We start from the raw sequence: 57671 nt of genomic DNA, 5'->3' as shown, positions 1-57671 counted from the left end.
CGCGTCGACGCGATCAAGAAGGGGACGGCCGCGGGACTACTGCGCGGTATCGACGAGGACTCGGGCGTATAACCCCGGTCTAACCGCGGGCACGTAGGGTATTCGGTGGCAAGGAGTCCTTCCCGACCACAAAGGTACGCATGAACTCCGCGGACCCTTCGACTTACTACCGAGTCGTCGTCAACGACGAGGGCTGCTACTGCATCTGGCCAAGCCATCTGCCGTTACCTGGAGGCTGGCGCCCCACGGGCTTCTCCAGCACCGCCGAGGTCGCACTGAACCAGGTCGCCGAGCTGTGGCACGCCACGGCAGCGCCGTCCCGTCGGTGGACGACCGGCCCGGCACGGAAGCGGGGCCGCGACGACCGTTAGAGGTTCGCCATGAGACTCTCCACCACCGACCGACGCCAGTACGAAGCACTCCTCGGCGAGTCGTCCTCGCCGACCGGCAGGCCGGTGGTGGTGGTCGGCGAAGATCTCGACGCGATCGTCATGCCCGTCCGGTTCGGCGAGCTGGTGCACACGCAGCTGCGACTGTCCATGTTGGACGGTCCGATCGTGGTGGGCCCGGACCGCGACCATCTCACCTTCCTCACCCAGCCCGCCGCGACACGGTATCCGCTGCTGCCTGCCGACCTGCGCCCGTTCCGGGTGTGGCTGGTGCCCTCGGGCGGCGTGGTCGTGCTGCCCAGCGGTGACGGCGCACAGACCTGGCGCGTGCCGCCGGCACTCCGCACGCCGCCGCTCATCTGGTCCGCGGTCGTCGGCACCGCACGCCGGGTCGCCGCGTCGTGCGCCACCGAGTGGACGGTCCCCGACCCGCGCTCCGCGTGAGAGGGACAGAGCAGAACGTCGCGCGAAGCCGAACGCTTCGCGCGACGCCTGTCAGGGAATGGCTCAGTCACGCACCGCCGCGAGTGCGGTGAGGAGGGTGTCCCGGTGGTCCGGGTGGCACACCAGCAGATCGGGCAGGTACGCGGACGGGTTGTCGTACACCAGCGGTGAACCGTCCACTCTGGACGTGTGAGCGCCTGCCGCGTTGGCGACCGCGACCGGTGCCGCGCTGTCCCACTCGTACTGACCACCGGCGTGGACGTATGCGTCCACCCCTCCCGCGAGCACCGCGGCGGTCTTCGCGCCCGCCGAACCCATCGGGACCAGCTCGACGTCGAGCACCGAGCACAGCCGCGCCACGAGCGCGGGCGGCCTGCTGCGGCTCACCGCCACCCGGAGGCGCGTGCCCTCTGACGACCGGGTCACCAGCCGGGGCGGGTCGTCGGTGGCCAGCACCACGCCGTCGGCGGGCAGCGCCACCGCGCCCACGACCGGCTCGCCCCGCACCGCGAGGGCGACGTGCACGGCCCAGTCCGCACGGTCCGGCTCGCCGTACTCGCGAGTGCCGTCCAGGGGGTCCACGATCCACACGCGGTCGGGGCGCCGGTCCGCGACGCCGTCCTCGTCCTCCTCGGACAGCACGGCGTCGGTGGGCCGGTGGGTTCGCAGCTCCTCGGTGAGGAGCAGGTGCGCGAGCCGGTCGCCCGCCCGGCCCAGCGCCGCACCGGACAGCGAGCCCGACGTACGCAGGCGCCGCAGCCGCTCGGCCGCGGCGGTGGCCAGCTTCCTGGCCAGCACGTGGTCGTCGGTGGGGACAGGGGTGTCGGACACGGGTTCCTCCGGTAGGTCAGGCCGCCATCCGGTCGGCGAAGGAGACGGCGACGCCGTCGGCGGTCGCGGCGAAGCGAGCGGTCGACAGGTCGGGCACCAGCGCGAGCACGCCGGCGTCCGCGGTCACCCTCGGACCGACGCCGAGCACCGGGCAGCCCGCCGCGACCCCCGCGGTGACACCGACGTCGGTGTCCTCGACGACCAGGCACCGCCTCGGGTCGACCCCCAGGCGTGCCGCCGCCAGCAGGTAGGCCGCCGGGTGGGGCTTGCCGTCCGCGACGTCCTCCGCGGTGACGACGACCTCGGGCAGGGGCAGCCGCGCGGCGGCCATCCTCGCCGTGGTCACGTCCCGCGAGCTGGAGGTGACGATCGCGTGGTGCTCGGCCGTGGCGTCGAGCGCGGCGGGCGTGCCGGGCAGTACCGCCACGCCGTCCAGGTCGTGGGTCGCGATGTGGGTGTAGCGGGCCAGGGACTGCTCGACCCGCTCCGGCGGGACGAGGTCGGTGACGATCCGCCGGGCGGGGCGCCCGGAGGTGCCCGCCAGCCGGGCCACCTCGATGCCCTCCTCGTCGGCCCAGCGGCGCCACGCGCGGCGGACCGCGGTGGTCGAGTCGATCAGGGTGCCGTCCATGTCGAACAGGACGGCCTGGAACTCGGCGGTCATGTCGGTGTCCTCTCTGAGGGGGCCGGTTCACGTACTCCCGCGAGGACCGGCGTCGGCTCCGGTGTGGACGGACGGCCGGCACGCACGAACGCGACGACCGTGCCGAGCGCGACGACGCCCGTCGCGGCACCGAGCACCACGACCCAGGGGATGCCGCCCGCGGCGAGCGCCATGCCGCCGAAGCCGGCGCCCGCGACGATGCCGACGTTGAACCCGGACACGGCGAACGACACCGCGAGGTCACCGCCGGGGCCGGCGGCGCGGTACAGCACCGCCTGCACGGCGGGCACGAACGACCACGCGGCCAGCTGCCACACCCCGACGAGGGCGATGGCACCGGCGGGACCGGTGGCGACCGGCAGCACGAGCAGCAACGCCGCGGCGGTCACCGCCGCGGTGACCACGAGGGTCGCCGCGGGCGCGCGGTCCGCGCCGCGACCGCCGAGGTGGTTGCCCCCGACGGCGCACAGGCCCGCCAGGAACAGCACGACCGTGACCAGCCCGCCGTGCACGCCCGCGCGGGTCTCCAGCAGGGGTACGAGATAGGTGTAGACGGTGAAGGAGGCGCCCCAGAACAGCACGATCGCGGTCAGTCCGATGACGACGGGACGGTTGCGCAGCGCACGCAGCCGTGCCGTCATCGGTGGCCCGTCGTCCACACCCGTGGCGGGGACGACGACCGCGACCAGCACCAGCGCGACCAGTGCCAGCCCGGCGATGCCGAGCATCGGCAGCCGCCAGCCCGCGTGCTGGCCGAGCAGGGTGCTCACCGGCACGCCGAGCGCGGTCGCGGTGCTGACCCCGGCGACCACGATCGCCATGGCGCTGGCGCGTCGCTCGGGTGGCGCGAGGCGTGCCGCCACCGCGATCGCGGTGGCGAGGTAGAGGCCCATCATGCCGCCGGACAGCAGCCGGGACGCGAGCAGAACGGCGTAGTTGGGCGCCAGTCCCGCCGTAACGTGCCCGGCCACGAAGACCGCGAGCGTGCCGAGCAGCAGCAGCCGCCGGTCGACCCGCACGCACAGCGCCGACAGCACGGGCGCGCCCACCGCGAACGCCACCGCGTTGAGGGTGACCAGCTGACCCGTGACGGCCTCCGACACGTCCAGGTCGGCCGCGATCTGCGGGAGCAGCCCGACGACGACGAACTCCGTGCACGACACCGCGAACGCGCCGGCGAACAGCACGAACGCCCAGGTCCTTCGCACGTCGCCACCCCTTCCGTCCACCTGTGGAGCGCCAAGGCTCCCCCGGCGCGGTTCACCCTCGGTTAACCCGCACGGGCCCGGACAAAACGGGCGGGGGCGGCGATAACCCCGGCTTAACGGCGCGACCCGATGCTGGGCCGGTCCGATCGAGACCACGACCCTCTGCCCCGCCCCGCGATGGCCGCTCGCGCGAACTCCTTGGGAGCGACATGGAGATCAGAGTCCAGAAGTACGGTGGCAGCTCGCTCGCCACCGACCGCCAGGTCGTGCGCGTCGCCGGCCGTGTCGCCCAGTCCTACCGGCAGGGCGCGCAGGTGATCGTCGTCGTGTCCGCCCGTGGCGACACGACAGACGAGCTCGTGCGTGCCGCGGAGGCGGTCAGCTCGGGCCCCGACCCCCACGAGACCGACAAGCTGCTCGCCACCGGCGAGAACGGCTCGGCGGCGCTGCTCGCGATCGCACTGCGCGACCTCGGCGTGCCCGCGGTGTCGCTCACCGGTCCCGAGGCGGGGATGCGTGCCACGGGGCGCCCCGGCGTCGGCACGGTGTCGCACGTCGACGCCGCGCCGGTGCGCCGGTGGCTTTCGCGGCGGCACGTGGTCGTCGTCGCGGGGTTCCAGGCACGCGACGAGCTGGGTGCCGTCATCACCCTCGGCCGGGGCGGCTCGGACACCTCGGCCGTGGCACTGGCCATCGCGCACGACGTGTCGCTCTGCGAGATCTACACCGACGTCGACGGCGTGCGCAGCGCCGATCCGCGCATCGTCACCGACCCCGCGCTGCTCGACGAACTGGACGCGGAGGTCATGGCCGAGATGGCGTTCTCCGGCGCGCGGGTCCTGCACAGCAGGGCCGTCGAGCTGGCGGCGGCACACGGCGTGGACATCCTCGTCGCCGACTCCGCGGGACGCGGACACGGCAGCACGATCATCGGAAGGAGAACGGGAATGCTCGACACCTCGGCGGAGACGGTACCCCGCCCCGCGCCCGGCGGCTACGAGAACCGGGCAGGCGTCGCGGCCGTCACCCACGACCGCTCGGTCGCCCAGCTGGTCGTCCGCGCCGGCGGCGAGCCCGCCGCCCGCGTCGCGGGTGTCCTCGACGTGCTGGCGCTGCGGCAGATCGCCGTCGGCTCGGTCGTGTGGCGGCCGGTCGGCGAGGACGAGCTGCAGCTGACGTGCTCGGTGCCCGAGGTCGCCGCGGCAGAGGCCCTGTCCGCCGTGAACGGCGTGGTGGTGCCCGACGGCGGGTCCGCGTGGGTACGACGTTCGGTCGGCGCGGTCTCCGTCGTGGGGATCGGGTTGCTGAGCAGGCCGGGCCTGACGGCACTGGCCATGCGCACGCTCGTGGACGCGGGCGTGGACGCCGAGTGCGTGTCCTGCACGCAGGCCCGCACCACGTTCCTCGTCGAGGCCGAGCAGGTCCCCGCCGCGGTCGCCGCGCTGCACGAGCAGTTCGAGCTGAACCAGGAGCCGGACGAGGAAGACACCAGGGCGACGGCGTGAGCACCGACGACACCAGGAGGAGTGAGACATGACGACACGAAGTTCCGTGCTCCCGTCCGGAGGCAACCCACACCTCCCGTTCGGCGCGCGGTTACGGCTCGACCGGCTGGACGGGCGCGGTGACGGACGGCTCGCGATCGTGCCGCTCGACCACTCGGTGAGCGACGGCCCGATCACCCCCGACGGCTCGCTCGACCGGCTGGTCGGCCGGCTCGCCGACGCACGGGTGGACGCGGTCGTCGTCCACAAGGGCACCGCCCGCACCCTCGACCCGAGGCACTTCCAGCAGACGTCGCTGATCGTCCACCTGAGCGCGAGCACCACACACGCGCAGGACCCGGACGCCAAGTACCTGGTGGCGAGCGTCGAGTCGGCGCTGCGCCTCGGCGCGGACGCGGTGAGCGTGCACGTCAACATGGGCTCCCGGCAGGAGGCCACGCAGGTCGCGGACCTCGCGCGGACCGCGGAGCTGTGCGACCGCTGGAACCTGCCGCTGCTCGCGATGATGTACGCCAGGGGCCCCGCGATCGCCGACCCGTCCGACCCGGAGCTGGTCGCCCACGCGGCCACCCTCGCGGCCGACCTCGGCGCCGACCTGGTCAAGGTCAGCTACCCCGGCACGGAGGAGAACCTGGCCGCGGTGGTACGCGCCTGCCCGGTGCCGGTCGTGCTCGCCGGCGGGCCACCCGTCGCCGACCGGGCCGCGCTGCTCGCCAGGGTCGGCGCGATGGTGCGTGCCGGCGCGGCGGGCGTGGCCATGGGGCGCAACATCTTCCGCTCGCCCGACCCCGGCGCGTTCGCCCGCGACCTGGTGCGCACCGTGCACGAGGTCCCCGTGGCCGTCGCGGCGTAACCCACCGAACCCGAGAGAGGTCCCCATGGTGACCCCGCAGACCCCCACCACGATCCCGCAGGCACGGCAGTTACTCGCCGACCCCGCGATGACCGAGAGCACGCCGGGCCAGGAGTTCGTGCAGGCCGCGGCGCTCGGCGACGACTCCGGCGACATCGTCGTCCCCTACCGCGCCTACCTGCCCGCGTCCTTCCCGCTGTTCGCGCACCGGCCGCGGTTCACCGTGCGCCAGCTGCTCAAGATGGCGACGGTGCACGACCAGGACGTGCCCTACATCCACGAGCCGCAGCCAGATGGCGAGGACCGCACCGTCTCGGGCATCACGCTCGAGTCCGCGCTGGAGTCGGCGTTCCGGCCGACCCTCGACCACGCCGAGCTGACCGACATCGGCGTGTCGGTGCCGGTTCCCCGTGGCCTGCTGCGCTTTCCCCGGCTGCTGGCCGCCTTCATCGACTACCGGGTGCTGGTCCGGTTCGGTACCAAGGAGAACCAGGTCCTGTTGCACGGCGACGAGGACGGGCGCGTGCCAGGACTGATGGGCCTGCCCGGGTCGCGGACCATCCGCACCGGACAGGATCCCGTCGACGTCCTCACCTCCGCCGCGGGCATCGTCGAGGAGACCGGCGGGTCGTGCGACGGCATCGTCGCCCACACCGCCGTGTACTGGCAGGCCGTCGAGGCGGGGCTGCTCGGCAGGCTGAACGAGGCGGGCATCCGCATCGCGCGCACCAGGATGATCCCGCGCGACCGCGTGCTGCTCGGCGACTTCCGCGCCGCGGCGACGTTCCTGGACCCGGGCGTGTCGAGCCTGGCGCTGCGCCGCGGCGCGGCGGCCGACGGCGGCGACGTCATCGAGGCACGCAGCCGGATGGGCCTCGCCGTGCACCTGCCGCAGCACTTCGTGCTCGTCTCGCCGAAGAAGGAGGGGTAGCCATGGCGGGGAAACAGACCGTCCTCTACGTCACCGGGATGACGCGCTGCGGCAGCACCATGATCGGCAACGTGCTCAACGAGGTGCCGGGCTTCGTCCACATCGGCGAGCTGCACTACCTGTGGCGCAACGGGATCCTGGGCTCCGGCACCAACTCGACGTGCGGCTGCGGCACCCCGCTCGCGTGCTGTCCACTGTGGTCCGACGTGCTCGGTGACGCGTTCACCGACGTCGCGACCGCGCGGCGGATGGTCGCCGTGCAGGACCGCTGGCTGCGCACCAGGCACACCGCGGCCCGGCTCGCCGAGGCACGCGGGCCGCTGCATCCGCCTGCCGACGTCGAGTGGGCGACGGGCCTCACCCGTGACATCTACCGCGCGGTCGGCGAGAGGGCGGGCACGCGGGTGGTCGTGGACAGCTCCAAGTACCCGGCGGAAGCGGCCGCGCTCAGTGGCCGCGACGACCTCGACGTGCGTGTGCTGCACGTCGTGCGCGACCCGAGGGCCACGGCGTTCTCCTACCGGCGCGACAAGAGCTACGTGCGGCAGATGAGCGCGGCACGCAGCACCGCCACCTGGGGATGCGTGAACCTGGCCTCCGACCTGCTCGCCGTGCGCGCGGAAGGCGCGTACCTGCGGGTGCGGCACGAGGACTTCGGCCGGGCGCCGAAGCAGGTCCTCGCGGAGATCATGCGGTTCGCGGGCATCGAGCCGGGCGCGGCGGGGCCGGTCGGCGCCGACGGCGCGGTCGAGCTGGGCGACAACCACACGGTCACGGGCAACCCGGACCGGCTCAACCGGGGCAGGGTCGCGATCCGCTGCGACGAGCGGTGGCGTGACGGCCTCGCGGTGCGGCCACGCGTGGTGGCCACGGCCGGCGCGCTGCCGCAGCTGCTCCGCTACGGCTACCCGGTGACCACCATCCCGGAGAGGACGCTCTGATGGACCTGGGACTGCGGGGAAAGGTCGCCATGGTCGCCGCCTCCAGCAGTGGGCTGGGGCTCGGTGTGGCGCGTGCGCTCGCGGCGGAAGGCGCCAGCGTGTCGCTGTGCGGCAGGGACGCCGACCGGCTGGCCGGTGCGCACGCCGCGGTCGACGCGGTCGGCGAGGGCAAGGTGCGCAGCGAGGTCGTCGACATGGGCGACCCGGACGCCGTCGCCGCGTGGGTCGAGCACACCCACGACGAGTTCGGCGCCATCGACGTCGTCGTCAGCCACACCGGCGGCGTGCGGCAGGGACCGGTGGACGACTTCGCGGTCCAGGACTACCGGGACGCCGTCGACACCGCGCTCGTCCCGCACGTCGCGATGGTGACGGCGGCCAAGCCGTTCCTGGAGCACGACGGCTGGGGCCGGGTGCTGATGATCACGTCGGAGTCGGTGCGCCAGCCCATGCCGCACAACGTGCTCTCCGGCGTGGCACGGCTCGGCGTGCTCGGCTTCGCCCGCAGCCTGGTGCACGGCTTCGCGGACTCCGGCGTCACGGTCAACGTCCTGGCGCCCGGCTACCACGACACGCCCGCCCTGCGCGGGCCGTCCGGCGCCGACCCGACAGCGGCGGCGGCCGAGGTCCCGCTCGGCAGGGTCGGCGACCCGGAGGACTTCGGCGCGCTCGCCGCGTTCCTCGCGAGCAGGCAGGCCGCGTTCGTCACCGGCGCGCTGCTGCTCGTGGACGGCGGCAACACCCGCGCGCTGCCCTGACCACACGGAGGAGTGAGAACCGATGCTCATGTCCGAGGCACTCACCGAGGACTACTACGCCGAGGGGCTGTGGCGGCGTGACGCCACGCTGCTCGACGACCTGCGCGCCGCGGCGCGGGAACATCCCGACCGCAGGGCGGTCGTCGTGTACCACGTGGACGGTCGCGAGCCGGACTCGGTGACCTACGCCGAGCTGGCGGCCGCGGTCGAGCGGATGGCGGCGGGTCTCGTCGGCCTGGGCGTGTCCCGGGGCGACGTGGTCACCCTGCAGCTGCCGAACTGCTGGCAGCTGATGGCGCTGACCCTGGCCTGCGCACGGATCGGCGCGATCGCCGGCCCCGCACCGACCATCTACCGCAGGCGCGAGTTGAGCTTCATCACCGGCCTGACCGAGAGTCCTGTCTACATCGGAGCGGTCGGCGACGCGAAGTTCTCCTACGCGGAGCTGTCCGCCGAGGTAGCCGAGATCGTGCCGACGCTGCGCCACCGCGTGCTGCTCGGCGCCGCGGACCAGCCCGCCGACACGCCGGGCCTGGCCGGTGCGCTGGACCTCGAGACCACGTTGCTGGGCGAGAAGTCCGCGCCAGGCAGCGTGTTCGGCGAGCTGACCGACGACGAGGCGAACCCCGAGGACGTCGCGTACGTCATGTTCACCTCCGGCACGACCGGTGAGCCCAAGGGCGTGATGCACAGCTTCAACACGCTCTACGCCACCAACCGGGCGCAGGCGAACGTGCTGGGGCTGACCGGGGACGACGTCACCGCGATGGGTGCGCCCGTCACCTACAACGCGGGCTTCACCTGGAACTTCGTGATGCCGCTCGTGCTGGGTGCGACGGCCGTCCACCTGGACGCGTGGGACCCCGAGCTGATGCTGCGGGTCCTGGAGCGGGAGCGGGTGACGTTCTTCATGGGCGCGCCGCCGTTCCTGGTCGACCTGATCGTGGCGCAACGCGAGCACGACCGCGACCTGTCCGCGCTGCGGAGCTTCGCGACCGGCAGCGCGCCGATCCCGCCGGTGCTCGTGGAGGACGCCCGCGACGAGCTGGGCTGCCGCCTCTACGCCCTGTGGGGCATGACCGAGAACGGCGCTCCGACGATCACCCGGCCGGAGGACCCGCCCATGCGGGCCGCCGAGAGCGACGGCAGGCCGATGCCGGGCATGCTGGTGCGCATCGTCGACCGCGACGACGTCGAGGTCGCGCCCGGTGAGGTCGGCAGGCTCCAGGTGCGTGGCGCCTTCCAGTGCCTCGGGTACTTCCGGCGTCCCGACACCTACGCCGCGTCGGTCACCGGGGACGGCTGGTTCGACACCGGCGACCTCGCCAGGTCCGACGGCAACGGCGGCATCCGGATCGCCGGGCGGCAGAAGGACATGATCTCGCGTGGCGGCGTCAAGATCCCGGTGGTCGAGGTGGAGGCCGCGCTGCTGCGGCACCCCGGCGTCAAGGACGTGGCGATCGTCGGATACCCGGACGAGCGGCTGGGCGAGCGGGCGTGTGCCTTCGCCGTCGCGGACGGCACGGCCCCGGACCTGCCCGCGCTGACGACCCACCTCGACGCGCTCGGCATGGCCAAGCAGTACTGGCCCGAGCGTCTCGAGCTGGTCGACGCGCTGCCGAGGACGCCGAGCGGCAAGGTCCAGAAGTTCAAGCTCCGCGAGCACTTCGGGGAGGGCTGACCCGTGGACTTCTCGTTCTCCCCCGAACAGGACGCGCTCGCGGAGAAGGTCCGCGCGTTCGTCGCCGACCGGGTCGCGCCGACCGTGCGGGACAGTGACCGCACCGGCGAGTTCCCGCCGGGGCTCGTCGCGGAGCTGGGTGGTGCCGGGCTCTTCGGTCTCGGCGTCCCGGTCGAGCACGGCGGTGCCGGCCTCGGCGCCGTCGAGGTCGGGATCGCGTTGGAGGAGCTGGGCAGGGCCGATCCGGCCGCGGGCATGCTCGTCCTCAACGCGGCCCTGATCGCGGGCATCATCGAGCGCAACGGCACGCCGAGCCAGCGCGCGGAGTGGCTGCCGGAAATCGCGTCGGGCGAGGCCGTGGTCGCGCTGTGCCTGACCGAGCCGGCACACGGCACGGACGCCGCGGCGATCGAGCTGCGGGCCGAAGGCGACGAGCACCGGTTCCTGACCGGCACCAAGACGTCGATCATGCTCGGGGCCGTCGCCACACACGGGCTGGTCTTCGCCCGCACCGGCGGATCCGGAGCCGACGGCATCACCGCGTTCTACACCCGGCTGGACCGGCCCGAGGTGACCCGCGAGCGGCTCGACGACCTCGGCCACCGCGCCGGTGGTCGCGCCACGCTGCGGTTCGACCGGTGCCCGGTCGGTCCGCAGGCACGGGTCGGCGAGTACGGCAGCGGCTTCCGCGGTGTGATGCGGGGCTTCGACTACTCCCGTGCGCTGATCGCGATCATGGCCGTGGCCAACGCGACCGCGGCCGTGGACGACGCGCTCGGCCACGCCCGCGACCGCACGTCCTTCGGCGCGCCGATCGGAAGCCACCAGGGCGTCGCGTTCCCGCTCGTCGAGCAGGCAACGCACCTGCGGGCCGCGCGCCTGCTCGCGTTCGAGGCGCTGTGGCGCCGCGACGCCGGTCTCGACCACCGCGTCGAGGCGAACATGGCCAAGTGGTGGGCACCCAAGGTCGGGATCGCCGCCACCAACCAGTCACTCATGACGCTCGGCCACCGCGGCTGGAGCAGGGACCACACGGTCGAGCGCAGGCTGCGCGACGCGGTCGGCCTGCAGATCGCCGACGGCACCGAGAACGCCGCGAAGTTGGCGGTCGCCCGCAGGCTGCTCGGGCGCGAGTACGCGCCGTGAGGGCCAGAACAGACCAGGGAGGAACAAGGCCATGACCACTGTGTGGTTGACGGGGCTACCCAGTTCCGGCAAGTCGACCCTCGGCAGGGCGCTGGCGGAACAGCACCGCGCGCACCGGGCGGTCGAGCAGCTCGACGGGGACGTGATCCGCCGCGACCTGTTCCCGGAGCTGGGTTTCGACAAGGCCGACCGGACGGAGAACATCCGCAGGATCGGGGCGCTGGCAGCGATGCTGGCCGCGCACGACGTGCTCGTGGTCGTGTCGGTGATCGCGCCGTACGAGGCCGCACGGGCCGCGGTGCGTGCCGAACACGAGGCACGCGGCCTCGAGTTCGTCGAGGTGCACGTCCACGCACCGGTCGAGGTGTGCGCCGACCGCGACGTCAAAGGGCTCTACGCCAGGGCGAAACGCGGCGAGGTCAGCGGGCTCACGGGCATCGGCGACGTCTACGAGGAGCCGGTCGCGCCCGAGGTCAGGGTCGACACGTCGGCCATGCCGGTCGAGGCGTGCCTGGCCACCATCGGCGCCGCGCTCGCCCGTGCGGAACAGCGGGAGGCGGCATGAGCGCAGCTTGCGAAGCGAATCATCGACATTCAGACCGTCTCTGCGACCGCGGAGGGCGGCGGTGCAGCGGAGCCTGCGGAGCGTTCCGACGCCACGCAGCGGTCGAGGAGGCGGCATGACGACCACGAAAACCCGGCCCAGCGCGGGAATGGCCGCGTTGGAGGCGGAGGCCATCCACATCATGCGCGAGGTCGCGGGCGAGTTCGACCGGACCGCGCTGCTGTTCTCCGGCGGCAAGGATTCGACCGTGCTGGTGCACCTCGCGCTCCGCGCGTTCGCGCCCGCCCCGCCGCCGTTCACGCTGCTGCACGTCGACACCGGGCACAACTTCCCCGAGGTGCTGGCGTTCCGCGACGAGCTGGTCGAGCGGTACGGCCTGCGGCTGCGGGTCGCGGCGGTCCAGGACTGGATCGACCAGGGCAAGCTGGCCGAGCGGCCCGACGGCATGCGCAACCCGCTGCAGACCACACCGCTGCTGGACTCGATCACCGAGCACCGGTACCAGGCGGTGATCGGCGGCGGCAGGCGCGACGAGGAGCGGGCCCGCGCGAAGGAGCGGGTGTTCAGCATCCGGAACTCCTTCGGCCAGTGGGACCCCAAGCGCCAGCGCGTCGAGCTGTGGAACCTCTACAACGGCACACACCGGCCGGGCGAGCACGTCCGCGTGTTCCCGATCTCCAACTGGACCGAGCTGGACGTGTGGCACTACGTCGAGCACCGCGACATCGAGCTGCCCTCGCTGTACTTCGCGCACCGGCGCGGGGTCTACCAGCGGGACGGGATGTGGCTGACGCCAGGCCCGTGGGGCGGCCCGCGGGACGACGAGGAGCTGGTCGAGCAGAGCGTGCGGTACCGGACGGTCGGCGACGGGTCGTGCACCGGCGCGGTCTCCTCCGACGCGGCGACCGTGCCAGAGATCATCGCGGAGATCCGGAACAGCAGGCTCACCGAGCGCGGTGCGAGCCGTGCCGACGACCGGCTGTCCGAGGCGGCGATGGAGGACCGCAAGCGGGAGGGGTACTTCTGATGTCTACCGACCTGTTGCGCATGGTGACCGCGGGGAGTGTGGACGACGGGAAGTCCACACTGGTCGGTCGCCTGCTCTACGACACCAAGTCCGTGCAGAGCGACCAGCTGGAGGCGGTGCTGCGCACGAGCGCGGAGCGCGGCCTCACCGATCCCGACCTGTCGCTGCTGGTGGACGGCCTGCGGGCCGAACGCGAGCAGGGCATCACGATCGACGTCGCCTACCGCTACTTCGCGACGAAGCGCCGCTCGTTCGTGCTGGCCGACACCCCGGGGCACGTGCAGTACCTGCGGAACACGGCCACCGGCGCGTCGACGGCCCAGCACGCGGTGCTGCTGGTCGACGCACGCAAGGGCATGCTCCCGCAGACGCGCCGCCACCTCGCGGTGATGGCGCTGCTGGGTGTCCCCACGATCACGTTCGCGGTGAACAAGCTGGACCTGATGGACTTCTCCAGGGAGGTCCACGAGTCGATCACCGCCGACCTGGTGGCGTACACGCGTTCGCTCGGCTACCTGGACGAGGACCTGGTGTCGGTGCCGCTGTCGGCGCTGACCGGTGACAACGTGGTGCTCCGGTCCGAGCGGACCCCGTGGTACGAGGGCCCGACGCTGCTGGACCGGCTGGAGTCGGTCGAACAGGAACCGCACGGCCGCGACGTCGGGCTGCGGCTGGCCGTCCAGTACGTCGTCCGCGACCGGGCGACCGACTACCGCGGCTACGCGGGCCAGGTCGCGGCGGGCCGGGTGGCGGTCGGCGACGAGGTGGTCGTGCTGCCGGAGGGGCGGACGACGACCGTCGCGGGCATCGACACTCCCGACGGGGCCGTGTGGTCCGCCGACACGGGCGCGGCCGTGACGCTGCGCCTGGCCGACGACCTCGACGTGTCCCGAGGCGACCTGCTGGCCACGCCGGGCCGGGCGCCTGCGGTCACCCACGAGCTGGACGCCACGATGTGCTGGCTCGCGGAGACACCGCTGCGACCCGGCGGTCGGCTGCGGCTCAAGCACGGCACACGGACCACCGGCGCGATGGTCACCGACCTGGTGGCGTTGTTCGACGAGCAGCGCCTGACCGTCAGCGGCGCCCCGGAGACGATCACCGCCGGGAGCATCGCACGGGTGCGGCTGCGGGTCGCGGACCCACTGCCGGTCGACGACTACACCGCCTGCAAGGCCACCGGCGCCTTCCTGCTGATCGACCCCACCGACGGCAGCACCGTCGCGGCAGGCCTGCACGGCGACCCGCTGCACCGGATGCTCCCGACGGTCGTCGCGGCCGAGGAGGCGGCATGAGCGCAGCTTGCGAAGCGAATCACCAATACTCAGGCCACCTCCTCGACCGCGGAGGGCGCCGGTGTAGCGGAGCCTGCGGAGCGTTCCGGGGCCACGAAGCGGCCGAGGAGGCGGCATGAGCGCAGCTTGCGAAGCGAATCACCCATATTCAGGCGGCATGACCTCGCGGTTTCCCGCCTACATCGGCGGGCGGGATGTGGAGCCTGCCGACGGGCGCTACGTGCACACGATTTCCGTGCGGGCAGTACTGGAGGACACCTTCGGCGCGTTGGCGCTGAAGCGGGACCTCGACCTCGGCACGCGTGAGCCAGAAGCCGCCGGTGGTGCGCTGGCCGGAGCCTGCGCGCTCGCCGACCCCGCGATGGGCCGTGCCGCGGTGGAGGCCGCGGCACGGGCCCGCCCCGGGTGGGCCCGGGTGCCCGTCGCGGACCGCGTCGAACTCGGGGTGCGGATCGGCGAGGGTCTGTCCCGGCACCGCGACCGCATCACCGAGCTGCTCGTGGCCGAGGGGCTCCCCCACGACATCGCCGGGCCGATGCTCGAGGAGTACCGGCACACCGACTTCAGCCGGGAGACGCTCGGCTGGTGTGCGGACCAGCTGGAGTTCGTCCACGAGACGGGCCGGGCGCGGTCGGTCGTGCGCCGGGTGCCGGACGGCGTGGTGTGCGTCAACCCGCCGCAGAACGCCGCACTCGCCAACGCGTTGTTCGGTATCACAGCACTGCTGTCGGGCAACACGGTCGTCGTGCGTGCGCCGCGTGGCGTGCCGCTCGCCACCATGTACACACTGCGCGAGGTCGTCGTGCCGCTGCTCGACGAACTCGGTGCGCCACCGGGCACGCTCAACGTCGTGTGCGGGCCGCCGATGACCGCCGACTGGCTCGCCGACCCCAACGTCGACGACATCGTCTTCGTCGGCGGCAGCGCCAAGGGTCTGGCGTTCGAGCAGGAGGCCGTCGCCGCGGGCAAGAAGCCGATCCTCGAGCTGGCGGGCAACGACTGCCTCGTGGTGTGGCACGACGCCGACCTCGACGGCGCGGTCGCCTCGATCGCGGAGAACTTCCGGCTGTCCGGCCAGATCTGCAACGTGCCCAACCAGGTGATCGCGCACCCGGACATCGCGGACGAGCTGATCGACCGGCTCGCCTGCCTCGCCGCCGACACCCGGCCGGGCTTTCCCGACGAGCCGGGGGTCGTCCTCACCCCGGTGCTGGGTGCCGGCCAGTTCTTCGCCGACATCACCGACGCCGTCGACAGGGGCGCCACCGTGGTCCACGGCGCACGCCGCCTCGAGGTGGACGGGAAGCCCTCGGACACGGGGTTGTTCGTCGAGCCGACCGTGCTGCGGATCGACGGTCTCGCACGGGCCGCGACGGTGAACGCCGTGCGGGACGAGACGTTCTCGCCGCTGCTGCCGGTCGTCGTGCCCACGCGTGGCGCGGACATGCTCGACGAGGTCCTCGCGTTCGTCGCCGGAAACCGTTACGGGCTGCGGAACTCGTTCTGGACCGGCACACAGCGGGTCGTGGACCGGGTCGTCGAGGAGGTAACCGGCTGCGGTGTGCTCAACGTCAACGACTCGCACTCGGCGTTCCGCCCGTACCTGCCGACCCACGGCGGCACCGGGCTGACCGGCGGCGCGTTCGGCGAGGCCAACTTCCTGATGCTGCGCACGACCCGGATCCAGGGCGTGCACGCCGTGTCGCCCGGAGGTGTGTCATGAGCCAGTACGAGATCCGCCTCGCCTCCTCCCGGGACGCGGCGCGGGTGCACGCGGCGCTGTGTCGCGTCGAGGACGTGCCCGCACACGCGCCGGACGTGCTGTCCGTGTCGCGCGACGGCGACACCAGCAGCTGGGTGCTGAGCTTCCGGGGCCACCCGGTGCGCTGGACCCAGCGCGACCACCACGACGGGCTGCGCGGCGAGTTCAACCAGGTCGACGGCGACTTCGTCGCGCTGTCAGGCGAGTGGGCGGTCGAACCGGACGGCGAGGGCAGCACCGTGGCGTACCGCCTCTCCGTCCGGACGAGCGTGCCGCACCTGGCGGGCGCCATCGAGCCGATGGTGGCCAGGGCGCTGTCGCGTGCGGCCCTGTCCGTCGCGGGCCCGGTCCGCGTACTCGCGGGCGCGGCGGTGCTCGCCGACCCGGTCCTCAGTGGACGTTCCTGACACGAAAGGCCCTGCGATGACAACGACTCCCGCCCCCGTGCGCAAGCGGAACCAGGGCACCCGCGCGGCGTTGGCCAGCTTCCTCGGCGCGACGCTCGAGTACTACGACCTCTACATCTACGCCTCCGCGGCGGCACTCATCTTCGACAGGGTGTTCTTCGCCGCGGCGGGGGACGGCGCGGTGCTGCTGTCGCTCGCCACGTTCGGCCTCGCGTACGTGGCACGTCCGCTCGGCGCCGTGCTGCTCGGCCACGTCGGCGACCGCTTCGGCCGCAGGCGTGCCCTGGTGGGCAGCCTGCTCCTGATGGGTGCGGCGACGTTCGTCATCGGCTGTCTGCCGACCTACGCGGCGGTGGGCAACCTGGCGCCGTGGCTGCTGGTGGCATGCCGGTTCCTGCAGGGCATCTCGGTCGGCGGCGAGGCCGCGGGCGCGACGGCGCTGACGCTGGAACACGCACCACCGGGCAGGCGGGCGTTCTTCACCTCCTGGACGGTCAACGGGATCCTGGCCGGTTTCATCCTGGCGAGCCTGGTGTTCATCCCGATCTCGAACATGCCGGAGGACGCGCTGATGACCTGGGGCTGGCGGATCCCGTTCTGGTCAAGCCTGCTGATCGCGGTCGTCGCGTTCGCCATCCGGCGCACGCTGGTCGAGCCGGAGGTGTTCACCGAGGCCACGACCGAGCCGGTGCGCAAGCCCCGCATCCCCGTGGCCGAGTTGCTGAGCACCCACCGCGGCGACGTGGTCCGGGTCGCGCTGTGCGCGCTGTGGGTGGTGGCGTCGAGCACGATCCCCGTGTGGGGCCTGTCGTACGCGACCCGCACCGTGGGCATCGGCACGGACACGATGCTGTGGGTGGTGATCTTCGGCTACGCCGCCGGTCTCGTGTTCCAGCCGCTGTTCGCGCGCCTGTCGGACCGGGTCGGCCGCAGGCCGGTGTTCATCGCGGGCAACCTCGGCGTGGCGCTGACGTGTCTGCTGTACTTCGACGCACTGGCACGGGCCGACATCCCGATGGTCTACCTCGGGATCTTCCTTTCCCTGTCGGTGTTCTACAGCGCGGCGAACGCGACGTACCCGGCGTTCTTCGCGGAGATGTTCGGCGTGCGGGTCCGGTTCAGCGGCATGGCCATCGGTATCCAGGTGGGGCTGGTCCTCTCCGGCTTCGCCCCGGCCCTGGTCGGCTACTGGGTGGCCGAGTCCGGCGGCAGCTGGGCCCCGGCGGCCTGGCTGACCATCACGACGGCCCTGGTCGCCAGTGCGGCGGCCTTCACGGCCCGCGAGACCCACCGCACCCCGTTGCGGGACCTCGGCAGGCGCGAGCCGAAGCCCGCGGTGCCCGACAGCGCCGCGCCGGAGCCGGTGGACAGCGTCCCTTCGCGGTAGCGGCCGAAAACGTTGCCACGGCGGGTATTTTGGACGGGTGGCGGTCGTCTCCGCGTTGACGTGCTATCCGGTCAAGGGTTGCGCCGGGGTCGCGATGGATCGGGCCGAGGTCGGCATGACCGGGTTGCCGGACGATCGGCTGTTCTCCGTCGTCGGGCCGGACGGGTCGATGGTGTGGCAGGGAGCGGTGCCGAGGATGGCGACGATCCGGGCCCGGCGTGTCGGGGCCGCGCTCGTCCTCGGCGCTCCCGGCACGGAGGACCTGACCGTCGAGGTCGTCACCGACGCCACCCGATCCGTCGCGGTCGACGTCGAGAAGTGGCCCGGTGCGGGCATCGACCAGGGTGACGCCGTCGCGGAGTGGCTCGGTGACGTACTCGGCAGATCCGCCCGGCTCGTCCGGGAGCCCGCCAGGGCCGTGCGTGCCCGCCAACCCGACCTCACCGCGCTGCTGGTCACCTCCGAGTCCTCCCTGGACTCCCTCAACACCCGCATCCGGGAGCGCGGCGCCACCGCGGTGCCCATGAGCCGGTTCCGCCCCAACATCGTCGTCACCGGCTGGCCCGACCCGCACACCGAGGACCGCGTGCACCGCATGACGATCGGCACCACCGGCATCGGCTTCGGCGAACGGGCCATCCGCTGCGCGGTGACCATGACCGACCAGACCACCGGACAGGGTCGTGGCCCCGAACCGCTGCGCACCCTCGCCGGCTACCGCCGCGAGCCCGACGGTGTCAGCTTCGGCCTCAAGGCCACCGTCCTGGCACCCGGCCACATCGCCACCGGCGACCCCGTCGCCGTCACCGCGTGGCGTCGGCCCGTCGGACATCAGACCGAAACAATTCCCTGTTCAGCAGATTCGGAATAACCACGGGCAGACCAGTCGAGTTTGGATCAAACCACCTGTGGGTACACTTCGCAATACCCCATCCGTGGGCCCGTGAAATCAACGGCGACCGCCCCGGAATGACTGTCACACACAGCAAGAGAAGTGCTGCGTCTCACCCGGGCGAGGGTGACCCGTCAGGCTGGATAATCCGAGTTCTCTCACCCACGATTACGAAGTCGACCTTCGTTCAGGTGAACTGGGTGTCGAGGTCTTTCACGGTTTCGCTCGGGTAGGTAATTACCAAGGTGTGAAAGTCACTCGGAATGTCCGGCTGGAAGCGCTCCCCGGCGCCCCGGCAGCTCATTGGCCTCGCGACCGCGGTGTGCGAGATGAGTGATCGCCCGAACACCGGCGCGTACCCGGTCCTGCGGCGGGTCGCGTACCCGGTACTGCTGGCCGCCGTGCTCGTCGTGGCCACGGCGGCGCTGCGGCTGGACTGGGATCCGGCCGTGGTCAGCCCGCTGTTCCTGGTCGGCGCCATCAGCTACCTGGCCGTGCTCGAGCGCCTGATCCCCTACCAGCCCGCCTGGCGCCCCGACCGCCGGGAGTGGGGCTGGTACGGCGTCTACTTCGTACTGACCATGGTCAGCGCGGCGATCGCGCAGACGCTGGTCACGATGATCGTCGTCGTGGTCTCGCCGCTCGACCCGGCACTGCCGCCGCAGGCGGAGATCCCCGCCGCCCTGCTGGTCGGCTCGCTCGGCAGCTACCTGATGCACCGGCTCGGCCACACCAACCCGTGGCTCTGGCGGTTCCACGGCGTGCACCACGTGCCCGAGAAGGTGAACGTCGGCAACAACGGTGTCAACCACGTCTTCGACATCGTCATCTCCCAGGGTGTCGTGCAGCTCGCGCTGGCCGTCGCCGGGTTCTCCGCCCCGTCGGTCCTCGTGGTCGGGCTGTTCGTCGCGGCGCAGGGGTACTTCATCCACGCCAACATCGACGTCCGCATCGGTTGGCTGAACTACCTGCTGGTGAGTCCCGAGCAGCACCGCCTGCACCACAGCACCGACCTCGCCGAGGCAGGCCACTACGGCTCCGACCTTGCCTTCTGGGACAAGCTCTTCGGCAGCTTCACCTGGTACCCGGGCCGCGAGCCGGTCGCCGTCGGGCTCAGCGACCCGACGTCGTTCCCGCCCACGGGCGCACTCGTGACCACCTTCACCCACCCCTGGCGGCGGCGCACACCCGCCTCGTCATCGGACCCAGCCAGGCCCGGCTGACCGAACTGGTGGGGTCCAACCACCGTCCGCACCACCTGACCGGCTCCACGCCGTCCTGGTTCTGCTTCGAGGCGGCGTCACGACGAAGGATCTCACTTGACGGGTTCATCCACGGCCAAGCCAGACAAGTTCGCCATCATCGGCATCGGTTGTCGCCTACCGGGAGGGGCGTCGGACCACCGGAAGTTCTGGCAGAACCTGGTCGACGGCAAGGACTGCATCGAGCCGACTCCGGCCGACCGGTACGACGTCACCACCCTGGGCAGCCGGGACAAGGCCAAGGCGGGCAGGCTGGTCGGCGGCAGAGGCGGCTACATCGACGGCTTCGACGAGTTCGAACCGACCTTCTTCGGCATCAGCCCCCGCGAGGCCGGATACATGGACCCGCAGCAGCGCAAGCTGCTGGAGGTGACCTGGGAGGCACTCGAGGACGGCGGCCAGCGTCCCGCCGACCTCGCGGGCGGTGACGTCGGCGTGTTCGTCGGCGCGTTCACCCTGGACTACAAGATCGTCCAGTTCGCCGACCTCGGCTTCGAGACACTGGCCGCGCACACCGCCACCGGCACGATGATGACGATGGTGTCGAACCGCATCTCGCACTGCTTCGACTTCCGCGGCCCCAGCGTCTCCCTCGACAGCGCGTGCAGCTCCTCACTGGTCGCGGTGCACCTCGCCTGTCAGAGCCTGCGCAGCGGTGAGACCGACCTCGCGCTCGCGGGCGGCACGCTGCTGCACATGACGCCGCAGTACACGATCGCCGAGACCAAGGGCGGCTTCCTGTCCCCCGAGGGCCGCTCGCGCACCTTCGACGCGGCGGCGAACGGCTACGTGCGGGCCGAGGGCGTCGCCATGGTCGCGATCAAGCGGCTGGCCGACGCCCTGCGCGACGACGACCCGATCCACGCGGTGATCATCGGCAGCGGCGTCAACCAGGACGGCCGCACCGACGGCATCACCGTGCCGAGCGCCGAGGCCCAGGTCAGCCTGATCCGCAAGGTGTGCGGCGAGGCGGGCATCTCCCCTGGCGACCTGCAGTACGTCGAGGCACACGGCACCTCGACCCCCGTCGGTGACCCGATCGAGGCGAACGCACTCGGTCGCGCGCTGGCCATCGGCCGAGCGAAGGACGCGGGCTGCTACGTCGGTTCGGTCAAGACCAACATCGGCCACACCGAGTCCGCGGCCGGTATCGCCGGGCTGATCAAGACCGCCCTGGCGCTCGAGCACCGGCTCATCCCGGCGCACATCAACCTCGAACGGGTCAACCCCGACATCGACCTCGAGTCGATGCCCTTCGACATCCCGACCGAGGCGACCGCGTGGCCCGCCCACGAGGGCCCCGCGCGTGCCGGGGTGAACTCCTTCGGCTTCGGCGGCACCAACGCGCACGTCCTGCTCGAGGAACCACCCGGACGGGTCACCGAAAGGCCGGCAGCCCAGGAGCGGCCCGGCTACGCGGTTCTGCCGCTGTCCACCCGCGACCCGGCCGGGCTACCCGAGCTGGCCGAGGGCCTCCGCCGCGAGCTGGCCCGCGAAGGCGTGTCCCTCGCCGACCTCGGCCACACCCTGGCCCACCGCCGCCAGCACCTGGAGTCGCGGCTGTCGGTCGTGTACTCCACGCGCGAGTCGCTCGACGACGCACTCGCGGCGGTCGAGCGCGGCGAGCCACACCCGAGGGTGCTCCAGGACCGGGTGCTCGACGTGCCGCAACGGCGGGTGGTGTGGGTGTTCACCGGCATGGGCCCGCAGTGGTGGGCGATGGGCCGGCAGCTCTACGAGACCGAGCCGGTCTACCGGGACGTCATCGACCGCTGCGACCGGGAGATGCGCAGGATCGCGGACTTCTCCCTGATCGACGAGCTGAACGCCGACGAGGCCGACTCGGCCATGGCGCAGACCTGGCTCGCGCAGACCGCCAACTTCGCGCTCCAGATCGGCCTCGCCGCGCTGTGGCGTGCCAACGGCGTCACCCCGGACGCCATCGTCGGGCACAGCACCGGCGAGGTCGCCGCCTTCTACGAGGCGGGGGTCTACAGCCTGGCGGACGCGGTCCGCGTGACCGTGCACCGCAGCCGGTTGCAGCAACGCCTCGTCGGCACGGGCACCATGCTCGCGGTCAGCCTCGGCGAGGAGGAGGCCACGCGCCTCGTCCGGCCCTTCGGCGACCGCGTGTCGCTGGCCGCCGTGAACAGCCCCACCTCCACCACCCTCGCGGGTGACGAGGACGCACTCGCCGAGATCGCCTCGGAGCTGCGGACGAAACAGGTCTTCAACCGCCTCCTCTCCGTCCAGGTGCCCTACCACAGCGCGCACATGGACCGGATCAAGGACGAGCTGCTGTCCTCATTGGACGGACTGGCGCCACGACGCGCCGAGGTGCCGCTCTACCTGACCGGCCGCGACGGCGTGGCCCACGGCACGGAGCTGGGCGCCGAGTACTGGTGGGACAACGTCCGCGACCACGTGCGCTTCAACGCCGCGGTCGACCGGCTCGTCGACGACGGCTTCCGCCTGTTCCTCGAGATCGGCCCGCACCCGGTGCTCGCGCACTCCATCAGGGAGATCCTCGAGGGCCACGGCGTCACCGGCCACGTCGTACCCTCGATCCGGCGCCAGGAGGACGAGACCGAGCGCTTCGCCCTGTCCGTCGCCGCACTGCACAACCTCGGCGTCGAGGTCGACTGGCAGGCACTGCAACCCACCGGGAGGCCGGTGCCGCTGCCTCGCTACCCGTGGCGCCGCGACCGGTACTGGGTCGAGCCGAAGCCCGTCGAACAGATCCGCCTCGGCCGACGCGACCACCCGCTGCTGGGTCGGCGCATGGCCAGTGCGGAGCCGACCTGGGAGGCGCGGCTGGACGTCGAGGCCATGCCGTACCTGGAGGACCACCGCATCCAGGGCAACGTGCTCTTCCCCGCCGCAGGCTACCTGGAGATGGCCACGCAGGCCGTGCTGGCCATGACCGGTGGCACCGGGGCCACCCTCGCCGAGATCCGCCTGCGCAAGGCGTTGTTCCTGTCCGACACCGAGACCAGGGCAGTGCGGCTGGGGTTCTCCTCGGAGGACGCCGCCTTCACCATCGCCACGGCCACCGACGAGACACAGGACCGCGTGGTGCACGCCAGTGGCGTCGTCCGCGTCGGGCAACACCGGCCGGTGGGCACCGGGCTCGACATGACGCGTGTGCGGGCCCGCGCCGAGCAGTACCTCGACGGGCCCGCCTGCTACACCGCCCTCGCCGAGCTCGGCTACCACTACGGCCCTGCCTTCCAGGGCATACAGGAGGTCTGGATCGGCCGGGACGAGGCACTGGCCCGCATCGCGCCCACCGAGGCCGTCGAGGCCGACGCCGAGGGCCACCACTTCCACCCGGTGCTGCTCGACGCGTCGTTCCAGACGCTGCTGACCCCGCTCCTCCTGGCCGGACGCGACGACGGCGACACGGGCATCCGGCTGCCGATGTCCATCGACGAGATGCGGGTCGACCGCGTCGGGAACCAGCCGCTGTGGGTGCACGCGGCCATCACCGGCCGCGGCACGGACGAACTGGTCGGCGACATCACCGTCTACGCCGACGACGGCACACCGCTCGGCCGTGTCACCGGCTTCCGCGCCACCGACGTGGAGAAGGCGGCCACGACCGTCGGCACCGGCACGATCGACAACTGGCTCGCCGAGCTGACCTGGACCGAACGACCACCACTCGAGGAGCAGGACCCGGGCGGGAACTGGCTGGTCCTCGCCGACTCCGGCGGACTCGCCGAGCGGTTCGCGACCCTCGTCGCCGACCGCGGCGGCAGCTGCCACCTCGTGCGCCCCGGCCACCGCTACCGGTTCGGGCGCCACGAGTCCACGGTCACGCCGGGCTCGGCCGAGGACCTCGAGCGCCTGCTCGCCGACCTCGAGGACCAGGACGGCGCCGGGTTCGACGCCGTGGTCCACCTGTGGAACCTCGACCTGCCCCCGCTGGCCGACCTGACCAGGGACGAGATCGACCGGCACACCAGCCTCGGCGGCTACTCACTCGTCACGCTGGCGCAGACCATGCTGGCCAGGCGCCTTGGCGGCAGGCTGCACGTGGTCACCAGGGGCACCCAGGCCGTCGAGCCGGGTGCGCCGGTCGAGCCACTCGGTGCCAGGGCGTGGGGCATCGGACGCGTGTTGTGGTACCAGGAACTGGCCACACAGCACGGCAAGCTCGTCGACCTCGACCCGACCGCGCCGGCCGGCCCCGCTTCCCTGCTGGCAGAGGCCGAGGCACTGCTGCGTGAGCTGTCCTCGACCGACGAGGACGAGATCGCCCTGCGCGGTACGCGTCGGCTCACCAGCAGGCTGCTGCCCGTCACCGACCTCACCAGACCGCTGCCGCCACGGCTGCGGCCGGACGGCAGCTACCTGGTCACGGGCGCGTTCGGCGCGTTGGGCAGGGTGCTGTGCCGCACGCTGGTCGCACGCGGCGCCCGGCGGCTCATCCTGGTCGGCCGCACCAGGCTGCCCGAACGAGCCGGGTGGGGCACCCTGGACCCCGACTCCCCCGCGGGCCGCGCCGTGGCGTTCGTCCGGGAGCTGGAGTCCAGGGGCGCGCAGCCGATCCTGGCGCCGCTGGACATCACCGACGAGGACCAGCTGGTCGACTGGCTCGCCGACTACCGCCGAGGCCAGGCACCGCCGATCCGCGGCGTCTTCCACCTCGCGGGCCAGGTCCGCGACACGCCGGTGCCCGACATGGACCGGCAGGCGTTCGACGCGGCACACGACCCGAAGGTCGTCGGCGGCTGGCTGCTGCACCGCCACCTGCGGGACGAGCCGCTGGAGCACTTCGTGCTCTTCGCGTCGATCGCCTCGCTGCTCACCACCGCGGGCCAGACCAACTACGCCGCGGGCAACGCCTTCCTCGACGCGCTGGCCCACCACCGGCGTGCCTCGGGGCTGCCCGCGCTGAGCATCGACTGGGGCCCGTGGGCCACCGGCATGATCGAGGAGCTGGGGCTCATCGGCCACTACCGCGACAGCCGGGGCATGAGCTCGCTGTCGCCGGACGCGGGCATGGCCGTGCTGGAACGCGTCATCGGCCAGGACCGGGCGCAGCTGCTGGTGGCCACAGTGGACGACTGGCCGGTCTTCCTGTCCTGGTACCCGTCGCCGCCGCCGCTGGTCGCCGAGCTGGCGACGTCGACGCGGGCCGCCGAACCCGCGGACTGCGGCTTCCTGGAGGTCTTCCGGGAGGCGGACGCGGACAAGCGCAGGACGCTCGTGGTCGAGCAGTTCACCGCGCTGGTCTCCAGCGTGCTGCGGGTCCCAGTGGAGCAGGTCGAACCGGCGGGGAACCTCACCTCGGTGGGCCTGGACTCGCTGCTGGCCATGGAGCTGCGCGCCAAGGTCAACACCGTGCTCGGCGTGACGCTGCCGCTGGTGGCGTTGCTGAGCGGGACCAGCGTCGACGAGCTGGTCGAGCAGCTGCACGCCGGTCTGCTCGACCTGGTGTCGGCCGACGACGCGGCCGAGTCCTCGTCGGTGACCGTGTACACCGACCGGAGCCGGTTCCCGCTGACGCAGAACCAGAAGGCGCTGTGGTTCCTCAAGCAGCTCAACCCCGACGGCTTCGCCTACAACATCGGCGGCGCGGTCGAGATGCACGTCGAGCTGGACCCCGAGCTGATGTTCGAGGCGGTGCGCGCGATGGTGGCCCGCCACCCGAGCCTGCGCACGAACTTCGTGCTGGAGGAAGGGCAGGCGAGCCAGCGCGTGGCCGACGAGGCCGTGGTCGACGTCGGCATGGTCGACGTGCAGGACCGGAGCTGGGACGAGATCTACCGGATGATCATCGAGGAGTACCGCAAACCCTACGACCTCGAGACCGATCCCCTGCTGCGCTTCCGGCTGTTCAAGCGCGGCCCGGACCGCTGGGTGATGATGAAGGCGGTCCACCACATCATCTCCGACGCCGTCTCGACGTTCACGTTCATCGAGGAGCTGCTGGCCGTCTACGAGGGTCTGCGGCGGGGCGAGCGGGTGGAGCTGCCGGAGCCTGCCGCGTACTACCTGGACTTCCTCAACTGGCAGAACCGCTTCCTCGCGAGTCCGGACGCGGGCCGGATGCTGGAGTACTGGCGCGGCCACCTGCCCGCCGAGGTCCCGAGCCTGAACCTGCTCACCGACAAACCGAGGCCGGTCGTGCAGACGCACAACGGCGCCTCGGAGTTCTTCGTGCTCGACCGCGCGCTCAGCGCCAGGGTGCGTGCCCTGGCCCGCGAGCACAACGTCACCGTGTTCATGGTGCTGCTGGCCGCCTACTACGTCATGCTGCACCGCTACTCCGGCCAGGACGACATCATCGTCGGCAGCCCGGTGACCGGCCGGACCCGCAAGGAGTTCGACTCGGTCTACGGCTACCTCGTCAACCCGCTGCCGCTGCGGGCGGACCTCTCCGGTGAGCCGACCATCGCCGAGCTGATCGCCCAGGTCCAGACGACCGTCCTCAACGGACTGGACAACCAGGAGTACCCGTTCGTGCTGATGGTCGAGAAGCTCGGCCTGCGCCACGACCCGAGCCGCTCCGCGGTGTTCCAGGCGATGTTCATCCTGCTGGCGCACAAGGTGGCCACCGAGAAGTACGGCTACCGGCTGGAGTACATCGAGCTGCCGGAGGAGGAGGGCCAGTTCGACCTGACGCTCTCGGCCTACGAGGACGAGGCGGACCAGCGCTTCCACTGCGTGTTCAAGTACAACACCGACCTGTTCCTCGCCGACACCGTGCGGCGGATGTCGACGCACTACGTCAACCTGCTGACCGAGCTGACCGAGCGGCCGGGCACCGACCCGATCGACCGGCTCGGCATGCTGGCCCCGGCCGAGCGTGACGTGGTCCTCGGCGAGTGGAGCGGCGCGGCCCGCCGGATCCCCGCCGAGGCCACCGTGCCCGCGATGGTCAGCAGGGTCGCGGAGCGCACGCCGGACGCGGTCGCGGTGTCGGCGCCCGGCACGGACGACACCACCCGGCAGCTGACCTACGGCGAGGTCGACCGGCGCTCCACCGAGCTGGCACGGCGGCTGCACCGGCTGGGCGTGCGCGACGGTGCCGTCGTGGCGCTGTGCCTCGACAAGTCGCCGGAGCTGGTGGTCACCCTCCTGGCCGTGCTGAAGGCGGGCGGCGCCTACCTGCCGCTCGACCCGGAGTACCCGGCCGACCGCCTGTCCTACATGGTCGAGGTGGCGGGCGCGCGCCTGGTCGTGGTCGACGAGGCCGAGCACGAACGGCTCAGCGGGCTCGCCGAGCGCGTGCTCACCGTGGCCGACCTGGACATCGGCAACGTCTCGGGGGTGGAGCTGGCCCCGGTGCGGATGGACCAGACCGCCTACGTCATCTACACCTCCGGCTCGACGGGCAGGCCCAAGGCGGTCCGGGTCACCCATCGCAACCTGGCGTCGGTCCAGGCGGGCTGGCGCGAGGAGTACCGCCTGGACACCGACGTCCGGGTGCACCTGCAGATGGCCAGCCCCGCCTTCGACGTGTTCACCGGGGACCTGGTCCGCGCACTGTGCTCGGGCGCGACCCTGGTGCTGGCCGACCACGAGCTGCTGTTCGACACCGCACGCCTGTACACGACGATGGTGACCGAGCGGGTCGACTGCGCCGAGTTCGTGCCCGCCATCGTGCGCGGTCTGATGTCCTACTGCGAGCGCCACGACCGGCGGCTGGACTTCATGCGCCTGATGATCGTGGGTTCCGACACCTGGAAGGTCGCCGAGTACCAACGCCTTCGCGCGCTCTGCGGCCCGGACACGCGGGTGGTCAACTCCTACGGCGTGAGCGAGGCGACCATCGACACGACCTACTTCGAGGGCCCGGTCGACGAACTGGAGCCCAGTAGGACAGTCCCGATCGGACGGCCGTTCCCCAACAGCGCCGTCTACCTCCTCGACGAACGGGGCGAGCCGGTGCCCGCGGGCATCCCCGGCGAGCTGTGGGTCGGCGGGACGGGCGTGTCCGAGGGTTACGTCGGCAGCCAGGAGCAGACCGCCAAGCGCTTCGTCACCCGCGACCTGGACGGCGAACCGATGCGCCTGTACCGCACCGGCGACCTGGCCAGGTGGACCGCGGCGGGCGAGCTCGAGCTGCTCGGTCGCGCGGACAGCCAGGTCAAGGTCCGCGGCCACCGCGTCGAGATCGGCGAGATCGAGACCCGCCTGGCCGGCTGGCCCGGCCTCGCCCAGGCGGTGGTCGCGATGCGGCCCGACGGCAGGGGCGAGGACGTGCTGTGCGCCTACTACGTCCCGCAGCCCGGCACCGAGCTGAACCGGCGCGAGCTGCGTGCGCACCTGGCGGGCTACCTGCCCACGTTCATGATCCCGTCCTACTTCGTCGAGATGCCGGGCCTGCCGCTGACGCCCAACGGCAAGGTCGACGTCGCCGCTCTGCCCGCCCCGCGTGCCGAGGCCGACGAGCAGGAGTACGAGGCACCCGTGACCTTCTACGAGGTCCGCATGGTCGAGCGCTGGAAGGCACTGCTCGGCCTGGACCAGGTCGGTCTGCGGCACGACTTCTTCGAGGTGGGCGGCAGCTCCATCAAGCTCATCGAGCTGATCTACGCCCTCCAGGCCGAGTTCTCCGTCGCGATCCCGGTGAGCCAGCTGTTCAAGATCACCACGCTGCACGGCATGGCCAGGGCCGTCGAGCTGATGGTCAACGGCCGCATCGGCAGCGCGGAGCCGTACCTGACGTTCAACGCCGGTCAGGGCGACCCGGTGTTCTGCTTCCCGCCCGCGGGCGGGCACGGCCTGGTGTACCGCACGTTCGCGACACACCTGCGGGAACACGAGTTCGTGTCGTTCAACTACCTCGCGGGCGAGGACAAACCCGCGCGCTTCGCCGACCTGGTGGAGTCCGCGTACCCGCAGGGGCCGTGCACGGTGCTCGGCTACTCCCTCGGCGGCAACATCGCCTTCGAGGTGGCCAAGGAGCTGGAACGGCGTGGCAGGACCGTGTCCCACGTGGTGATCATCGACTCGCACCGCATCCCGGAGGCCATCGACCTCGGCGCCGAGTACGACGAGTACTTCGCGTTGTTCGAGCAGGAGCTGGGTGAGCACCTGCGCAGGCACACCGGGTCGGAGACGGTCGTCCAGGACACGCTCGACCAGGCGAGGGAGTACATCCACTACTGCGCCCGCACCCCCAACCTCGGCACGGTCACCGCGCCGGTCACGCTCGTCTCCGACCGGGACAAGGTGGACACCTACGACGCGGGCGAGCACGGCAGCTGGCACGGCAGCTCCGCGACGGGCACCCGGGTGGTCCGCGGCCACGGCACCCACGCCGAGATGCTCGACAAGGACCACGCCGAGGCCAACGCCGCCGTCGTCCGGGAGATCATGGCCGCCAAGGAGGCCACCAATGCCCCGTGACGACGGCCGGGGCGACGCCCCGTCGGTGATCATCATCGGTGCGGGCGTGTCCGGGATGGCGGCGGGCTGCTACGGCCAGATGAGCGGACTGCGGACCCGCATTCTGGAGAAGCACGTCCTGCCGGGCGGCTGCTGCACCGCGTGGTCGCGCAACGGCTACATCTTCGACTACTGCATCGAGTGGCTGAACGGCACCGCGGCGGGCAACGAGGCCAACCAGGTGTGGCGGGAGCTGGGCGCGCTCGACGGGAAGTCGATCACCACCTACGAGCTGTTCAACCGCGTGGTCGACGTGTCGGGCCGGTCGGTGGACTTCTACACCGATCCCGACCGGCTGGAGAGCCACCTGCTGGCGATCTCGCCGGTGGACGCGCCGCTGATCCGGCGTTTCTGCGCCGACCTGCGGCGGTTCACCAAGGTCGACATCCACCCGTTCCTCACCGCGCCGGCACTTCGCTCGACGCGGGAGCGGCTGACGATGCTGCGCCAGGTGCTGCCGATGTTCCGGCTCTTCTGGCGCAACGGGGCGACCCAGATGCACACGTTCGCCGACAGGTTCCAGGACCCGTTGCTGCGCAAGGGGTTCCGCAACATCTTCTTCCAGGACCCGGAGAACTTCGCCCTCATCCCGTACCTCTACACCATGGCGGGCGCCCACAACGGCAACGTGGGCTTCCCGCAGGGCGGCTCACTGGGCCTGGCCAGGTCGATCGAGGAACGCTACACCTCACTCGGCGGCGTCATCGACTTCCGGGCCAGGGTGGAACGCGTCATCGTGGAGGACGGGCGCGCGGTCGGGGTGCAGATGCGGGGCGGCCGGCGGCACTACGCCGACCACGTCGTGGCGGCCTGCGACGGCTACACGACCCTCCACAAGCTACTCGGCGGCGCGTACACCAACCCCCGCGTCGACAAGCTGTACAACGAGGTCAGGCACCGGCCAGGCGAGATGTTCCCGGCCGTGGTCTCGGCCTTCGTCGGGTTCGGCGGCGACGTCGACGCGAACGAGTCGCACAGCACGACCTACCTGCTGTCCCGTGAGGACGCCGCCCGGCTGCCCGGCAGCCTGCAGGACAGCATCGTCGTACAGCTGCGGTCCCGCTACACCGACGACCTCGCGCCGCCGGGGAGGTCGCTCATCCACTGCACCTACTTCAGCGACTACGACTACTGGAAGTCCCTGCGGTCGACCGACCGCAGGGGCTACTGGGCACGCAAGCAGGACGTGGCCGAGTTCGTCCGGGAGTTCCTGGGCCGCCGCTACCCCGGTCTCGGTGAACGCATCGAGATGGTGAGTGTCGCGACCCCCACCACCACCGAGCGCTACACGGGCAACCACAGGGGCAGCATCGGCGGCTGGAAGTCGCCGGAGGCCGACGACCTGCTGGCGAAGCTCGTCGCCAAGGACCGGATGCGCCTACCCGACCTGTCCGGTTTCCACATGACCGGGCAGTGGGTGGCCGAGAGCGGTCTGATCCGGGCGGCGTCATCCGGCCGGTTCGTCATGCAGTACGTGTGCCAGGAGCTGGGTGTGCCGTTCCAGGCATGGGAAAGCGACGGCGACGAGCCGTGGCACCCGGGAAAGCTCGGCCACCTGCCACAGCTCGACACCTGGCCGGAGCGACAGGCGAGCACCACGTGAACGACAACCGACGACCACTCACCGAGGACACGATGACCGGCCAACGCAAGACAATGATCATCATCGGTGCCGGCCTCGGCGGCCTCTCCACCGGTGCCTACGCGCAGATGAACGGGTACGAGAGCCGCGTCTTCGAGATGCACGAGATCCCCGGCGGCTGCTGCACGGCCTGGGACCGGGGCGCCTTCACCTTCGACTGCTGCATCAGCTGGCTGCTGGGCAGCGGTCCGGGCAACGAGATGCACCAGATCTGGCTGGAGCTGGGTGCCCTGCAGGGCAAGGAGATGCGCAACTTCGACGTGTTCAACATCGTCCGCGCCCCCGACGGCAGGGCGGTGTACTTCTACTCCGACCCGGACCGGCTGGAAGCACACCTGCTGGACATCTCGCCACAGGACGCGAAGCTCGTCCGCGACTTCTGCGACGGCCTGCGCAAGTTCCGCAGGGCACTGGCGGTCTACCCGTTCCTCAAGCCGGTCGGTCTGATGGGCACGCTGGAGCGCTGGCGGATGCTGGCCTCCTTCGTGCCGTTCTTCAACGTGGTCCGCAAGTCCATCACCACGCTGATGACCGACTACTCCGCGAAGTTCAGGGAGCCGCTGCTCCGCGAGGCCTTCAACTACGTGCTCTACGAGAAGCACAAGAACTTCCCGGTCCTGCCGTTCTACTTCCAGCTCGCCACGCACGCCAACCTGTCCGCGGGCGTGCCGGAGGGCGGCTCGCTCGGCCTCGCCCGCTCCATCGAGCAGCGCTACCTCCGCCTCGGCGGCGAGGTGACCTACAACGCCAAGGTCTCGCGCATCCTGGTCGAGAACGACCGGGCGGTGGGCATCCGGCTCGACGACGGCACCGAGCACCGCGCCGACATCGTGGTCTCGGCCGCCGACGGGCGCACCACCATGATGGACTTCCTCGACGGGGCCTACCTCACCGAGGACTACCGCAAGCTCTACACGGAGACCATCGTCGAGCCGGACATGGTGTTCCCCGGGTACGTCTGCCTCTTCCTTGGGCTCGACCGGCCGTTCCCGGAAGGGGACCCGTGCACCACGCACCTGCTCACCGACGAGCAGGCCGCCGACCTGATCGGCATCCGGGACCGCAGCATCAACGTGCAGTTCCGCAGCAGGCACTACCCGGAGCTGTCCGGCGAGAACCAGACCATCCTCTACGTCACCTACTTCGCCGACATCGCGCCGTGGCGCGCGCTGGACGAGGGGCCAGAACAGGTCAGCCGCAAGCGAGCCGGCCAGACGCTGCACACCCTGCCGGTCAAGCACGGCCGGTCGTACTCCGCGGGCAAGCGGCAGGTCCGGCTCGCGCTGCTGGACCTCCTCGAGCAGCGGTACCCGGGGGTGCGGGAGGCCGTCGTGGCCCGCGACCTGTCCACCCCGCTCACCCAGGTCCGCTACACGGGCAACTACGACGGCACGGTGCTCGGCTGGCAGCCGTTCGTGGACAGCGGTGAGACGTTGGAGAAGCTGGTGAAGAAGCACGGCCCCGGGTTGCCGGGACTGGCCGACTTCTACCAGTCGGGCGTGTGGGCCACCACGGGCGGCCTGATCCGTGCCGCGACCGCGGGCAGGCAGGTCATGCAGTTCGTCTGCCGCGACGACGGCAGGGAGTTCACCGCGAGCGTGGACGAGACCGCACCGCCGCCGAAGCAGGTGGTCATCCCGGTCGGGCCTCGGTCCACGCCGCGGCCCGAGGTCACCCCGGAACGCCGGTCGGTCTCGGCACCGATCGGGTGACCGGCGTCGAGGGAGTCGACCCGACGGGGTGGTGGAGCACGCGGGCCAGCACGTCGGTCAGCGTGTCCGTGGGTGCCGGCGAGTCGACGGTGCGCCACGCGACGAAGCCGTCCGGACGGATCAGGGCGGCTCCCTTCCGCCCTATCCCGTAGTGCCGCAGGAGGTCGCCGGACGGGTCCCGCAGGTCGTGACCGACCTGGTAGCAAGGCAGGCGCACGTCGAACCTGCGTGCGACCTCGTCGGCGGCCTCGGCCCAGCCGGTGGCCGCCGGCCCGGCGAACAGCGCGAAGCCCGTGCCGACGAGGTCGAGGGTGGACACCTGGCACCCGTCGTGCTCGACCACCACGTGAGGAGCGCGGGTACCGGGGCGGCCCGACGGGTTCTCGGGGTCCTCCCACGCCTCGGGGTCGCCGCCGGGCTCGCCGAGGAACGCCCCCTCGCGGTAGACGTAGCCGAAGAAGACCCGGTACAGCGAGGCCGTCGTGGGTTTGCACTGCCCCATACCCTGTGCGGCCTGGTAACGCTCGGTGGCCTCGCGGCTGGTCTCCAGAGCCACCGGCAACCGCTCGCTCTCGTAGGTGTCCAACAGCGACTCGCCCGCCACGCCGCGATGGACCATGGCGAGCTTCCAGGCCAGGTTGCACGCGTCCTGTATTCCGGTGGCGGCACCGAACGCCCCACCGGGTGGCATCACGTGCGCCGCGTCGCCCGCGACGAACACGCGTCCGACGCGCATTCGCTCGGCGACCTCGGTGCGAAAGTCCCAGAGACCGTCGGAGACCCGTTCGATCACCAGCGGCAGACCGGGCACGCCGATCGCCGCCTCGAGCAGGCGTACACAGCGTTCCTCCGGGTAGTCGGCGGTGCTCTCACCGTCGGCGACCCGGATCGAGAACCGCCACCGCCGGTCACCGTCCACCGGGACCAGTGCGCCCTGCACCTCGGAGTTGCGCACGCTCAGCGCGATGACCCGGCGCTCCCGCATCTGCTCGCGCAGGTCCGCCCGGAAATGGACCGAGATCAGTCGTCTGAGGACACCCGGTCCGTGCTGGGGGATGCCCATGATCGACCGGACCGTGCTGTACACCCCGTCCGCGGCGACGAGGTGGTCCGTCGAGACCTGGTACTCCCGTTCCCCGACACTGTCGCGCACCAGCGCGGTGACCGAGTCCGGGTTCTCGGTCAGGCCGACGAGTGTCGTGTTGAACCGCACCTCCACGCCGAGCCGCCTGGCGTGCTCGAGCAGCACTGGTTCGAGCTGGTCCTGGTCGATGGACCCCCAGGCACACGGGGACAGGTTCTCGTAACCGTCGAGGATTCCGGTGGGGACCCGGTGGCGCTCCGGCCCTGCGACGGTTTCCGCGTGCGCGACCACGGTGTGGTCGGCGATGGGAGAGCGGACCGCCCGGATCGCGTCCTCCATGCCGACCGCCCGGTACAGCTCCATGACCCTGGGGCTGACCACCCGCATCTTGGGGTCGACCGAGGTACCGGCGTGACGTTCCACGACCATGGCGGGTACGCCGTGGTCTGCGAGGAACACCGCGGCGGACAGGCCGACCGGACCGGCACCCACGATCAACACCGGGATGTCCGTCATTCATCCTCCTTGACTCGAACGGCCCTCGCGCGGGCGCTACCAGGCGACGGGAAGGGCTGCCGGGCCTCGGTTGACCGTGCCGCGGTGCCACTCGACCTCGTCGGGGTGGACGGCGAGCCCGAGGTCGGGACACGCGCGCATCAGGGTGGTGAGCACGACGTCCAGGAGCATCCTGGTGTGGGCGGAGCCGATGCAGTAGTGCGTGCCGTGGCCGAACGCCAGGTGGGGGGCTTCCGCACGGGTGATGTCGAGGCGGTCGGGGTCGGTGAAGACGGCCGGGTCGCGGTTGGCGGCCAGGTAGGACACGTAGACGGGGTCGCCCGCACTGATGAGCGTGTCGCCGACGAGGATGTCCTCGGTCGCGACCCGGAACAGCCCGACGCCGTTGCGCTGCGGGATGAACCGCAGCATCTCCTCGATGGCCGAACCCATCAGGCCGGGGTCCTCACGCAACAGGGTGAACTGGCCCGGGTGCGTCAGCAGGGTGTAGACCATGCCTGCCGCCTGGTTGGGCAGCTGGTCGAACGCGTTGAGGACCATCAGGACGGACAGCGACACCAGCTGCGGCCTGGTCAGCGCGCCCTCGCGTTGCGCGAGCGCCAGCTCGCTGAACAGGTCGTCGTGGGGGTGCTGGACGCGGTAGTCCGCCAGCTCGCCGAAGTAGTCGGCGATCTCCTTCATGGTCGCGCGGCTCTGGTCCGCCGTGTGGTCGCTGGAGAACAGGACCCGACGCCACTGACGCAGACGGTCCAGGTCGTCCTGGGGCACGCCGAGCAGCACGCCGATGGACCGCTCCGGCAACGGGATGGTGAGCTGTGCGACGAGGTCCGCGGGCGGCCCCTGCTCGACCATCGCGCCGATCAGGGCGTCGGCGAGCGCCTGCGTCTCCACGCGCAGGGTGGCCGCCCGCTTCGGCGTGAACGCGTGCGCGATCAGCCGCCGGAGCTTGGTGTGCTCCGGCGGGTCGAACCGGCCGATCCCGGCGGGCGGTGCGATGACGTTCGGCGTCATGCTGGTCACCGGCCTGCCGACGGTCAGCGACCGGCAGAAACGCTGGTCGGACGTCACCTGCTTGACGTAGTCGTACCTGGTGACGAGCCAGGCGTCCTCCTCGCCGAAGCGCATCCGGATCCGCGCGACCGGCTCGTCGCGCACCAGGCGGTGCAGCAGCGGATCCATCTCGAGGCCGTCCAGGTCGTCCACCGGCCAGAAGTGCACGACCCTGTCCTGCTGCGTCTCAGTCACGGGCGGACTCCTGTCCCTTGGCGGTCTTCAGGGGTGTCAGCTGCTCGATGTCGTACCTGGCCCGCAGGTCCGCCACCGCCTCCGGCGTGGCCTGGCCGGAGTCGAGCAGGCCGAGCAGCTCCTCGAAGTAGCGCTCGTGGTCCGGCGGGGGCGCGGCCTGGAAGAGCATGCGGGCCGGACGCCCGGTCGGGTTGGCGAACGCGTGCGGGCAACCGGGCGGCACGAGGATGGCGGTGCCCGCGGTCGCGCGTACGTACCGCTCACCACCGGGTGACTCCCAGTTCCGCCAGTCGTCGGGGGTCCGCGTCCTCGGTTCGAACGCCAGGACGTCGAGCTCGCCGTCGAGGACGTAGAAGAACTCCTCACTGCGGCTGTGCGCGTGCGCACCGACGTCGAAACCGGGCGGTACCACGACTTCGAACGTGGACGCCGTCGGCGAGTGCGCGCCGGTGACCTTGAAGGTGACCTCCTGGGCGGCCGTCCTGATGGTGCGTCCGCCGCCCGGCATGACCACGAGGCCGTCACGTGGGTACACGAGGCTCATGGGGTCACCACTCGACCGGCAGGGCTTCCGGCCCCCGCAGCAGGGAACCGCGCTGCCAGCGCAGCTGCTCCTCGGGGACGGCGAGGCGCAGGGTGGGGAACCGGTCCCAGAGCCCCCGGAGGAGCAGCTCGGACTCGATGCGTGCCAACGTGGACGCCAGACAGTGGTGCGGCCCGTAGCCGAAGGACACGTGCGGGTTGGCGGCACGGTCGAAGTCCAGCTCGTCCGGGTTGGCGAAGACGTCCGGGTCCCGGTTCGCGGTCAGGTAGGACACGTACACCGCCTCGCCGGTGGGGATCAGCACGCCGCCGACCTCGACGTCCTCCATCGCGATGCGGGGCAGCCCGACCGCGTTGCGGTGCGGTATGTACCGCAGCAGCTCCTCGACCGCCTGGGGGACCAGCGCGGGCTCGGCGCGCAGGCGCGCCAGGTGCGCTGGCCGGGTGAGCAGGGCGTAGACCATGTTGGAGCTGTTGTTGCGCACCGCGTGCGCGCCGCCGATCTGGATGAGCACGGCGAGCCCGACGGCCTCGTGAAGGCTGAGCACGTCGCCCTCGACCGCCTCGGCGAGCACACCCGTCAGGTCGTCGTCGGGTTCGCTGCGCCGCCGCTGGATGAACTCCGTGTAGTACTCCCCCATGTTCGCCTTGGCCTGTTCACTGGCCTCGCGCCCACGCGCGGCGGACATGATCGTCTCCGTCCAGGTGCCCATGGCCGCCCGGTCCTCGGCCGGGACGCCCATCAGCCTGCACACCATGGCCATCGGGAACGGCTGGTTGACCCTGGCGACGAGGTCGGTGGGCGGTCCGTCCCGCCACATCGCGTCGAGCAGGCCGTCGAGCACGATCTGCGCCTGGTCACGCAGCCACGGGATCTTGCGTGCCGTGAACGCCCTGGACACCACCCGGCGCATCCGCGTGTGGTCCGGCGGGTCGGCGATGCCCATGGCGCCGTCCATCGGGATGAAGTGCGGTGCGAGCCTGGTGACTGTCCGCCCGTGCAGGGCCGCCCGGCTGAACCTGGGATCGAGCGACACGAAACGCACGTCGTCGTAGCGGGTCGCCAGCCAGGCGTGACCGTCGCCGTAGGGCAGCCGGACCCTGGCGACCGGTTCCTCGTGCAGCAGGCGGGCCAGGAGGGGATCGAAGGAAAGGCCGGGGAGATCCGGTGGGGTCCAGAAGTGGATCGGTTGTGCAACGGTCATGTTGGTCCTTCGCGGCGGGAGGGATTCCATGAGCTCGGAGGCGCTGTCGTGGCCCCAGGACAACGGAATCCCGTGGCCCGGGACGTTCCAAGCGTCCCAGGTGGACACGGAAGCCGCGAGGCGAGAACTGATTACCCCGAAAGTGTCGTCACCCGCCGTTGAATTCACACAACGTCATGTGTTCCCTTTCGGCGCCATCACCGAAGGCCACCTCGAAACGGGCGCGGGCACCACCCCGGCGACTCGCGGGCCGTGGCCGGGGTCGGTGCCGTGCGGCCGACCGCGCGAAGGGAAATCGCCCGAACAGCGCACGATCACCACGAAGGGCGATGTCACAGTCGAGGTAGGAGGTGCGGTCCCGTGCCTAGTGCCGCATCACGCACTGTTCGCAGGGCATGCCGCCGAGGCGGGGCAGCCAGTCCAGGTCGCGGACACGGAGGGTCTCACCGCACTGGGCGGTCAGGAACGTGTCGTTGGGACATGCTTCCAGGAGGAACACGTGCACCACGCGGCGGGACTCGAGCGCTCTGCCCGGCTTGAGCCGGCCGAGGAGTCTTGGCTGGTCGGAATAATCGAGAGGGCTGGGCAGGACCGTGGTCGCCGGGACGCCGTCCCACGGTGTCCGGGGCTGCGCGATCAGCCCGTCGATCCGCCAGACATCGACCTCGGTTGCCGTTCGACCGCCGAACTCCACCACCCGCGCCACCTCCTCCGGTTGCCGTGGGAATAATCTTGATGGATGATTAATCGCACTGTCAAGCACGGTGTTGATCCGCAGTTGATCCACGAGGTGTGACATGGGCAGCTACGAACCGGTTGTTTTCACCAATGTTTTCCCAGCTCGCGGATGGCGGGCCGCGGGGCGGTGCGGCCCGAACGGCGGCAACTGCGTCGAGGTCAACCTCGATGTGCTCGGCCTGGTGGGCTTGCGGGACAGCAAGTCGAGCACGGGCCGGGTGATCGTGCTCGACGGCGGCGGGTGGTTCCCGTTCCTCGACGCGACCAAGTCGGGACGTTTCGACCTCGAGTGACACACCCCCGACGGAATCCGAGATTATTCCGCATACGCGTCTGACCACGGATCATGCGTGGCCGAATCACGAGAACGGCGAAAATCCGCGTCCGGCGCGAGTGGTCTAAAGTAGTCCACTCGTAAAGTTCGGTGTGGAGAGCGGAGACCCGGTGTCCAGCACGGTGACGTCGCGGCGCAGACAGCTCGGCAACGAGGTCCGACGCGCCAGGCTCGCGGCCGGGATGACCCAGCAGGAGGTCGCCGAGTTACTGGGCTGCGGACAGGGGAAGATCAACAAGATCGAGGCGGGCGCGGTCTCGGTCAAGCTGGCGGACCTCAAGCAGATGCTCGACGCCTTCGGGGCGAGCAAGACCGAGGTCGACATGATGATGGAGCTGGCCAGGACCAGCGGCCAGCGCGGCCAGTGGTCCGGCTACCGCTCCGCGGTGCCGCACTGGTTCCGCACCTTCACCGACCTCGAGCCCGCCGCGTCGGAGATCCTCAGCTGGCACGGCGAGCGCATCCCCGGACCACTGCAGTCCGAGCACTACATGCTCAAGCAGTTCAGCGAGGCCCGCGCCACCGACGTCACCGCCCTGGTGCGCAACCGGCTCGAGCGCAGGCAGGTCTTCGGCCTGAAGCGGCCACCGTACTACCGGTTCATCATCGGCGAGGCCGCGTTCCGGCGGATGCCCGGCGGCCCGAGCCCGTCCGTCGCGCTCGACCAGGTGCAGCACCTGCTCGAGCTGGAGCGGCGGTACATGCGTACATTCATCCACGTCCTGCCGTTCGACACCAGGCTGTCCTTCGTGCCGAACGACTTCACGATCATGAGGTTCTCCGACGCCACCAAGGACTTCGTCTTCGTGGAGCACGCGGCGGGCGGGGTCTACATCGACGACGAGGGCGACTTCGAGCTGTTCGTCGACGCGTGGGACCGACTGCGTGGCGCCGCGCTGGAACGCGGCGAGACCACGGAGTTCCTCGAGAAGCTCAGCGGTGACCTCCGCACGCAGATACACATCTGACACGGCGGCGACGAGGCCGGGGCCGACCCGGCGGAAGGACATGACGTGACCGACTCCGAGCAGGACCCCTTCCCTCCCCAGGGGGTCGACCTCGAACACCCCAGTGTCGCCCGCGTGTACGACTGGTACCTCGGCGGAAACGCGAACTGGGCGATCGACCGCGAGTTCGGCGAGCGCGTCCTGACCACGTTCCCCCTGCTGCGACCGATCGCGATCGCCAACCGGCTGTTCCTGAACAGGGTCGTGCGACACCTCGTGCGGCTGGGGGTCCGGCAGTTCGTCGACATCGGCTCCGGCGTCCCGACCATGGGCAACACGCACCAGGTCGCCGACGAGGTGGCCCCGGACTCGCGGGTGGTCTACATCGACTACGAGCCCGTCGCGGTCGCGCACTCCCAGGTCCTGCTCGAGCAGAACGGCGACCCCCGGCGGCACGCGGCGATCAACGCCGACCTGCGCAACCCGGACCGCCTGTGGCAGCGGGTCATCGAGACCGGCGTCATCGACCTCGACGAGCCGGTCGCCCTGCTGGTGATCGCCGTGCTGCACGTCCAGCAGCCCGACACGGACGGCGTCGACGCGGGCCCACGCGCGATCGCCAGGTACCGGGAGCTGCTGCCCGCCGGTTCCTACCTGGCCATCTCCCACATCACCGACGAGGGTGTGCCCACGGACGTCGGCGAGAAGCTGGTCGAGCTCAAGCAGATGTACGACGCGTCGAGCAGCCCGGTGATCTGGCGTGGGCACGACGACATCCGCGAACTGTTCGGCAACTTCGACCTGTTGCCGCCCGGGATGGGCTGGACCCAGGCCTGGCACCCGGAGGACACCGGGCCCACTTCCCCAGTGATCGAGTTCGAACGGCCCAACGAGGCCGTGATCTGGGCAGGTGTCGGCCGCAAGCCGCCGACGCGCTGACGGGTCAGGAGTTCTGACGTCTGGCGAACTCGTCGTTGACGGCCTTCGCCACGGCGGGTGCCAGCAGTGTCGCCAGCCTGTCGACGTCGACGCCTGCCACCTCCAGGGCCGTCACGCGCTTGTCGAGTACCTCGATCATGTTCACCAGGAAGTTGCCGTCAAGGGAGTCGAGGACGGTGGCCGGGGTGGCACCCGGGTGGTCGCCGCCCACCTCGACCACCGCGCCCTCGTCGTCCTTGGCGAAGTAACGCTGGCGGAGCATGCCGAATATCCGGTCGAACAGGTCGCGCTGTTCTTCGTCCGACAAAGACATGAGAAATCCTCCAACCGAGCCGATGCCCTTCAGGACCAGGTTGCGGTCACAGGTGATTCCGCCGACCTTGACCTGGGTGTTGTTGTCCTGCCAGATGTGGGTGTGGGGCGCGACGTCCGAACGGCGTCCCGCCTGCCAGAAATAGGTGGCGTGTCCCACCGCGACGTCCATCGCGTTGCGGAAGCCGTACGCGCCGACGCGGCCGATGCCGAGGACCGAGGCCGCACCGTCCAGATAGGACTTCCACGCCGACGGGTTCGGGAGCGTCGTGCGGTCGTTGGTGAAGAAGATCGGCCCCTGGTAACCGAGATGGTCCGCGCCTGCCAGCGCGCGGCGGGCGTGGGCCCGCCCGACCGAGAAGCCGCCGTCCGACGCGGTCGTCGTCGTCTGCATCACCAGCAGCACCGCGAGACCGGCCGCCAGGTGGCTGCGGTACTCGTTCTGGTCGGTGTGCTTGGTCGCCAACCTGGTCGGGCTGTCGATATATCGGATCACGCCCGTGTAACCGGCGTTCTTGATCGTCGTGCCGTGGAGTCTGTTCGCCGAGTAATCCAGCCAATGGGCCAATGTTCGACCTCCGCTCTGGCTAGTGAGCACATACCTGTGAATCGCTGCCCTTTTGGCGGCCGTGACGGGTACCGCGGATATCGCGGCACACCGGGTCAGAAAAGGCGGCCCTCGTCGGCGGCGGAACGCTCCTCGACGCTCAGCAGGAAACGCTTGTGCTCCATGCCGCCCGCGTACCCCGTCAGGCCGCCGGTCGAGCCGACCACGCGGTGGCAGGGCACCACGATGCTGATCGGGTTCCAGCCGTTCGCGTTGCCGACCGCCTGTGCCGCACCGGGCGCGCCGAGCTCGACCGCGAGTTCGCCGTAGGTCCTGGTCTCCCCGTACGGGATCTTCGTGAGCAGCGCCCAGACCCGCCGCTCGAACTCCGAGCCCCTCGGGGCCAGGTCGAGGTCGAACTCCTGCCTCTCGCCCGCGAAGTACTCGCGGAGCTGCCGGACCGGTGCGTCGAACGCGTCGTCGGCCCTCGGCCCGAGGTCCGGCAGCCTCGGCTTCCTGCGGTGGCCGTCGAAGTACAGACCGACCAGGCCGGTCTCGTCCGCGACGAGCGTGAGGTCGCCGACCGGCGAGCCCGTGACGGTGTGCCGGACGTCCATGGCAGGCAATCTTCCCAGCAGCACGATGCCCCCGGCGGGGCGACCGGGGGCATCGCGTTCGGCAGGCGTCAGTCGAACATCCTCGACGGCGGCGCCCCCAGCGCCGGCGCGACGCCGTGGTGGACGGCCTCGGTCGGCGAGCCGAGGAAGCGGTCCCGCGCGTCGAAGATCACGGTCAGCGGCCGGTGTTTGCGGTCGTAGAGGCTGTATCCGGTGCCGTGCCTGCCCGTCAGGTCGGCCATGTCCGCCGTGACCTCGATGCCGGGCATCGCTGCGATCAGCCCGCGCAGAACGCTCGACAGGTCCGAGGGCACTCCGTCGGTCGCCAACAGGATGCGCAGGTAGTTCAACTCGAGGAACGTCAGGTTCGACTCGCTCATCGTGTCGCCGGTCGCGGTGAAGTCACCGTCCGGGAGGGTGCGCTTCCGCTGTTCCGCGACCGCGGCGTCACGCAGCTGCTGCTTGATCGTCGCCTGGTCGCGGGGCGCGGACGCCAGGAACTCGACCGTCGGGCTGAACCACGATCCCGGCTTGGTGCACCATTCGTTGTCGCCGGGCTGGGTCGCCGGGTAGCACTCGCCGCCGGGTGGGGCTTCCGTGGGGCCGACGTCCGGGACGACTCGACCGTCCTCCAACGTCCTGCCCATGACGACCTTCTGGCTCCAGGCGGCCGTCCGGTCCTGCGGCAGCCACAGCTCCCGCTCGATGATCACCCTGCTGGCGTCCGTGGTCAGGTGCAGCGAGTAGTAGACCTCGCCCGGCGCCAACCCGCCCTGTTCGCCCTCGTCGGCCGAGATCACCCGGCCAGGTGACGGGGGCGGTGCGTCACCGCCCGGGTTGATGAGGACGACCGCCGCGGCGACGCCGAGCACGACGACCGCGGCCGCCGCGACCGGGACCAGCCAGGCACGCCGGGTGCGCACCGGCGCGGTCGCGGCACCGAGTGGTGGCATCGGGCTGGTGGGCACGGCGGCCGCCCTGGAACGCAGGGCCTCCGCCACGTTCTTCTCGAGGTCAGTGTTCATCGGAGTCGTCCTTCATCTTGCCGCGGAGAGTGGCGAGCGCGCGGTGGGCGGATGACTTCACCGTGCCAACGGAGACACCGATCGCGGCGGCCGCGTCCACCTCCGACATCTCGCAGTAGTAGCGGAGCACGATCACCTCACGCTGCCTCGTCGGCAGCCGGTCGATGTGCTCGAGCAGCTCGCGGTGGCGCTCGGCGAGCAGCATGGGGTCGTCGGCGGGCGGCGCGTCGGCGGGCGGTCTGGCCTGCGCGAGGAAGCGGCGCACCGTACGCAGCCTGCGCAGCCTCGACCGCGACCGGTTGACGACCGCCTTGCGGAGGTAGGCGACGAAGTGCTCGGGGTCGCCCAGGTCCGGACGCAGCCGCCAGACCGCCTCGTAGCAGTCCTGGACGATGTCCGGCGCCGAGTCGGCGTCGCCGACCAGCAGCGTGGCCAGCCGGACCAGCGGCATCCACTGGCGTTCGAGCACTGCCTCGAGTCCTGGCGCGGTCCGCGCCGGCGGGTGGGTCACCTCGATGGCCATTCCACCTCCCTGGACGCGAACCTGGACCGCCGTCGTCGTCTCGCTACTTGACCCATGCTTGGAACACGCCATCGACCACCAAAGGTTCCGTCCGCACTCAAGTGACCCACGTCACATCACGCGCCGCGTGGGCCGACGACTCTGAGTGTCGGACGGCCAACTCCGGGTTGAACGATGTTCCGCCTGGTGGGGCGGTCGCTAGTGTTCCCGTGTGGCGGGCGCGGAGGTGCGCCGGCGAGCGATGTCAGGAGCGGTTCGGTGACGACAGAATCCACGCGGGCGGAGCCCCGAAGACCGGGCGCCGACGAGCAGCGGCGCCGTGAGCTGCTGTGGCGGCTCGGGCAGGTGCTCACCGCACCCGCCCCGCCGGACTGGCGTGAGGTGCGGGTCCGCTACCAGGCGGCCGGACGGCATGTCGAGGTCGACGTCCTCGTCACCGGGGCGGACGGCGTGGCGCGGCCAGAGCGCCCGGGGCAGGAGCTGGTGCGGCTGCTCGGTGAGCTGCGGGCCGGGATGTACCAACAGGGTCGGGGCACGTGGCTCGTCGGCGAGTTCCTGATGCGGCCGGGGTCCGACGTGCCGGAGGCGAGCTTCGGGATGGACCAGGAGCCCCGGTGGCGGCGGGTACCGCCCGCGGTCGGGTTCCGGGACGAGCTGGCCACCTTCCCCAGGGCCGAGGAGCACGTGCCCGCCTGGTTGCGGCAGCGTCTGGACGGCGGTCAGGTCCGGCAGGCGCGGCGGCCGAGCATGCGTACTCCCCGGGTGCACGACGGGTTCAACAAGTCGGGCAGGCCCGTGGTCCGGCGCATACCGCTGCCGGACGAGGAGCGGGAGCTCGCGCTCGCGTACCTGGAGGGTGGCGCGGTCGTCATGCCGTCCCGGGGGTTCGACACCGACGCCTACGAGCCGGAAGGGCCGGCCAGGGTTCCGCTGGACTACCGGACCGACGGCGAGTGGGTGTGGCCCGGCGCGGTCGCCTACTACCTCCGTGAGCGTTCGGTCACACCGGATCCGGATCTCGTGGCGCACATGCGGTCCCGTAAGTTCGTGCTGCCGCAGGTCGACATGGCGGCCCGGGAGCACGCGCTCGCCGCCGTCAACGGTGAGGACGACCTCCTCGACGACTGACGACCCTTCCCGGACGGGTGACCGGTTTGTCCGGTCTAAGCATCCCTGGCATATTTGTGAGGTGCGGGTCACCGCGCTTTCGCAGTCGTGGAAAGGGATGTTGTGTTCAAGCGAATGCTTTCCGCCTTCGGGGTCGGCGCGCCCTCTGTTGACACCGTGCTGGAGACGTCCTCGGCTTCCGCCGGGGAGGTGCTGCGCGGGCGGGTCAACATCCAGGGCGGCTCCGCCGAGGCGCTCATCGACCAGGTGGTGCTCTCGCTGGTCACACGCGTCGAGGTCGAACAGGGTGGCCACGAGCGCGCCGGGGTCGGCGAGTTCCACCGGGCCGTCGTGTCGCGGGACGTGAAGGTGCCTGCCAACGAGCGCCTCGACATCCCCTTTACGCTGTCCCTGCCGTGGGAGACGCCGATCACGGCGGTCGGCGGCAACGTCCTGCCCGGCATGACGGTCGGCGTGCGGACCGAGCTGGTCATCAAGGGCGCCCCGGACAAGGGCGACCTCGACCCGGTGCTGGTGTCGCCGCTGCCGTCGCAGGACGCCGTGCTCGAGGCGTTCGGCGAGCTGGGGGCGACCTTCCGGTCCGCGGACGTCGAGGCCGGGCGTCTGGTGGGCGTGCCGCAGAGCCTGCCCTTCTACCAGGAGATCGAGTTCTTCCCGCCGTCCCAGTTCGCCGGGCGGCTCAACCAGGTGGAGCTGACGTTCGTCGCGACCCCGCGTGACCTGTTCGTCGTGCTCGAGGCCGACAAGCGCGGCGGGATGTTCCGGCCGGGTGGCGACACGTTCGGGCACTTCCACATGTCGCACGAGGACGCCGAGCGCGCCGACTGGACGTCGCTGATCGGGGGCTGGCTCCAGGACGCGGCCGAGCGGGCGCCGAGGATGAACCCGGCCTTCGGCGGCGGCTACGGCCACCAGGGTCACCACGGCCACCCGGGCCACCACGGTGGCCGCCGTGGGCCCGGCATGGGCGCGGTCGTCGGTGGCGCCGCCGCGGGCCTGGTCGGCGGGATGATCATCGGCGACATGATGGACGGCGGCCTGTTCGACGGCGACGAGGGCGGCGAGGACATGGGCGGCGGCGAGGAGTAACCCCGTGCCGGGCCGTGCGCCGGTTCTCCTTCCGGCGCACGGCCCTCAGCACTCGATGACGTTCACGGCGAGGCCACCGCGCGCGGTCTCCTTGTACTTGACCTTCATGTCGGCACCCGTCTCACGCATGGTCTTGATCACCTTGTCGAGGGTGACCACGTGGGTGCCGTCGCCGCGCAGCGCCATCCGCGCCGCGTTGATCGCCTTCACCGACGCCATCGCGTTGCGCTCGATGCACGGGATCTGCACGAGACCGCCGACCGGGTCGCAGGTCAGGCCCAGGTTGTGCTCCATGCCGATCTCCGCGGCGTTCTCCACCTGTTCCGGCGTGCCGCCGAGCACCTCGCACAGCGCTCCCGCGGCCATCGAGCACGCCGAGCCGACCTCGCCCTGGCAGCCGACCTCGGCACCCGAGATCGACGCGGTCTCCTTGTAGATCACGCCGATCGCCCCCGCGGTGAGCAGGAACCGCACCGCGCCCTCCTCGGTGGCGCCCGGCACGAACCGTGCGTAGTAGTGCAGCACCGCTGGGATGATCCCGGCGGCCCCGTTCGTGGGTGCCGTGACCACCCGGCCACCGGACGCGTTCTCCTCGTTGACCGCGAGAGCGAACAGGTTCACCCAGTCGATGACACGCAGCGGGTCGGTGGAGAAGGGGTCGGTCGAGAGGTGCTCGTACATTTCCCTGGCGCGGCGCCGGACCTTGAGGCCGCCGGGCAGCGTGCCGTCCTGGGTGTAGCCGCGGCGCACGCAGGCCTGCATGACGTCCCAGATGTGGGAGAGCCCCTTCGCGACCTCGTCCGCCGGGCGCCACGCCGTCTCGTTGGCGAGCATGATCTCGCTGACGGGCAGTCCGGTGTGGCGGCAGTGCGCGAGCAGCTCGTCACCGGTGCGAAAGGGGTAGGCGACCTCGGTGTCGTCGACCTTGATCCGGTCCGCGCCGGTGGCGGCCTCGTCGACGACGAACCCGCCGCCGACCGAGTAGTACGTGCGGGTCCGGATGTCCCGGCCGTGGGCGTCGAAGGCCGCGAAGGTCATCCCGTTGGGGTGGAAGGGAAGGCTGCGGCGGCGGTGGAGCACGAGGGAGTCGTCGTCGAAGTCGATCTCGTGGCGGCCCAGCAGGTTCAGGCGCCGGGTGGTCCTGATCCGGTCGACACGCTCGGCGACCTCGCCGGTGTCGACGGTCTCGGGCTGCTCACCCTCGAGCCCCAGGATGACGGCCGGCCCACTGCCGTGCCCGTGTCCGGTGGCACCCAGTGACCCGAACAGCTCGGCCTTGACGGTCACGACGTCGGGCAGCACCCCGTCGTCGCCGAGCCCGGCGGCGAACGTCCGCGCGGCCCGCATCGGCCCGACGGTGTGCGAACTGGACGGTCCGATGCCGATCGAGAACAGGTCGAACACACTGATCGCCATCGAACCTCCGTGCCCACGCGGCGCCTACCCCGCCATGGTAGGTCGCTGACGCGTGCGTCGGACCGGCCGGCCGCGTCCGTGGATCGCGGCCGGCCGGTCCGCCCCCGACCTAGCACTCGCCCTTCTGTCGTACCTCTTCGACGGCGGCACGGCAACCCGAAACCACCGGTAACGGAGGGTGAATCACGGACGATGCGAGATACAACACACCGAGACAATCCGCGGGGTTTCGGATGAATATTTTTCTGATTATCGAGAAAGCCGAGAAACCATGGACCGGAAAAATCTCCTGCGTGTCGCCGTACCTGGCGGCCTGTTGGTCGTCGGCCTGACCGTAGGCGCCGTGACCACGCACTACGCGGAGTCGACCGAGTACGGCACCCCCGTCGCGGCACCACTGCGGACACTCACGGAAACGGTCGAGAAGACCTACACCCAAACCGCTCCGGCACCCCCGCCGGTGACCGTCACCGAAGGCCCACCGCCACCGGCCGCGCAGTTCGGCGAAGGCCTTTATCTCGTCGGCACGGATATCACTCCGGGTGAGTACAGGACGGACGGACCGGCACCGGGAGGCCACTGTTACTGGGCCCGTCTGAGCGACTCCGCCGGCACGAACATCATCGCCAACAACCTGACCGAGGGGCCGTCACGCCTGACCGCCGTGGCGGGCGAGTACCTCGAGGTGAACGGCTGCACGTTCGTCACCGCGTGACGTCATGCCGCACCACAGGTCACGACGCGTGCCCGCGGCCTGGTGCCATCGACGAGGAAGGCCGTGACCGCCCGGTCGCCACAGGCGTTGCCGTTGGCCAGGTATGCGTTGTGCCCGCCCGACTCGGTGATGACCATACCGGCGCGGGGACCGAACGCCTCGAGCAGCCTCTTCGCACCGGACAGCGGCGTGGCCGGGTCGCGACGGTTCTGGATGAGCACGATGTTGCGCGGACCCTGTGCTGTCACTCGTGTGGGTGACTCGCTGGGCCGGTACGGCCAGAACGCGCACGGGCGGATGTTCACCGGCATGCCGGCCGTCAGCGGGTGGGCGGCCCGGTCGCGGGCGACGTCGGCCGCGTAGTCGTGGGTCGGCCCCGGCCACGCCACGTCGTTGCACGCCGTCACGGTCTGGACGGAGACGAGGTTGTCGAAGCCCGGCGGCGCCGCCGGGACGGGTGGCGCCGGGGTGCCGGCGTTCGCCGCCCGGAGGAAGACGGCCAGCTGCGGGAAACCCGGGTCCGCGTAGAGGGTGTCGAACATCAGGGCCCGCAGCGTGTTCCCCGTGAGGTCGGGGCGCGGCTGCCGGTCCAGGTCGGCGGTGAGGCGCAGGTACGTGTCCCGCACCGCGCCAGGAGTCGCGCCGAGGCCGAACTCGTCGTCACGGGTCGCGGCCCACGCCGCGAAGTCCGGGAAGCGGTCCTCGGCACCGACGGCGAAGTTGGCGCTCCAGCCCCGCGCCACCAGCCGTGGGTCCGGGTCGTCGTTGCTGTCCAACACGACGCGGTCCGTCCGCCCGGGGAACATGGTGGCGTGGACCGCGCCGACGTACGTGCCGTAGGACACGCCCCAGTAGGACAGCCGCGACTCCCCGAGTGCCTGGCGGAGGCGGTCGATGTCCCTGGCCTCGTCCCGCGTGGTGATGTGCCGCAGCAGCGGCCCCGCGTTGCGCACACAGGCGTCCGCCATCCGACGCGCCCGCTCGGCGCCGGTCGGCTCCGGCCAGGGCTGGAACACGACCGGATCGAGGTCGCGCTGTTCGAAACCGCACGAGATCGGCGTGCTGCGCCCGACCCCACGCGGGTCGAACCCGACGAGGTCGTACCGGTCCTGGACCTCCGGCGGGAGCTTCAGGCCGTGAGTGGTCGGCCGGGCAAGTCCTGCGTTGCCGGGTCCGCCGGGGATCAGCAGCAGCACACCGCGGCGCATGCCGGGCCGGGCGGTGCTGATGCGCGACACCGCGAGATCGATCCGCTCCCCTCGGGGATGCCGGTAGTCGAGCGGCACCCGCAGGGTCGCGCACTCCTGGCGCGGATCCACCGCCATGTCCGCGCACGGCCCCCACGCGAGCCCGGTCTCCGCCGCGACACCGGCGACCGGCGCCGTCGTGAACGTCATGGCCAGCAGGCAGATCGCCAGAACGGTTCTTCTCACGCGACAAGGATTCCGGCGCGCCGAGCCGCAGGCCATCCGGCTGGCCCCACCGAACTCGGTGGGGCCAGCCCCACCTGGCCGACAACAGTCCAGCACTAGGAACTGGAACACGTTTCAGTTAGCCTCGTAGGCATGATTTCCACGGTGGTGTGGGGCACGGGCAACGTCGGCCGTGCCGCTGTCCGGACCGTCGCGGCCCACCCCGGCCTCGAACTCGTCGCCGTGGTGGTGCACGACCCGGCCAAGATCGGCCGGGATGCGGGCGAACTGGCCGACCTCGGCCACGAACTCGGTGTCGCCGCAACGGATGACGTCGACGCGGTACTGGCAGCCCGCCCAAGGGCCGTGGTCTACGCCGCCTCGGGCGACGTCCGGTTCGACGACGCCATGGCGGACATCGTCAGGGCGGTTCGCGGCGGGGCCGTCGTCGTCACCCCCGCGCCCTACCCGCTCTACGACCAGCGGAACGCACCGAAGGAACTACGAGAACCTGTTCTAGACGCGATCAGCGCGGGCGGCGGGTCCCTCTTCGTGTCCGGAGTCGACCCGGGATGGGGCAACGACGTCCTGCCGCTCCTCGTCAGCGGCCTCGGGTCCGCTGTGGACGTCATCCGCTGCCAGGAGATCTTCGACTACTCCACCTACGAGCAGCCCGACTCCGTCCGTTACCTCGTCGGCATGGGCCAGCCCATGGACTACCAGCCCCCCATGCTCATGTCCGGGGTCCCGTCGATCGTGTGGGGCGGCCAGGTCCGGCTCATCGCCAGGGCACTCGGCGTCGAGCTCGACGACCTGAAGGAGACGCTCGACCGGCGACCCCTCGACCGGACCGTCAGCACCCGGACCATGGGTGACTTCGAGGCGGGCACCCAGGGCGCCGTGCGGTTCGAGGTCCAGGGGATCGTCGACGGGGAAGCACGGATCGTGATCGAGCACGTCACCAGGATTCACCCCGACGTGGCACCAGACTGGCCGCAGCCACCCAGTGGGGCGGGCGCCCACCGCGTGGTGATCGAGGGGCGGCCACGCATCGAGGTCACCATCGAGGCCAGTGACGAGGGCGAGAACCGGTCCGCGGGCGGCAACGCCACCGCCGCCGCGCGGCTCGTCAACGCCATCCCCTGGCTCGTCGACGCCAAGCCGGGGCTCTACGACGCCCTCGACGTGCCCGTCCAGCCCGGTCACCTCAGCAGGAGGTCGTGACTATGCGTGTTGACATTCCAGAAGGAAAAGACCCGATCGGGTACGTCTGGGGCGAGATGGTGCCCGGCATCGGGGTCGCCGCCGCCAAGTTCTCCCTCGCCGTCTACTCCGACAGCACGCTCGGGCTCCGCGAGTTCGAGGCGGCCCGGCTGCGGGTCGCCCAGATCAACGGCTGCCTCTTCTGCCAGGACTGGCGGACCGAACGCGACGGCGTGAAGGTCGAGGAGGGCTTCGCCGACGCCGTCGCCGAGTGGCGCACCACCGACGCGTTCGACGACCGCACCCGCCTCGCGGCGGAGTACGCCGAGCGCTACGCGCAGGACCACCACAACCTCGACGAGGACTTCTGGCAGCGCATGGCCCTGCACTACACCCAGACCGAGATCGTGGAACTGTCCATGAGCATCGGCTCGTGGCTGGCCTTCGGCCGGTTGAACCGCGTTCTCGGTCTGGACACGCAGTGCGTGCTACCCGTCACAGGTCGGTAGCGATGATCCGTTCGATGTTCCGCTCCGCCAGCGCGGTGATGGTCACGAACGGGTTCACGCTCGTGTTGCCGGGAATCAGCGAACCGTCCATCACATACAGGCCCGAGTAACCGGCGAGGCGGCCGTAGTTGTCGGTCGCCTTGTTGAGCACGGCGCCGCCCAGCGGGTGGTATGTCAGGTGGTCGCCCCAGATCTTGTACACACCGAACAGGTCCGTCCGGTAGATCGTGCCCTCCTTGGCGTTGATCTTGTCGAAGATGGACTTCGCCATGTCGATCGACGGCTGCTTCCACGCCGTCTGCCAGTTCAGGTCCACCTTGTTGGCCGAGGCGTTCCACGTGAACTGCGCGCGGTTCGGGTTCTTCGTGATCGACAGGTAGAACGACGCCCACGTCTCGATCCCGGTCGGGATCGGCGCCACCTCAGCGAACGCACCGCCCGCTGCCCAGTTGTCGATCCCCGCGGTCGGGATGGACGTCTGCACCGCACCGGTCGGGTCCCACAGGTGGTTGGCGCGCCCGACCATCACGTTCCCGTTGTCGCCCCAGCCCTTGCCGACCTCGCCGTTGAGGTTGGGCAGCGCGCCGGTGGCCTTCAGCTTCGTCAGCAGCTTGCTCGTGCCGACGCTGCCCGCCGAGAAGAACACCCGGTCGGCCGTCACGGCCTTGGTGGCGGCGATCGACCCGTCGGTGTTCAGCTGCTCGATCACCACGCGGTACGACGACCCGGACGGCGACACCGACGTGACCCGGTGCAGCGTCGAGATCTGCACGCGCCCGGTCGCGCGAGCCTTCGCCAGGTAGGTCTTCTGCAGCGACTTCTTGCCGTAGTTGTTGCCGTAGAGGATCTCCCCGTCGACGGCCGACTTCGTGGCGGTGCCCGCGGCCTCCTGCTTCATGTAGTTCATGTCGTACACGTTGGGCACGAGCGTGAACGCGAAGTTGGACCGCTGCGCGTGTTTGCGCCCGACCCGGGCGTACTGGTAGCAGTCGACGGTCTCCCACCACGCCGGGTCAACGTTGTTGACGCCCAGCTCCGCGTTGGCCCTCGGGTAGTACGTCGAGTACATCTCGTCGGGGTTGACCGAAGGCAGCACGCCACCGAAGTTCTCGCGTTTCGGCGTGACCGCCATGCCGCCGTTGACGAGCGAGCCGCCGCCGACACCCCGGCCCTGGTACACGATGATCCCGCCGAACTCCTCGGCGTCGAGGATGCCCGTGTAGCGCGGGACGTCCTTGTCGATCGGGAAACCCAGGAAGTTGCTGATCGGCTGCTTGGTCCTGGTGCGCAGCCAGTAGGCGCGGAAGTCCGGGGACTTGGTGTTGACGAAGATCTTCCCGTCCGGGCCGGGGGTGTCCCAGGCCATGCCCATCTCGACCATGTGGACGTCCACACCGGCCTGCGCGAGACGCAGGGCGGCGACCGAGCCGCCGTAGCCGGTGCCGATGACCAGAACGGGGACGTGAGCGCCGTCCCCGATCGCGGCGGCGGCTCGACCGGCCAAGGCGGCGGTCGCAAGAATAGAACCGGTTCCAACAAGAAATGATCGACGGGAAAGGTGGCTAGGAACGTTGACAGACAGCGTTGTCTTAGTCATGAGAGCTTCCTCACACAGGCAGGGATTAGAACAAGTTATACGTAGGAAGCTCGATCAAGTCGATACGTACTTACGAGTAACTTTCGAGGCGGACGACGGCACCCAACTCGAGTGCGACCCACACGGCCCCGTCCGGCGCGACCGTGATGCCGTGCGGTTCGGACGCCGGGTTGGGCAGGGCGTGCGTCACGACCACGCCCGACCCGTCGATCCGGCCGACGCGTCCGGTCCCCCATTCGGTGAACCAGCAGTAGCCGTCCGGGCCGGCGGCGATGGCGTGCGGGCGGGCGTCGCGGTCGGGTAGCGGGAACTCCGTGATCTCACCGCCGGTCGTGATGCGACCGACCTGCCCGGCGATGATCTCCACGAACCACAGCGCGCCGTCGCCGCCACACGTGATGCCGACCGGCCCCGCGCCCTCGGTCGGCAGCGGATAACCGGTGATCACGCCGTCGACGGTCACCCTGGCGATCTCGTTGGCCTGGTTGAGAGTGCACCACAGCGCACCGTCCGGGCCCGCGACGATCATCGACGGGAAGCTTCCCGCCGAGGGCAGGGCGAACTCGGTGATCTCGCCGTCGACCGTGCAGCGGCCGATCCTGTCGGAGGTCATCGCCGTGTACCACAGTGCGCCGTCAGGGCCGGGCGCGATGCCGAACGGGCCTGCGCCGGGCACGTCGAACCCGGTGACGTCGCCGTCCACGGTAATCCGCCCGATCCGGTTGCCCTGTGCCTCGGTGAACCAGACGGCGCCGTCCGGCCCCGCGGTCAGCAGCGAGGGTCCGCAGGCCGGATCCAGTTGGTACCACACGGTTTCACCGGACGGCGTCAACCGTCCGAGCTGGCCGGTGCGCACCTGCGTGAACCACACCGCGCCGTCCGGGCCGATGGTGACGCCGTAGGGACCCGGTGCGCCGACGGGAAACTCCACAAAGGACATGGCGCAGTATATGACGGAGTCAGCGCCGAGCCGCCGCCGTGATCGCGTCCACGAGCATGTCCAGCTCCGTCTCGAAGATCTGCTCGGCCGTGACGGCACGCATCGCCGACTCGGCGGCGCGGACGTGCGGCAGGTCGTCCCGCTCCCCCGCACGCGCCAGCAGGCCCGCGGTGCGTTCCGGGCTCACCGGGTCGCCGTGGGACTCGCGGTGCAGGCGGCCGAACACGATGTCGATGAACACCATGTAGTAGCGGGCGGCGTCGGCACTGCCGAGCCCCGCGTCGGTCATGATCTCCAGCATCGTGTCCACGGCTCGCAACCCGCCGTGCCCGTGGTTGTAGCGGGTCATCAGCATGTCGATCAGCCCCGGGTAGGCGCCCAGCTCGTCACGCAGGCTGTGCGCCAGGCGCCGCAACCGGTCCTCCCACGGGCCGTCGCTCGGCGGCAGTGGCGGCACGCTCTGCTCGGCCACCACGTCCAGCACCAGCGCGACCAGGGCGTCCTTGTCCGCGACGTGCCGGTAGAGCGCCATGCGGGACGCGCCGAGGTCGGTGGCGAGCCTCCTGATCGTCAACGCGTCGAGGCCGTCCGTCCTGGCGATGCGCAGCGCCGCCGCCACGATCTGCTCGCGGCTCAGGCTGCCCACGACCGCCGTCGGCGTTCGCCATACCCGTGCGCCGCACCGAACTGGCTCACGCAGGCTGACGACGTGCGGTGAGGAACTCGTCGACCACCACGGCCAGCTCGGCGTGCGCCCCGAAGAGCATCCCGTGGTCCGCGTCGAACTCGAGGACGCGGATGTTGGGCCGACACTCGGCGAGGGCGGCGAGGTCGCGGCGCAGGCCCGCGCGGTGGGCGTCCATCAACGCGACCAGCTCCGGCGGGACGGGCAGGTTCCTCGTGGCCAGCACGATCAGGAACGGGCTCGTGACCTCGGCGAAGACCGGCAGGCAGTCGGCGAACTCGGCGGAGTTCCGCAGTGCGCCGGTGATCTCGCGGTTCGGGCGGGTGATCGTCTCCTCCTGCGCCGAGAAGATGGCCGTCAGCGTCGCGAGGTCCCGCCGCACCCGCTCGGCGGGCATCCCCGCGTAGTTCGCCGGATCCGTTGCCGCGGAACGGTGTCCGTCGAGGCTCACCGCCGCCGGACAGTCGGGATGGCGGCGGGCCCACATGCCGGCGATCATGCCGCCGAGCGAGTGCCCGACGACGGCGGGGGTGGACAGTCCGAAGTGGTCGGACACGGCCTCGAGGTCGTCCAGCACCGCCTCCCACTCCCACGGCCCGTCACCGGACTTCCCGTGACCGCGCAGGTCGACCGCCACCGCCCGCACGTTCAGCTGAGGCGCGAACGTCTCCCACGCCGACATGTCGCCGCCACCACCGTGCAGCAGCAACGCGGGCGGCCCGTCGCCGCCGAAGTCACGTGCGGCGATGTCCAGCGTGCCGGATCGGACCAGTGTCTCCATCGTGTTCTCTCCGTTGGTCGAGTCGAGCGCGAACCGAGGCGACGGTGACCCCGCCGTCCGGGTGGCGACGCAGCTTGTCCCGGTTCACCAGGTCGTGGACGCCCTGACGGGTGATCCCGAGCATCGCGCCGGCCACCGAGAACGACACGTGGTCCCTGGCCGGGTGACCGGCACGCCAGGCGGCCACCCGGCCGAGTGGCGTCGCCCACCAGGTCTCCGGCGGGTCGAACGGCGCGTCGCCCGGGTACAGGACGGCCACCATGCGGATGACGACCTGCCGGGCCAACGCCTCGTCGGCGCCGAGGAGCTGCGCCGCCCACATCTCGGCGTCGATCCGCACCCGCTCCCGCAGCCGGTCGAGGTCCGCGGTGGGCAGCAGGATCTGCAACGGGTCGAGCAGCCTGCTCGTCACCAGCCGGACCAGATCGTCCCTGAGGTCCACGTGTTCCGAGGTCGTAGCCACTTGACAGACAATAGCAAGTACTTGACAGCCGCTGTCAAGTGATAGCGTCGGCCCATGACGCGAAGGGTGATCCTCAGCGGCTCGACGTTCGAGGACCAGATCGGCTACGCCAGGGCCGTGGTCGACGGCGACCGCGTGTACGTGTCCGGCACGACCGGTTTCGACTACCGGACGATGACCATCTCCGACGACGTCGTCGCGCAGGCCGAACAGTGCCTGCGCAACATCGAGTCCGCACTCACCGAGGCGGGCTGCGGGTGGGCCGACGTCGTGCGCGTGCGGTACCTGCTGCCCGACCGCGCCGACTTCGAGCCGTGCTGGCCCGTGCTGCGCCGCTACTTCGCGAACGTCCGACCCGCCGCGACCATGGTCGTGTGCGGTCTCGCGGATCCCCGGATGAAGATCGAGATCGAGGTGGACGCCCGACGCCGGTAGCGGCGACTTCGGCGCCCTGTCAACGGTTCCAGGCCGAGCACGCGCGGTAAACGCTTGCTGCTAGGTGAGTTCCGTGACGGTCCGGACGAACGAGCGGACGAGCGGGCTGGGGTTGTCGGCGGGCCAGGCGACGACGAGTTCGCAGGAAGGCATGTCCCGCAAGGCAACCGCGGTGAGGCCGGCCGGTTGCCGGTGGGTGAGCGGGGCGAGCCCGACGGTCCCGTTCCACAGCACGGCCTGCTGGCACTCGTGCACGGTGCGCACCTCCGGCCCGTCGCTGTCGGCACGCCAGAACGCCCGCCACACGGGGTCCGTGCCGTCGGGGAAGCGGAACCAGCGCCGTCCGGCGAGGTCGTCGAGGGTCAGGCTGTCGCGGGTGGCCAGCGGGTCGTCGTCGCGGAGCACCACGCCGACCGGGTCCGAGCGCAGCACGTGGGTGACGACGCCGGTGCCGTCGAACGGCGCGAGGGTCAGGGCGACGTCGACGAGTCCCTTGCGCAGCCCGGAAGTCGGGTCGGTGAAGTCGGCCTCCCTCACCCTGACCCGGATGCCGGGGTGCTGCCGCCGGTACGCGACGACGAGCTGGTCGCCGAACTGCTCGGCACTGCCTGCGAGCGAGCCGACTGTGATGGTGTCGGTGCCCGCTGCCGCCGCCACGCGGACGCGGGCCTGCTCGGCCTGTGCGAGCAGGGTCCGGGCGTCGTCGTAGAGGACCTTGCCTGCCGGGGTGAGCGCGACGCCCGATGGTGAGCGGTGCAGGAGCACGGCGTCGAGGTCGTGTTCGAGCTGCCGGATGGCACGGCTGAGTGGCGGCTGGCTGATGTGCAGGCGCGTGGCGGCCCGGCCGAAGTGTCGTTCCTCGGCCACCGCGACGAAATAGGCCAGCAGACGCAGCTCCATCACCAGGCACGATACCCGGTCGGTATCGGGAGCCCGACATCGGTGTTGGACGGCACGCGTCGACGGCGGTTGCCTGGTGGCGTGGCTGAACTCGTGGCACCTGTCGTCGATGTCGGTGGAGCAGAGGAGATCGCGCGTGACGTCGTGGTCATCCCGAACCGCCGGTTACCCCTCGTGCCGAACATCGGCGTGATCGGCGGTTCGCACTCGGTCCTGGTGGTGGAGACCGGCATGGGCCCGCGCAACGCGGAGAAGGTGCTGGCCCTCGCGACCGAGTACGCGAAAGGTCGCCGCCTGTACCTGACGACGACGCATTTCCACCCGGAGCACGCGTTCGGCGCGCAGACGTTCGCCACGGAGGCGACCTTCGTGGTGAACCGGCGGCAGGCGGAGGACCTCGCGGTGAAGGGCCCGGGCTACCTGGACATGTTCCGTAGCTTGGGCGAGTCGGTCGCCCACGAGCTGGAGGGCGTGGCACTGGCCACGCCGGACGTCGTGTTCGACGAGTCGTACGACCTGGACCTCGGTGGCCGCACGGTGTCGTTGCGCGCGACGGGCCGCGCACACAGCAGGGGCGACCAGGTGGTCGGGGTGGACGGCGTCCTGTTCACCGGCGACCTGGTGGAGACCGGCCAGTTCGCGATCTTCCCGTGGTTCCCGCCGCACGACGTGGACGTGTCGGGAGTCCGCTGGCTCGAGGTGATGAGACGACTGGTCGAGGAGCACCCCACGACGGTCGTCCCCGGACACGGCGATCTCGGCGGCCCCGGAATCCTGACCGACATCGTCGACTACCTGGAACTGCTCCGCGACGAGACCTGGCGCCGCCGCGACTCGGCCATGTCCGAGGACACGGTCGTCGAGGAGGTCACCGCCGTGATGCTGGCACGCCACCCGGACTGGGCAGGCCGGGAATGGATCGAGAAGGGCGTCGGCTGCCTCTTTCACGACGCGGGCTGACGTCAGTCGTCGTCGAGCTTGCCCTCACGCCTGCTGCGGGCGACGAGCGCACGCACGTTGGTCAACGTCCCGCAGTTCTCGTCGATCTGCCGGTTGCGCTCCTTGAGGAACTCCGCGCCGAGATCGGCCTTGGCGCGTGCCCCGAGCTCCTCCCTG

General features: G+C 70.9%; 52 protein-coding genes (2 of these 52 only partly in view). 31 read left to right on the top strand and 21 right to left on the bottom strand.

Annotation, left to right across the window (positions count from 1 at the left end):
* The 3 genes from CLV71_RS14470 to CLV71_RS14460 form a co-directional block, all read left to right on the top strand.
* Positions 1 to 72, top strand: the end of a protein-coding gene (locus CLV71_RS14470; protein WP_133903202.1) for a response regulator transcription factor. It extends 597 nt beyond the left edge of the window; only the last 72 of its 669 coding nucleotides appear in the window; its start codon lies beyond the left edge, outside the window; its stop codon occupies positions 70 to 72.
* A 68-nt stretch (positions 73 to 140) separates the two neighbouring features.
* The gene (locus CLV71_RS14465) at positions 141 to 371 is read left to right on the top strand and encodes an MbtH family NRPS accessory protein (RefSeq protein WP_133903201.1); all 231 of its coding nucleotides are present in this window, start codon (positions 141 to 143) and stop codon (positions 369 to 371) included.
* A gap of 9 nt (positions 372 to 380) precedes the next feature.
* A complete protein-coding gene (locus CLV71_RS14460; protein WP_133903200.1) occupies positions 381 to 833 on the top strand; it encodes a hypothetical protein in 453 nt (150 codons plus the stop codon).
* A 63-nt stretch (positions 834 to 896) separates the two neighbouring features.
* Here the strand turns inward: CLV71_RS14460 and CLV71_RS14455 are convergent, their stop codons facing one another.
* From CLV71_RS14455 to CLV71_RS14445, 3 genes are read right to left on the bottom strand one after another with little or no spacing between them, the layout of a single operon-like run.
* Positions 897 to 1664 carry a 3'(2'),5'-bisphosphate nucleotidase CysQ gene (locus tag CLV71_RS14455; protein ID WP_133903199.1) on the bottom strand — a complete coding sequence of 256 codons (768 nt, stop codon included), beginning with the start codon at positions 1662 to 1664 and terminating at the stop codon, positions 897 to 899.
* Between the two features lie 16 nt (positions 1665 to 1680).
* A complete protein-coding gene (locus CLV71_RS14450) occupies positions 1681 to 2328 on the bottom strand; it encodes an HAD-IA family hydrolase (protein ID WP_133903198.1) in 648 nt (215 codons plus the stop codon).
* Positions 2325 to 3536, bottom strand: a complete 1212-nt coding sequence (locus tag CLV71_RS14445; RefSeq protein ID WP_166664087.1) for an MFS transporter — start codon at positions 3534 to 3536, stop codon at positions 2325 to 2327. The genes CLV71_RS14450 and CLV71_RS14445 overlap by 4 nt, the downstream gene beginning before the upstream one ends.
* Positions 3537 to 3745: 209 nt before the next feature.
* Between CLV71_RS14445 and CLV71_RS14440 the strand changes: the two genes are divergently transcribed.
* From CLV71_RS14440 to CLV71_RS14355, 18 genes are all read left to right on the top strand, one after another.
* Complete coding sequence (locus CLV71_RS14440) at positions 3746 to 5041, top strand: aspartate kinase (RefSeq protein WP_133903196.1); 1296 nt, start codon at positions 3746 to 3748, stop codon at positions 5039 to 5041.
* A 28-nt stretch (positions 5042 to 5069) separates the two neighbouring features.
* Positions 5070 to 5894, top strand: a complete 825-nt coding sequence (locus CLV71_RS14435) for a 2-amino-3,7-dideoxy-D-threo-hept-6-ulosonate synthase (RefSeq protein ID WP_133903195.1) — start codon at positions 5070 to 5072, stop codon at positions 5892 to 5894.
* A gap of 25 nt (positions 5895 to 5919) precedes the next feature.
* Positions 5920 to 6825, top strand: a complete 906-nt coding sequence (locus CLV71_RS14430) for a family 3 encapsulin nanocompartment shell protein (RefSeq protein WP_133903194.1) — start codon at positions 5920 to 5922, stop codon at positions 6823 to 6825.
* Positions 6826 to 6827: 2 nt separating this feature from the next.
* The gene (locus tag CLV71_RS14425) at positions 6828 to 7766 is read left to right on the top strand and encodes a sulfotransferase family protein (protein WP_133903193.1); all 939 of its coding nucleotides are present in this window, start codon (positions 6828 to 6830) and stop codon (positions 7764 to 7766) included.
* Positions 7766 to 8524: an SDR family oxidoreductase gene (locus CLV71_RS14420; RefSeq protein ID WP_133903192.1), complete on the top strand. Its 759-nt coding sequence runs from the start codon at positions 7766 to 7768 to the stop codon at positions 8522 to 8524. Before CLV71_RS14425 ends, CLV71_RS14420 begins: the two co-directional genes overlap by 1 nt.
* Positions 8525 to 8546: 22 nt before the next feature.
* The gene (locus CLV71_RS14415) at positions 8547 to 10205 is read left to right on the top strand and encodes an AMP-binding protein (RefSeq protein ID WP_133903191.1); all 1659 of its coding nucleotides are present in this window, start codon (positions 8547 to 8549) and stop codon (positions 10203 to 10205) included.
* 3 nt (positions 10206 to 10208) lie between these two features.
* Positions 10209 to 11351 carry an acyl-CoA dehydrogenase family protein gene (locus tag CLV71_RS14410; RefSeq protein WP_133903190.1) on the top strand — a complete coding sequence of 381 codons (1143 nt, stop codon included), beginning with the start codon at positions 10209 to 10211 and terminating at the stop codon, positions 11349 to 11351.
* Positions 11352 to 11382: 31 nt separating this feature from the next.
* Positions 11383 to 11916, top strand: a complete 534-nt coding sequence (cysC, locus tag CLV71_RS14405) for an adenylyl-sulfate kinase (RefSeq protein WP_133903189.1) — start codon at positions 11383 to 11385, stop codon at positions 11914 to 11916.
* Positions 11917 to 12031: 115 nt separating this feature from the next.
* On the top strand, positions 12032 to 12943 hold the full coding sequence (gene cysD / locus CLV71_RS14400; RefSeq protein ID WP_133903188.1) for a sulfate adenylyltransferase subunit CysD: 912 nt from the start codon (positions 12032 to 12034) through the stop codon (positions 12941 to 12943).
* Positions 12943 to 14238 carry a sulfate adenylyltransferase subunit 1 gene (locus CLV71_RS14395; protein ID WP_133903187.1) on the top strand — a complete coding sequence of 432 codons (1296 nt, stop codon included), beginning with the start codon at positions 12943 to 12945 and terminating at the stop codon, positions 14236 to 14238. The genes cysD and CLV71_RS14395 overlap by 1 nt, the downstream gene beginning before the upstream one ends.
* Before the next feature lie 157 nt (positions 14239 to 14395).
* The gene (locus CLV71_RS14390) at positions 14396 to 15961 is read left to right on the top strand and encodes an aldehyde dehydrogenase family protein (RefSeq protein ID WP_133903186.1); all 1566 of its coding nucleotides are present in this window, start codon (positions 14396 to 14398) and stop codon (positions 15959 to 15961) included.
* Positions 15958 to 16407: a type II toxin-antitoxin system RatA family toxin gene (locus CLV71_RS14385; RefSeq protein WP_133903185.1), complete on the top strand. Its 450-nt coding sequence runs from the start codon at positions 15958 to 15960 to the stop codon at positions 16405 to 16407. The genes CLV71_RS14390 and CLV71_RS14385 overlap by 4 nt, the downstream gene beginning before the upstream one ends.
* 16 nt (positions 16408 to 16423) lie before the next feature.
* Positions 16424 to 17794, top strand: a complete 1371-nt coding sequence (locus tag CLV71_RS14380; protein ID WP_133903184.1) for an MFS transporter — start codon at positions 16424 to 16426, stop codon at positions 17792 to 17794.
* A gap of 37 nt (positions 17795 to 17831) precedes the next feature.
* Positions 17832 to 18665 carry an MOSC domain-containing protein gene (locus tag CLV71_RS14375; RefSeq protein WP_133903183.1) on the top strand — a complete coding sequence of 278 codons (834 nt, stop codon included), beginning with the start codon at positions 17832 to 17834 and terminating at the stop codon, positions 18663 to 18665.
* Positions 18666 to 19015: 350 nt separating this feature from the next.
* Positions 19016 to 19909, top strand: coding sequence for a sterol desaturase family protein (locus CLV71_RS14370; protein ID WP_133903182.1), 894 nt, complete (start codon positions 19016 to 19018; stop codon positions 19907 to 19909).
* Between the two features lie 96 nt (positions 19910 to 20005).
* Entirely contained in the window at positions 20006 to 29314 is a 9309-nt protein-coding gene (locus CLV71_RS14365; protein WP_133903181.1) for a non-ribosomal peptide synthetase/type I polyketide synthase, read from the top strand.
* Entirely contained in the window at positions 29304 to 30956 is a 1653-nt protein-coding gene (locus CLV71_RS14360; RefSeq protein ID WP_133903180.1) for a phytoene desaturase family protein, read from the top strand. The genes CLV71_RS14365 and CLV71_RS14360 overlap by 11 nt, the downstream gene beginning before the upstream one ends.
* A complete protein-coding gene (locus CLV71_RS14355; RefSeq protein ID WP_243866435.1) occupies positions 30953 to 32707 on the top strand; it encodes a phytoene desaturase family protein in 1755 nt (584 codons plus the stop codon). The genes CLV71_RS14360 and CLV71_RS14355 overlap by 4 nt, the downstream gene beginning before the upstream one ends.
* Here the strand turns inward: CLV71_RS14355 and CLV71_RS14350 are convergent.
* The 5 genes from CLV71_RS14350 to CLV71_RS14330 all read right to left on the bottom strand — a co-directional run bounded on the left by CLV71_RS14350 (position 32667) and on the right by CLV71_RS14330 (position 37997).
* Positions 32667 to 34307, bottom strand: a complete 1641-nt coding sequence (locus tag CLV71_RS14350) for an FAD-dependent monooxygenase (protein ID WP_133903179.1) — start codon at positions 34305 to 34307, stop codon at positions 32667 to 32669. The two genes, CLV71_RS14355 and CLV71_RS14350, sit on opposite strands and share 41 nt — an antisense overlap.
* A 36-nt stretch (positions 34308 to 34343) precedes the next feature.
* Complete coding sequence (locus CLV71_RS14345; RefSeq protein WP_133903178.1) at positions 34344 to 35552, bottom strand: cytochrome P450; 1209 nt, start codon at positions 35550 to 35552, stop codon at positions 34344 to 34346.
* The gene (locus tag CLV71_RS14340; protein WP_133903177.1) at positions 35545 to 36096 is read right to left on the bottom strand and encodes a cupin domain-containing protein; all 552 of its coding nucleotides are present in this window, start codon (positions 36094 to 36096) and stop codon (positions 35545 to 35547) included. The genes CLV71_RS14345 and CLV71_RS14340 overlap by 8 nt, the downstream gene beginning before the upstream one ends.
* Before the next feature lie 4 nt (positions 36097 to 36100).
* Positions 36101 to 37300, bottom strand: a complete 1200-nt coding sequence (locus CLV71_RS14335) for a cytochrome P450 (RefSeq protein ID WP_133903176.1) — start codon at positions 37298 to 37300, stop codon at positions 36101 to 36103.
* 364 nt (positions 37301 to 37664) lie between these two features.
* Complete coding sequence (locus CLV71_RS14330) at positions 37665 to 37997, bottom strand: hypothetical protein (protein WP_133903175.1); 333 nt, start codon at positions 37995 to 37997, stop codon at positions 37665 to 37667.
* A gap of 100 nt (positions 37998 to 38097) precedes the next feature.
* Here CLV71_RS14330 and CLV71_RS14325 point away from each other — a divergent pair, with 100 nt between their 5' ends.
* The 3 genes from CLV71_RS14325 (at position 38098) to CLV71_RS14315 (ending at position 40258) form a co-directional block, all read left to right on the top strand.
* The gene (locus CLV71_RS14325) at positions 38098 to 38331 is read left to right on the top strand and encodes a DUF397 domain-containing protein (protein WP_133903174.1); all 234 of its coding nucleotides are present in this window, start codon (positions 38098 to 38100) and stop codon (positions 38329 to 38331) included.
* A gap of 151 nt (positions 38332 to 38482) precedes the next feature.
* Positions 38483 to 39340: a helix-turn-helix domain-containing protein gene (locus tag CLV71_RS14320; protein WP_133903173.1), complete on the top strand. Its 858-nt coding sequence runs from the start codon at positions 38483 to 38485 to the stop codon at positions 39338 to 39340.
* 45 nt (positions 39341 to 39385) lie between these two features.
* The gene (locus CLV71_RS14315; RefSeq protein WP_133903172.1) at positions 39386 to 40258 is read left to right on the top strand and encodes an SAM-dependent methyltransferase; all 873 of its coding nucleotides are present in this window, start codon (positions 39386 to 39388) and stop codon (positions 40256 to 40258) included.
* A gap of 4 nt (positions 40259 to 40262) precedes the next feature.
* On the opposite strand, the gene CLV71_RS14310 is transcribed toward CLV71_RS14315, so the two are convergent.
* From CLV71_RS14310 to CLV71_RS14295, 4 genes are all read right to left on the bottom strand, one after another.
* Positions 40263 to 41168 carry a glycoside hydrolase domain-containing protein gene (locus CLV71_RS14310; protein WP_279588729.1) on the bottom strand — a complete coding sequence of 302 codons (906 nt, stop codon included), beginning with the start codon at positions 41166 to 41168 and terminating at the stop codon, positions 40263 to 40265.
* Between the two features lie 65 nt (positions 41169 to 41233).
* Complete coding sequence (locus CLV71_RS14305) at positions 41234 to 41734, bottom strand: methylated-DNA--[protein]-cysteine S-methyltransferase (protein ID WP_133903170.1); 501 nt, start codon at positions 41732 to 41734, stop codon at positions 41234 to 41236.
* Positions 41735 to 41802: 68 nt separating this feature from the next.
* Complete coding sequence (locus tag CLV71_RS14300) at positions 41803 to 42759, bottom strand: hypothetical protein (RefSeq protein WP_133903169.1); 957 nt, start codon at positions 42757 to 42759, stop codon at positions 41803 to 41805.
* Positions 42749 to 43282, bottom strand: coding sequence for an RNA polymerase sigma factor (locus CLV71_RS14295; RefSeq protein ID WP_133903168.1), 534 nt, complete (start codon positions 43280 to 43282; stop codon positions 42749 to 42751). The genes CLV71_RS14300 and CLV71_RS14295 overlap by 11 nt, the downstream gene beginning before the upstream one ends.
* A 258-nt stretch (positions 43283 to 43540) precedes the next feature.
* On the opposite strand from CLV71_RS14295, the gene CLV71_RS14290 reads away from it, so the two are divergent.
* A complete protein-coding gene (locus tag CLV71_RS14290; RefSeq protein ID WP_166664086.1) occupies positions 43541 to 44410 on the top strand; it encodes a ferredoxin in 870 nt (289 codons plus the stop codon).
* Between the two features lie 102 nt (positions 44411 to 44512).
* Positions 44513 to 45499, top strand: a complete 987-nt coding sequence (locus CLV71_RS14285) for a sporulation protein (protein ID WP_133903167.1) — start codon at positions 44513 to 44515, stop codon at positions 45497 to 45499.
* Between the two features lie 45 nt (positions 45500 to 45544).
* On the opposite strand, the gene CLV71_RS14280 is transcribed toward CLV71_RS14285, so the two are convergent.
* Complete coding sequence (locus CLV71_RS14280; protein WP_133903166.1) at positions 45545 to 46915, bottom strand: L-serine ammonia-lyase; 1371 nt, start codon at positions 46913 to 46915, stop codon at positions 45545 to 45547.
* A gap of 271 nt (positions 46916 to 47186) precedes the next feature.
* Between CLV71_RS14280 and CLV71_RS14275 the strand changes: the two genes are divergently transcribed.
* On the top strand, positions 47187 to 47630 hold the full coding sequence (locus CLV71_RS14275) for an Rv1352/Rv1906c domain-containing protein (protein ID WP_133903165.1): 444 nt from the start codon (positions 47187 to 47189) through the stop codon (positions 47628 to 47630).
* 2 nt (positions 47631 to 47632) lie between these two features.
* On the opposite strand, the gene CLV71_RS14270 is transcribed toward CLV71_RS14275, so the two are convergent.
* Positions 47633 to 49063 (bottom strand): alpha/beta hydrolase, encoded by a 1431-nt coding sequence (locus CLV71_RS14270; protein ID WP_208297546.1) that lies wholly within the window; start codon positions 49061 to 49063, stop codon positions 47633 to 47635.
* Positions 49064 to 49195: 132 nt separating this feature from the next.
* On the opposite strand from CLV71_RS14270, the gene CLV71_RS14265 reads away from it, so the two are divergent.
* Positions 49196 to 50266 (top strand): NAD(P)H-dependent amine dehydrogenase family protein, encoded by a 1071-nt coding sequence (locus CLV71_RS14265; RefSeq protein WP_133903164.1) that lies wholly within the window; start codon positions 49196 to 49198, stop codon positions 50264 to 50266.
* Between the two features lie 2 nt (positions 50267 to 50268).
* The gene (locus tag CLV71_RS14260; RefSeq protein ID WP_133903163.1) at positions 50269 to 50754 is read left to right on the top strand and encodes a carboxymuconolactone decarboxylase family protein; all 486 of its coding nucleotides are present in this window, start codon (positions 50269 to 50271) and stop codon (positions 50752 to 50754) included.
* Here the strand turns inward: CLV71_RS14260 and CLV71_RS14255 are convergent.
* From CLV71_RS14255 to CLV71_RS14235, 5 genes are all read right to left on the bottom strand, one after another.
* The gene (locus CLV71_RS14255) at positions 50741 to 52258 is read right to left on the bottom strand and encodes a GMC oxidoreductase (RefSeq protein ID WP_481733621.1); all 1518 of its coding nucleotides are present in this window, start codon (positions 52256 to 52258) and stop codon (positions 50741 to 50743) included. The genes CLV71_RS14260 and CLV71_RS14255 overlap by 14 nt on opposite strands.
* Positions 52259 to 52421: 163 nt before the next feature.
* Complete coding sequence (locus CLV71_RS14250; protein ID WP_133903161.1) at positions 52422 to 53291, bottom strand: Vgb family protein; 870 nt, start codon at positions 53289 to 53291, stop codon at positions 52422 to 52424.
* 19 nt (positions 53292 to 53310) lie between these two features.
* Complete coding sequence (locus CLV71_RS14245; protein ID WP_166664085.1) at positions 53311 to 53937, bottom strand: TetR/AcrR family transcriptional regulator; 627 nt, start codon at positions 53935 to 53937, stop codon at positions 53311 to 53313.
* 46 nt (positions 53938 to 53983) lie between these two features.
* Positions 53984 to 54757, bottom strand: coding sequence for an alpha/beta fold hydrolase (locus CLV71_RS14240; RefSeq protein ID WP_133903159.1), 774 nt, complete (start codon positions 54755 to 54757; stop codon positions 53984 to 53986).
* The gene (locus CLV71_RS14235; protein ID WP_133903158.1) at positions 54711 to 55220 is read right to left on the bottom strand and encodes a hypothetical protein; all 510 of its coding nucleotides are present in this window, start codon (positions 55218 to 55220) and stop codon (positions 54711 to 54713) included. Before CLV71_RS14235 ends, CLV71_RS14240 begins: the two co-directional genes overlap by 47 nt.
* A 54-nt stretch (positions 55221 to 55274) precedes the next feature.
* Between CLV71_RS14235 and CLV71_RS14230 the strand changes: the two genes are divergently transcribed.
* On the top strand, positions 55275 to 55655 hold the full coding sequence (locus tag CLV71_RS14230) for a RidA family protein (protein WP_133903157.1): 381 nt from the start codon (positions 55275 to 55277) through the stop codon (positions 55653 to 55655).
* 60 nt (positions 55656 to 55715) lie between these two features.
* On the opposite strand, the gene CLV71_RS14225 is transcribed toward CLV71_RS14230, so the two are convergent.
* Entirely contained in the window at positions 55716 to 56555 is an 840-nt protein-coding gene (locus CLV71_RS14225) for a LysR family transcriptional regulator (protein ID WP_133903156.1), read from the bottom strand.
* A gap of 81 nt (positions 56556 to 56636) precedes the next feature.
* Between CLV71_RS14225 and CLV71_RS14220 the strand changes: the two genes are divergently transcribed.
* A complete protein-coding gene (locus CLV71_RS14220; RefSeq protein ID WP_133903155.1) occupies positions 56637 to 57515 on the top strand; it encodes an MBL fold metallo-hydrolase in 879 nt (292 codons plus the stop codon).
* A gap of 2 nt (positions 57516 to 57517) precedes the next feature.
* Here the strand turns inward: CLV71_RS14220 and CLV71_RS14215 are convergent, their stop codons facing one another.
* Positions 57518 to 57671, bottom strand: partial view of a hemerythrin domain-containing protein gene (locus CLV71_RS14215; protein ID WP_133903154.1) — the 3' portion only. 392 nt of this gene lie beyond the right edge of the window; the window shows 154 of its 546 coding nt (coding positions 393-546); its start codon lies beyond the right edge, outside the window; its stop codon occupies positions 57518 to 57520.

The sequence above is a fragment of the Actinophytocola oryzae genome (assembly GCF_004364325.1).
Lineage (GTDB): Bacteria > Actinomycetota > Actinomycetes > Mycobacteriales > Pseudonocardiaceae > Actinophytocola > Actinophytocola oryzae.
Note: the sequence above shows the minus strand (reverse complement) of the source record. Positions and strands in the feature narration are given on the sequence as shown.

What these genes read in the sequence shown, in the direction of transcription:
- CLV71_RS14465 (WP_133903201.1), top strand. Translation starts at nt 141, where the DNA reads ATGAACTCCGCGGACCCTTCGACTTACTACCGAGTCGTCGTCAACGAC.
- CLV71_RS14460 (WP_133903200.1), top strand. Translation starts at nt 381, where the DNA reads ATGAGACTCTCCACCACCGACCGACGCCAGTACGAAGCACTCCTCGGC.
- CLV71_RS14450 (WP_133903198.1), bottom strand. Translation starts at nt 2,328, where the DNA reads ATGACCGCCGAGTTCCAGGCCGTCCTGTTCGACATGGACGGCACCCTG.
- CLV71_RS14440 (WP_133903196.1), top strand. Translation starts at nt 3,746, where the DNA reads ATGGAGATCAGAGTCCAGAAGTACGGTGGCAGCTCGCTCGCCACCGAC.
- CLV71_RS14435 (WP_133903195.1), top strand. Translation starts at nt 5,070, where the DNA reads ATGACGACACGAAGTTCCGTGCTCCCGTCCGGAGGCAACCCACACCTC.
- CLV71_RS14430 (WP_133903194.1), top strand. Translation starts at nt 5,920, where the DNA reads ATGGTGACCCCGCAGACCCCCACCACGATCCCGCAGGCACGGCAGTTA.
- CLV71_RS14425 (WP_133903193.1), top strand. Translation starts at nt 6,828, where the DNA reads ATGGCGGGGAAACAGACCGTCCTCTACGTCACCGGGATGACGCGCTGC.
- CLV71_RS14420 (WP_133903192.1), top strand. Translation starts at nt 7,766, where the DNA reads ATGGACCTGGGACTGCGGGGAAAGGTCGCCATGGTCGCCGCCTCCAGC.
- CLV71_RS14415 (WP_133903191.1), top strand. Translation starts at nt 8,547, where the DNA reads ATGCTCATGTCCGAGGCACTCACCGAGGACTACTACGCCGAGGGGCTG.
- cysC (WP_133903189.1), top strand. Translation starts at nt 11,383, where the DNA reads ATGACCACTGTGTGGTTGACGGGGCTACCCAGTTCCGGCAAGTCGACC.
- cysD (WP_133903188.1), top strand. Translation starts at nt 12,032, where the DNA reads ATGACGACCACGAAAACCCGGCCCAGCGCGGGAATGGCCGCGTTGGAG.
- CLV71_RS14395 (WP_133903187.1), top strand. Translation starts at nt 12,943, where the DNA reads ATGTCTACCGACCTGTTGCGCATGGTGACCGCGGGGAGTGTGGACGAC.
- CLV71_RS14390 (WP_133903186.1), top strand. Translation starts at nt 14,396, where the DNA reads ATGACCTCGCGGTTTCCCGCCTACATCGGCGGGCGGGATGTGGAGCCT.
- CLV71_RS14385 (WP_133903185.1), top strand. Translation starts at nt 15,958, where the DNA reads ATGAGCCAGTACGAGATCCGCCTCGCCTCCTCCCGGGACGCGGCGCGG.
- CLV71_RS14380 (WP_133903184.1), top strand. Translation starts at nt 16,424, where the DNA reads ATGACAACGACTCCCGCCCCCGTGCGCAAGCGGAACCAGGGCACCCGC.
- CLV71_RS14370 (WP_133903182.1), top strand. Translation starts at nt 19,016, where the DNA reads ATGAGTGATCGCCCGAACACCGGCGCGTACCCGGTCCTGCGGCGGGTC.
- CLV71_RS14360 (WP_133903180.1), top strand. Translation starts at nt 29,304, where the DNA reads ATGCCCCGTGACGACGGCCGGGGCGACGCCCCGTCGGTGATCATCATC.
- CLV71_RS14350 (WP_133903179.1), bottom strand. Translation starts at nt 34,307, where the DNA reads ATGACGGACATCCCGGTGTTGATCGTGGGTGCCGGTCCGGTCGGCCTG.
- CLV71_RS14340 (WP_133903177.1), bottom strand. Translation starts at nt 36,096, where the DNA reads ATGAGCCTCGTGTACCCACGTGACGGCCTCGTGGTCATGCCGGGCGGC.
- CLV71_RS14335 (WP_133903176.1), bottom strand. Translation starts at nt 37,300, where the DNA reads ATGACCGTTGCACAACCGATCCACTTCTGGACCCCACCGGATCTCCCC.
- CLV71_RS14325 (WP_133903174.1), top strand. Translation starts at nt 38,098, where the DNA reads ATGGGCAGCTACGAACCGGTTGTTTTCACCAATGTTTTCCCAGCTCGC.
- CLV71_RS14305 (WP_133903170.1), bottom strand. Translation starts at nt 41,734, where the DNA reads ATGGACGTCCGGCACACCGTCACGGGCTCGCCGGTCGGCGACCTCACG.
- CLV71_RS14300 (WP_133903169.1), bottom strand. Translation starts at nt 42,759, where the DNA reads ATGAACACTGACCTCGAGAAGAACGTGGCGGAGGCCCTGCGTTCCAGG.
- CLV71_RS14295 (WP_133903168.1), bottom strand. Translation starts at nt 43,282, where the DNA reads ATGGCCATCGAGGTGACCCACCCGCCGGCGCGGACCGCGCCAGGACTC.
- CLV71_RS14280 (WP_133903166.1), bottom strand. Translation starts at nt 46,915, where the DNA reads ATGGCGATCAGTGTGTTCGACCTGTTCTCGATCGGCATCGGACCGTCC.
- CLV71_RS14275 (WP_133903165.1), top strand. Translation starts at nt 47,187, where the DNA reads ATGGACCGGAAAAATCTCCTGCGTGTCGCCGTACCTGGCGGCCTGTTG.
- CLV71_RS14265 (WP_133903164.1), top strand. Translation starts at nt 49,196, where the DNA reads ATGATTTCCACGGTGGTGTGGGGCACGGGCAACGTCGGCCGTGCCGCT.
- CLV71_RS14260 (WP_133903163.1), top strand. Translation starts at nt 50,269, where the DNA reads ATGCGTGTTGACATTCCAGAAGGAAAAGACCCGATCGGGTACGTCTGG.
- CLV71_RS14250 (WP_133903161.1), bottom strand. Translation starts at nt 53,291, where the DNA reads ATGTCCTTTGTGGAGTTTCCCGTCGGCGCACCGGGTCCCTACGGCGTC.
- CLV71_RS14240 (WP_133903159.1), bottom strand. Translation starts at nt 54,757, where the DNA reads ATGGAGACACTGGTCCGATCCGGCACGCTGGACATCGCCGCACGTGAC.
- CLV71_RS14230 (WP_133903157.1), top strand. Translation starts at nt 55,275, where the DNA reads ATGACGCGAAGGGTGATCCTCAGCGGCTCGACGTTCGAGGACCAGATC.
- CLV71_RS14225 (WP_133903156.1), bottom strand. Translation starts at nt 56,555, where the DNA reads ATGGAGCTGCGTCTGCTGGCCTATTTCGTCGCGGTGGCCGAGGAACGA.